The following is a 50,133-nucleotide window of genomic DNA, read 5'->3' as shown; positions in this document are numbered from 1 at the left end:
AAAGTAAAAGCTCCTTTTGCTTGCGGAAAACACCAAAATGAGAAAGCAAACTGGGGTTTGAGAAAGTAAAAGCTCCTTTTGCTTGCGGAAAACACCAAAATGAGAAAGCAAACTGGGGTTTGAGAAAGTAAAAGCTCCTTTTGCTTGCGGAAAACACTGAAATGAGAAAGCAAACACAGCTTTTGAGAAAGCAAACTGGGGTTTGAGTAAGTCAAATGCCATTTTCCTTATTAAATTCGACTTTATATATTTTTTCGATAAATTAACTAGTACAACACGGCGGAAATAAACCATCCATTGCAAATCAATGAAATGCTTATGCTATATTCATTTGTAATTTTTAATTCCGCCTTGCGGTACTAGTTATTGTCCATCGTGACTTTTTCGGCTTATTCCCTGGCTTGGACTGTGGTCGATATTTCTTGCAAAATCCTCAGTATTTAGCAGCGTGTTCATTTGCAATAAACCTTTTTAACTGTCGCTTGTAGGACAAGGAACAGACTTTTCTCCTGACCAATCTGTAAGAGTATTTTCATCTTTATAATGCCGGGGAGTTTTCAGCAGCAAATACCAAGCTTCTCCAGCATCCAATAAATTAAACTTTTCAGAATATTGAGTTTCTAACAAATCCCTAACCATCACATAATAGTCCGAGTTCATTGCTGGAAAAATATGATGTTCAGTGTGATGAGAAAAATTTAAATGCAACAAGTCAAATATTTTGTAAACCCGGAGAGACATACTATTAATTAGTGGGTCATTAACGTTGGTCATCGGACAAAGTAAATGATTTGTATAAATATAAAAAATTACTCCAGCATAACCAATTGCAATCGGTAAAAAGTAACCAAGTATAAGTTTTATGGGTTCAAATTGGAGATAGATGAGGATACTCAGATGAATCATTATCATCATCAATAATTCCCCTGCGATCGCTCGACGATCTTTCGGACTGACTGTAAATGCAGCCGGAACATAATCGACGGATTTATGATTGAAAAACAGCACAGATGTCAGATTGCGAAAAGTATGTACTCCCCAAGCAGAAGTCATTCCCACAATGAACCATACCGGATTGACTTCAGTAGAAGGCACAAATAAGTCCTGAATCCATTTCCCCCAGGTTGAAGATTGTTCATATAAGTAATTGCGATCTGGGTCGCCCAAATCATTAGTATGATTATGATGTACTCGGTTATGAACTGCTTTCCATAATGTTGGTGGCATCCACAACATTGTTAGCCCTAGAAAACCAATGATATAGATTAATCGAGGATTTTTAATTACGCTACCATGCATCAAATCGTGGGTGCTAAATAGTAAGACAACGACGCTATTGCCCATAATTATGCTTAAAGGTACATAAAGCCATAAAAGGTATGGCGACCAAGAATCTAACCGCGCTGCTATCATCCAACCTAGTATTAAAATTGCCAGATTAATGAACAAGATAATTAACTTACTTGGATCGGGAATAAATGCTTCAGGTGGCATCAGAGAACGTAATTCTTTCGCATATATTTTCTGGTGAATAAGTGTCCGATCTGTACTAACATTCATAAATAATTTTTCAGTTAGATAATTTCACTGGGTAAAGTTTTGCGGGAAATCGTAGCGTTTTTCAACTGGAATAATTAAATTCACAACTAGGATAAGTATCTAAATCGTAACACAAAATATTTCTGCGGTAGACCTCTTGCATAATTTTGGCATTGCCTACACGTCTTCCTCAGAATAATTTCTGTGGTTCAAAGTGAAAGTTATCTGAAGCTGACTAAAATTATTGTTTTACCCACATTACTAGCTAGAGGCTATTAGGATGTCAAGTTTATCTTGGTAGGTAATAAATTTTTTAGTAATAGCTTTAGTCTTTCTTTTCTAATCACTAAAGTGCTTACTAAAAACCCTCGATACTAGCTTGACAAAGTACTAAAAAACGTGAGATATTTAAAGGCTTACCAATTTCAATCCCCCCACATCTTTATAGATGCAGGGGGAGTAATAAAATAACCCACAATTTGGATTTTTGATCAATTTTTGGGCAGTATTCACCGATTAATCCTACATACCGCAGGTGCGATGTCTACGAAGAGCTACGCCTACGCACAATTTATACTTTGTGCAAGCAAGCAGCCCACCTCAAAACTATTCAGACGCTTTGTTATTAGCTCTATTAGCACGCGCCTCAGCTGAAGCCATGACCTCATCAAAATTTTCTAGCACTTCGCCAGGGAAGTTTTCCAAAACTCTGGTAGAAAGAGCAACCCGCCCTTTACCTTCATCCAAGTCAATAATTACAGCTTTAATTGGCTGGCCAACTTGAAATACTTTTTCTAAAGAATCAATAAATTTCTGGCTTACCTGCTTGATATGAAGTAAGGCGCTCATGCCACTTAAATCGACAAATACACCAAAAGGTTTGATACCAGTAACTTTGCCTTCCACCAGTTGACCTAGTTCTAATAAGCTGAAGTTGCTAGAACGAGTTGCTAAACGCTGGGAAAGAATGAGTTTGTTGGTGTTTTTATTAATTTCCAAAAAACCCACAGTCAGATTTTGACCTTTGAGTGCTTCTAAATTATCACGCTCTGCCAAGTGCGATCGCGGGATAAATCCCCGCAAAGAAAGAATATCGACGGTGACACCACCTTTATTCACACCCATAACCCGTACTTGTACAGTTTGAGCATTTTCCTGCATTTCGGCCAATCGTTCCCAGATGTGCTGAATTTCCAATTGCTTTCGAGAAAGGGTCACTTGACCTTCTGCATCCTGATCTCGGATAATCAAAAACTGCATTTCCTCTTGCAATGGCAGCACTTCCGATAAATCGGTAACTGCTCTCAAAGAAGCCTCATCACGCGGCAGAAAAGCTGACGACTTGCCACCAATATCAACATAAGCGCCATCATGGTCAAGTTGGAACACTTTGCCATGTACAACCTGTCCCTTTTGAAATTGGTAGTCGTGTTTTTCTAGTGCTTTGGCAAAATCGTCCATTGTAAAGGGCGAATTGGCTGTTTGAGAAAGTTTCGATTCGGAATTCATGACTTTTGAAGATTAGTTTTTATTTGATATGGTGCAACTGAAGTTTAAATTGTCATTTGTCATTTGTCATTTGTCCTTTGTTATTCACCAATGACCAATGACCAATGACGAACTTGGCTGCGTATGCTTCAGTTTAGTTGACCAAAGAGTTGTTTTACTTGCTCCCAAGCATCGGCCGCAGCTTTAGGATTATAACTGGCACGGTGGTCGCAGAAAAATCCGTGATCAGCTCCATCGTAGCGAAACACGCGATGAGGAATTTTATATTTTTCTAACTCTGCTGTAATCTCATCTACTTGTTCGCCTGGGATGCTAGCATCTTCTGTGCCAAAGAAGGCATAGAGAGTACCTGATATTTCTCTAGTGCGGGTGACAGTAGGAGCGCCACCTCCTGGCGTGCGGGTGGTAATTCCAGCACCGTAGAAGGAAGCAGTAGCTTTAATATCTGGCAAGGTGGCTGCAAGATATGCGACGTGACCACCAAAGCAGAAGCCAATACAACCAAAACCATCTTTTTTCACTTGAGGCAGATTTTTGAGGTAGTCAATTGCTAATTGAATATCGCTCAATAACTCTGAGGCTTGGGTTTGCATGGCGTAGCTTCTGCCCGTTTCAATATCTTCAGGTGTGTATCCAGTTTCAAAACCAGGAGCAATCCGTTGAAAAAGTGCAGGTGCGATCGCTACATACCCAAGTTGGGCAATCCGTTCTGTAACTTCCCGAATGTGAACGTTGACACCAAAAATTTCTTGTAATACTACAACTCCTGGGTAAAAACCAGATTCTTTTGGCTCTGCTAGATAAGCAGACACTTGAATATTATCTTGCAAAAGATTAACCGTTGTGGTAATTGTTGCTTGCTCTGTCATAATAATTTTTACCAGTGCTGTGTGATTAGCCGTGTGTTTATTTGATATAACTATGCCAGTATGCCCAGCTTTTTTCTAATTAAATTATCAATTACCAATAGTGAGCGCATTAAAAATTTGTATTAGAAAAACTTTATATGTAAATAAATATATTTGAGATGTAGCAAATGTAGCTGGTCACAAAAGGAGGGCTGAGTCAAAAGTGTTGAGTATAAAAGCAACACTTAATACTCAAAACTCAGCACTCAGCACTCAGAACTCAGCACTCATTAGCACTTAGTATTCAGGAGGTTTGGTGATGATTCAATTCCGTATTCAGCCAGACAGCGAAATTCCCGCATCAACCCAGCTGTTTAATCAAATCCGATTTGCGATCGCTTCTCGGCAATATCCCCCTGCTTACAAATTACCAAGCACACGGGCGCTGGCAATGCAAACAGGGTTACACCGAAACACCATAAGTAAGGTTTACCGTCAACTAGAGGAAGACGGATTTGTTGAAAGTATGGCTGGTTCGGGTATTTATGTTCGTGCCCAAGGTCATGAGGGCGGTAGCAGGCTGCAATCACCAATTCTCAAACAAAATCCTGATACATATCAAGTTGTCCAGCAAGCACTTGACGAGTTACTTTCACAAGGATGTTCGCTAAATCAGGCTAGAGAGCTATTTTTAGCGGAAATTGACTGGCGCTTGCGTTGTAGTGCGCGAGTATTGGTTGCAGTTCCATCTTATGATATGGGTGCTGGTGAATTGATGGTGTATGAATTAGAGCGATCGCTAAAAATTCCAGTGCAGTTGGTAGCAATGGAAGAATTAACAGCTGTGTTAGATAAAACTACCTCTGCGACAGTAGTCACCAGTCGGTATTTTATCAGTAATGTAGAAGCGATCGCAGCTCCAAAAGCTGCACGGGTAATTCCTCTCGATATCTACGACTACAGCAAAGAACTCAGCATATTGAAAACCCTACCCAAAGAAAACTGTGTTGGGATAGTTAGCCTCAGTTCTGGGATTGCACGAGCCGCAGAAGTCATCCTCCACGGTTTGCGCGGTGATGAACTACTGGTGATGACTTCGCAACCAAAAGATGCCTATAAACTTCAGGCAATGGTTAAGCGGGCTGAAGTAATCATCAGCGACCAAGCCAGTTTTGCGGCAGTACAAGCAGCCGTACAAGCATCTGATGAAGATATTATTCGTCCACCAAAACTGATTAAGGTTGAAAATTATATCGGCGCTAACTCGATTAACTTGCTAAAACGAGAACTAGGTTTGAGCTAATCCAAAGGGTAAGAATGGCATAGACAGACACACCTAGCAAATAACTCAGGATTATGATTGTGGAAATGCAACCCTACATTGGTTTGTTGGAAGCAATCAAGTAGATGTATATCTGAAACTGTTAAGAGGCGATATGAGCATCCCACTTCTGGACTATCCCATACAAGAAAAACTAGTGACCGTCGCAGATGTTTCTTGGGAGGAATTCAAAGGTATTGAGGCGCAGCTAAAGGACAACCGCAATGTCCGACTCTCTTATTTGTCAGGAATATTAGAAATCATGTCGCCCATTGGTGAAAAACACGAGGAAGTGAAAACAACTCTTGGCTACTTGCTAGAAGCTTACATGAGAGAGTTGGGAATTCGGTTCTATGGTCGTGGTGGTTTTACATTGGAAGAACCTGGGTATGCTTCTGGCACACCCGATGAGTCTTACAGCATCAACACAAAAGGTGAAGTTCCTGACATTGTTATTGAAGTTATTGTTACTAGCGGCACAATTAACCGAAAAGAGTTATACAAACCCAAGAAAGTGCCTGAAGTTTGGTTCTGGAAATCTAACCAGATAAAAATATTTCGTTTAAATGCGAGTGTTGAATATGAAGAAGTAAACCGTAGTGGTTTCTTTCCGAATTTAGACCCAGCTTTGTTGCTGCAATATATCGGGCATCCTGACCAGTACGACGCTGTTGCCGAATTTGTACAGGCTATCTGAAAAATCAGTTAATTCATCTGTGGCTCTGGCGTGTTAATTTGCAAAAACTCTTGTACCCGTTGCATATAAGTTGAGGCATCTTCCAACATTGGGAAATGCGCTGTGTTGGGAATCATCACAAATTCCACTTTGTCACTCAATGCAGCCGCTTGACGACCCATCTCGGCTGGAATAATTTTGTCATACTCCCCCGCCACAAGCAGAGTCGGCACTGTTAGCTTGGCAAACTCTTGCGGCATCACTTCAGATTGAGCCTTACTGACTGAAGTAAAAATTGTTCCTAAAGCGGCATCGTAATCTGCTTCGAGAAAATCTTCCAAAAAAGCTTGCCGCTCAGAATGTGGTATGGAACTATGTAGAAATCTGGCCATAAACATCCGGTCAACAAATGGGATTTTGCTTAACCACTTGGGACGGAATTTCACTACATACCCACCAAATTTATGAAAGGCACTAAAAGATTTTTCGTCGTACTCAAAAACGCCACTACAAGTTAAAATTCCTCGTTCAACTCGTTGGGGATAGCAGTTAAAAAATAAAGTGGCAACAGAAGCACCCATTGAATGAGCATGAATATAAACACGCTGAATATGTAACCCATCTAGCAAAGCTGCCAAATCATCAGCGTATTCCTCTAACTCATAGGTTAACTCTCTAATTGCCTCTGATTCTTCCTGTGGAGATTCAGATTCAGCAACGGCTTCACTTGCTTGGGCAATGGTTGGCTTCCCACGAGAACGACCAAATCCACGCAAATCGTAGAGTAAACAATCAAATTGTTCTGATAAAGCATCAGCAGTATTTTGCCAATACCTAGCCGAACCAGCCCAACCGTGGATGAAAACCATCACTGGTTTTACCAAAGAACCCGATGGTTTTTTCACCCATTCGTAGTAATGCTCAACGCCACGAACATTAAGATAAGGCATTTTTGAAAGTTAGGAGTTAGGAGTTAGGAGTTAAAAGTCGGGAGTTAAGAGTGAGTATTTATTACGCTTCCCCTATCTCCCTAATCCCCTTCATCTCCCTCAGTCCCTACTCAGCACTCAGTACTCAGCACTCAGTACTGATTTAGGCTGATTCCGGTTTCGGTAATGAAGACGGATGTATTATCAGTTCAGCAGTCGATCGCTTCTCGACCATTTCCCTTGTAACTGTACAGCGTGTCACATCCTTACGGGATGGTAACTCATACATTACATCCAACATCAATTCTTCGACAATACCACGTAATGCTCTCGCACCAGTTTTACGGCGGTAAGCTTCTTGAGCGATCGCTCGTAAAGCATCTGCTTTAAAATCTAGCTGGACATTATCCATCTTCAGCAGCTTTTGGTACTGCTTCACTAGGGCGCTGCGTGGTTGAGTCAGAATCGCCATCAGCGCTTCTTCATCTAGCGGATCTACTACTGCTACCATTGGCATCCGCCCAATAAACTCTGGAATCAGGCCAAATTTTACTAAATCATCCGGTTCTAGATGGCGAAGCGTGTCTGCTGCTCGTTTCTCCTTCGATTGGCCTTCTCCCGGTTGTACAAAGCCGATTGCTTTTTTGCCAACTCTCTGATCTACAATCTTGTCTAAGCCTACGAAGGCACCACCACAGACGAACAAAATATTACTTGTATCAATCTGGATGCAATCTTGATAAGGATGCTTGCGCCCTCCTTGGGGTGGTACATTAGCGATCGTTCCCTCTAACATTTTCAGCAAGGCTTGCTGCACGCCTTCGCCAGAAACATCGCGGGTAATTGACGTGTTCTCACTCTTACGAGCAATTTTGTCAATTTCGTCAATATAAATAATTCCCCGTTGGGCTTCCTCTATATCTAAATCTGCCACCTGCAACAGTCGCAGCAAGATATTTTCTACATCTTCTCCCACATACCCCGCTTCCGTCAGTGTCGTCGCATCGGCGACGGCAAAGGGTACATCCAAGATTTTCGCTAGTGTTTGCGCTAAGAGAGTTTTGCCGCAACCAGTCGGGCCGATTAACAAGATGTTGGACTTTTGCAGTTCTATGGCATCATCTGATCCAGGTTTGCCACTGGCCTTAGACTGAATTACTGCCAGCCGCTTGTAGTGATTGTAAACGGCGACTGACAGCACTTTCTTCGCTTCGTCTTGACCAATAACGTGTTCGTCTAGATATTTTTTAATCTCTCTTGGCTTGGGTATTTGATTAAACGAAATACTAGCAGAGTGAGTACGCCGTTTTTCAGGTGGCTCTGCTCTTGGTGCTGGTTGTGCTGCCGCACCATTAGTATCGAGCAACTCCTCGTCTAGTATTTCATTACACAAGTCAACGCATTCATCGCAGATGTAGACTCCCGGCCCTGCGATTAATTTACGCACCTGCTCTTGAGACTTGCCACAAAATGAACATTTCAAATGGGAGTCGTACTTAGACATACCAGCCTCTTATTTCAGAATGGTGACGTTTTCCCCTGCTACGGGAAGATTTTGCCTGGAAATGACCTGATCAATCAAACCGTAGTTTTTTGCCTCTTCAGCCGACATAAAAAAGTCGCGCTCAGTATCTGCTTCAAGTCTTTCTAAGGGTTGACCAGTATGGTGAGCCATTAACTGATTCAACTTAGCCTTAACGTAAAGAATTTCTCTGGCTTGAATTTCAATGTCAATGGCTTGACCTTGAGCGCCACCAAGTGGTTGGTGAATCATAATCCGGGAGTCGGGCAGAGACATTCGCTTACCGGCAGCTCCTGCTGTCAACAAAAATGCCCCCATGCTCGCAGCTAATCCAAAACAGATGGTAACAACATCAGGGCGAATTTGCTGTATTGTATCATAGATTGCCATCCCTGCGTAGACGGAGCCGCCAGGAGAATTAACATACAGTTGGATGTCTTTTTCTGAGTCTTCGGCATCTAGGAATAACAACTGAGCCACAATTGAGTTGGCTACGGCATCGTCTATTGGCGTTCCTAAAAAGATAATCCGCTCTCGCAGCAGGCGGGAGTAGATGTCGAAAGCCCTTTCTCCCATGCCAGATTGCTCTATAACCATCGGTACGATGTTGCTAGGGCTGCTCAACTGGGAGTTAATGTTTATTCGACTTAAGTTGCTGATTGGGGAATTTCCCGACTGCGATTCAAGCATACAAGCTTTCTTTGACGATTATTTAGGACAAATGTTTCAGCAGCCGATGCTGCCTTTTCACCGAATGGAATTTGTATAAGCTACGTGTTAACCATTATGCCTCATATAATTTCCTCTCGTGTAACACAGTATCAAGCTCAGGCGATAACAGATGTCACTATTTGCCGAAAATTCATTAATTCTTTAATTATTTTGACTTCATCCCTGAGTTAAAGGGCATTGGGCATGGGGCATGGGGCATTGGTTATTTTTCCCTCTACTTCCTCATCTCCCTTACCTTACCCATTTCACCAGTACTTTAACTCAGAACTGGTGAACTCATGGTTGTGGGATTTTTTATTATCCTTCTGTAACTTCTGTAGAAGTTTCGCTGTTTTCTTCCTCAATCTGAGGTGTATCACTATCAGCATCAGATTCTGTGTTTTCAGTTTCTTCTGCGGGACTCAAAGAACCTTCGGGTACAAGTTCAACTGATGAGTGTTCTAAGAGCCAATCGATGATTTTTTCAGTTAACAGTTCGTTTTCCACGATTGACCGCAGTTTATCTTCATCAACGTTTTGCTCCTCTGGGTACTGCTCCAAAAGTTCTGTGACTCTGGCTGCGATTTCTTCTGGTGTTACCTCGATAGATTCGCGTTTCCCGATTTCCCGCAAGGATAAGGAGCGTTTGATGCGTTCAATTGCTTCAGTACGCGATCGCTCCCGCAATTGCGGAATAATATCTTGAGTAAACAGCTTTCTCACATCCAATCCCTGCTGAGACAGCCGCATTGCTGTTTGCGTTAGCATCGCATCCACTTCTTGCTCAATCAAAGTTGCTGGTAAGTCAACTTCTACGTGCTTGAGCAGTTCCGTTAACAAAGCTTCCTGCTTATTGGTTTTTGTTTTGTCGTCCGCCTCTTTCTGATATCGCTCTACCAAAGAAGCGCGTAACTCCTCTAAGGTTTCAAAATCGCTGATTTCCTGGGCTAAATCGTCATTTATTTCTGGTAGTTCCTTTTCTTTGATTTCTTTGAGCGTCACGGTGAAAGTTGCCGCTTTTCCAGCTAATTCTTCATTAGCATAAGGATCTGGGAACTGTGCTGCAATTTCTTTGGTTTCTTCAGGATTCATCCCCACTATTCCCGAAATAAAGCCTGGAATAAACTTATCTTCCTGCAATTCAACTTGAAAATCAGTTGCTTCGGCTCCGGGAATCGGTTCTAGTTCAGCTGTTTCGTCCTCGCCCTCAACTCTGGCGAATGAACCTTTAAAATCAACTACGGCAATATCGCCAATTTGAGCTGCACGTCCTTCCACAGGAATCAATGTCGCCAATTCTTGACGTTCTTTATCCAGCGTGTTCTCCACTCGCTCTGGATCGTACTTCACTTCTTCGGCTTTGGCTTGCAAATCAGTGTACTGCACTAGATTCACTTCTGGTTCTACATCGACAGCAGCCGAAATTGTCAGGGGTTTTCCCGGTTCATAATTCTTAATCAGATCCTCAAAAGAGGAGCGCAACTGCGGCTGACCAATTGCTGGGATGGCTTCTTGTTTAACTGCTTGCTCTATGCCATCTTGAATTAATTCTTCCAGCGCCGCTGCTTTGATTCGAGTTGTACCCAGCCGTTGTAATAATATCGGCCGAGGCACCTTGCCTTTACGAAACCCAGGAATATTGGCAGTACTCGCTAAGTTTTTAATGACCTGTTCGTAAGTTTGCTTGGTAATTTCTGGCGTAATCTCTATTTCCAGGCCAATTTGGCTGGCGGGAAGTTTTTCCTGGGTGACTTTCATGCTTCGTCTCTAGTTTTCTGGTATTTTATACTCCGATTAGACACAAAACGCAATAAAATAATTGTTTGCGTTTATGACTTGATGTCTCTTAGGGGTAATGGGAGTTTGCCAAAAGGTCTTGTGACATCCAATGATGGATGTTTGTCCTGGGGCAAAGATCCAGTTTACTGCCAATTATCAAGGACTTGACATTTTACCTTCATAACAATTTGATTAATGGGGCATTGGGATTAGGGGGGAGGTGGTAGGTGGTAGAGAATAAATCTGTACCCTGTAACCTGTAGCCTATTCCCTTCTTCACTTCCCTCTCACTCTAAAACTTGGGAATTAATTATTCAGTGGGCTAACGCCGTGATATCCTGGTTCTCAAAGAGTGGTTAGTACCCCCAGGTTAAAGTTATAGTATTGAGTCTAGCTATTATCTAGCTATTATTAAGTTGTTTGTGGTACGAAAGTGCGTCTGTTACTTAACCGCATAGCTCAGTTTTACGTTGTGCTGGCTTTATGCATTTAGACCCTAGTATATTTATCATCTTAGTAAGAAAGTTTGCAACCAATACATTTGTTTCTTTACAGGTAGGATGCTTGTAAAACGCAACTCCTAAGTGCAGATATCTCCGCTCTTCTGATAAATGGCGCTTTGTTGTATAATATATAGTTATAGTTAAAATCGATGAAAAAAATAAATCACCGTTATTTTAAAATGCAACATCACTTAACTTATTAAACAACCAAAAAAATAAATGTATTAAATATCTAAAGATAGACTAAATTAAAGAAAAATCTAAACCTATTAAAAAAAATATTTCCAGACTGCGATCGCTATCTAAATATAAATAAATTGTCAATTGTGCCAAGAAATTGCAGATTAAGTCTCTTATAAGGAGGAAGCAAGTTTGTCGAAATCCTATCGTTTAGCTATTTTGGGAGCGACTGGTGCAGTAGGCACAGAGTTGCTGGAATTATTAGAAAGCCGTAATTTTCCGGTTGCTGACTTGAAGTTATTGGCATCAGAGCGGAGTGTGGGGCGATCGCTACGGTTTAAAGGTGAAAATATACCAATAGAGGCAGTGAGCGATCGCGCTTTTGAAAATGTCGATATAGTACTAGCTAGTGCAGGTGGTTCCACATCCAAAACTTGGGCAGCAGTTGCTGTGGAAAAGGGCGCAGTGGTAATTGACAACTCCAGTGCCTTTCGGATGAACCCGGAAGTTCCCTTAGTAGTTCCAGAGGTGAATCCCCAAGCAGCAGCGCATCACCAAGGCATTATTGCTAACCCCAACTGCACAACGATTTTAATGGCTGTGGCAGTTTGGCCATTGCATAAAGTTAAACCAGTGCAACGCATCGTCGCTGCAACCTACCAATCGGCTAGTGGTGCGGGTGCTAGAGCAATGGCAGAAGTCAAAACTCAAACAAGCGCTATACTACAAGGACAGCCACCGATTGCCGAAATATTGCCTTACCCATTGGCATTTAATTTATTCCCTCATAACTCCCCATTAAACGATTTGGGTTATTGTGAGGAAGAAATGAAAATGGTCAACGAAACCCGAAAAATATTTGGTACGCAGCAAATCAGAATCACTGCAACCTGTATACGGGTTCCCGTACTCCGCGCCCACTCAGAAGCCATTAATTTAGAATTTGAGACTCCCTTTAGTGCGAAGGAAGCCAAAGAAATTCTAAGTTCCTCCCCTGGAGTAAAACTGGTAGAAGATTGGGGAACGAATCATTTTCCGATGCCAATAGAAGCAACCGGTCGAGATGAAGTTTTAGTGGGAAGAATTCGCCAGGATATTTCTCATCCTTGTGGCTTGGAATTATGGTTATGTGGCGACCAAATTCGCAAAGGCGCAGCATTAAATGCAGTACAAATCGCCGAGTTGTTAGTAGAGAAAAATCTACTCAAACCATTAGCTATTAGTCATTAGTCATTGGTCATTAGTCCTTTGTCATTGGTAAAGCAACAAAGGACAAAGGACGAAGGACAAGTGACAAATGACAAATGACACTTGAAAGCAATTTGCAGATAGGTTATTACAATAGAGAACCACCAAGATATAAAAACATGGGTAATCAGGAGTGAAAAAAGGGTGGGAGATTTTGGCAATGTTTTAACCGCGATGATTACGCCATTTAAAGCAGATGGTAGTGTCAACTATGATGTAGCGGCAGAACTGGCGGCGCATCTAGCTAACAACGGTACAGATACATTGGTGATGTGCGGCACAACAGGAGAATCCCCGACGCTAAGTTGGGATGAAGAATACCAGTTGTTTGTCGAGGTATTGCAGTCCGTGGCCGGAAAAGCCAAGGTAATCGCAGGTTGTGGATCGAATTCCACCAAAGAAGCGATCGCAGCCACCCAAAAAGCGTCTAAGATAGGAGTACATGGTTCCTTACAAGTTGTTCCTTATTACAACAAACCGCCACAAGCGGGATTGGAAGCGCACTTTAAGGCGATAGCACAAGCCTGTCCCGACTTACCGTTGTTGTTATATAATGTCCCCGGTCGTACCGGACAAAACCTTCAGCCAGAAACAGTTGCCCGGTTAGCTGAGGTTAGCAATATTGTCGGGATTAAAGAATCCACTGGTAATATAGATCAGGCAAGCGAAATTCGTCGCTTGACACCAAAAGAATTCCACATCTATTCTGGTGATGATTACATGACTTTGCCCTTGTTAGCGATCGGGGCAAAGGGTGTGGTAAGTGTAGCTTCTCATCTGGTAGGAAACCAACTACAGCAGATGATTCAAGCTTTTAATGCGGGAAAAATTGAGGTAGCAAGCGACATTCATCTCCAACTATTTCCGTTGTTTAAAGCTCTATTTCTCACTTCAAATCCCATTCCAGTGAAAAAAGCACTGCAACTTCAAGGTTGGGAGGTTGGTTCAACTCGTCCGCCGCTATGTGAAGCTGATTTAGAAGTCAGTCAAAAATTAGAAGCGGTTCTGAAAGAACTTAGTTTAATTTAACCACCAACTTATTTAAATGCTGGTAGTCTCCTCCTTGTCAAAGATACATATAAACAACGATCATAATTGTTCATAAGTTGCAATTTAAAAACCTGTGCTAGGACTGATAGATATACTATGAATCCTTGAGTCTTACAGTTGATTTTATTGAATAAAAAATTGAAATCTTCAATTAAAACTTGATTGCTTTGGGACTGGCTTAAGAGACAGATGATGTTGTCTTAAATAAAAGTTCGTTAACTATCAACTTAATTAACCACAAGTAACAATCTAAGGAGAAAATGGCTAAAAACGAAGCTAACAATTCCGCCTTGAAAATTATTCCTTTGGGCGGTTTGCATGAAATTGGTAAAAATACCTGTCTTTTTGAGTATGACGATGAAATAATCCTATTAGATGCAGGATTGGCTTTTCCCACAGAGGCGATGCATGGGGTAAATATTGTTTTACCAGATACGACCTATCTGCGGGAAAATCGCCACAAAATTAAAGGGATGATCGTTACTCATGGTCATGAAGACCATATTGGTGGGATTGCCTTTCATCTCAAGCAATTTGATATCCCGGTGATTTATGGCCCCAGACTAGCAATGGCAATGCTAGAGGGTAAATTAGAAGAAGCAGGAGTCCGCGATCGCACAGAAATTAGAACAGTTCTACCACGTGATGTAGTACGGATTGGCAAAAACTTTTTAGTTGAATATATCCGCAACACTCATTCCATCGCTGATAGTTTCACTGTTGCCATTCATACTCCCCTGGGTGTAGTCATTCACACAGGGGATTTTAAAATTGACCATACTCCAGTAGATGGTGAAAAGTTTGATTTACAACGCCTAGCAGAACATGGGGAAAAAGGCGTTCTTTGTTTACTGAGTGATTCCACTAACGCCGAGATACCAGGATTTACACCTTCAGAACGTTCAGTTTATCCCAATCTGGAGAGAGTATTTAGTCAAGCACCTGGGCGATTATTTGTCACTACCTTTGCTTCTAGCGTCCATCGCATCAACATGATTTTGGATATTGCCAAGAAGCAGAACCGTGTAGTGACGGTTGTCGGGCGTTCCATGCTGAACTTGATTGCTCATGCCCGCAATTTAGGTTACATCAAATGTGAAGATAATCTGCTGCAACCATTGCACGCCGTCCGCAATCTACCCGATGAAAGAGTACTGGTTTTAACTACAGGTTCTCAAGGGGAATTGATGGCAGCAATGACCCGCATTGCCAACAAAGAACATCCTCACATTAAAATCCGCCAAGGAGATACGGTAGTATTCTCTGCTAACCCAATTCCCGGAAATACGATCGCTGTAGTCAACACCATTGATAAATTAATGATTCAAGGTGCGAAAGTGATCTACGGTCGGGATAAAGGGATTCACGTCTCCGGTCACGGTTGTCAGGAAGAACAAAAACTGATGATTGCCTTAACTCGACCGAAATTCTTTGTGCCATTTCACGGCGAACATCGGATGCTAGTGAAGCACGCAGAAACGGCTCAGAGTATGGGCATTCCCGCAGAAAATATGATCATTATTCAGAATGGTGATATTGTCGAACTGACAGAAGATGCTATTCGCGTCGCTGGTAAAGTACCATCTGGTATTGAATTGGTGGATACTACTAGTTCGGGTATGGTAAGTGCGAAAGTGCTGCAAGAACGGCAACGCATGGCTTCAGAAGGCATTATCACGATCGCAGCTGCCATTGATTGGAATGGTAAACTGTTGGCAAAACCAGAAACTCATCTCCGGGGTGTAGTTACAAGTGTAGAGCGATCGTTGTTACAAACTTGGGTAAAACAACGCATTGAAGAAATCCTCACTGTGCGCTGGACAGAATTTGCTCCTGGCGGTGAAGCAGCAGATGTAGACTGGGGTGGATTGCAAGGAACTTTAGAACGAGAATTGCAACGTTCCATTCGTCGGGAATTGCAATGTCAACCTTCTGTGACTTTGTTGATGCAAATCCCTGATGAGCCACCTGTAAAAGTTGCTGATGGCAGAAGACGGCGGACTCGGACTGCTGCTCAGGTAGCATCATAGAGAATTTAAGGTAAAAATCTCATACAGAGATAAGTTTGAGCAGTGGCTTTCACCGCTCAAATTTCTATTGGCGCAAAGACACAGAATTTTCTGAACGTCTTTGCGCTTTCTTTTCTCATGGGTATAGAGCTTGCCTATAGTTATTCGATCTAACTTGTTAGGTTGCTGTCACTGAAGGCGTGCATACAGCGTACTGCCAGGAGGAATTGCGCTGTAGAGTACAGAAACACCCATAAGCAAGTTCATGTGATTTTAACGCTTCAAACTATATTATTTTCAAGTTGCCACTGCAAATCTAAGTTTTGTGAAACGCAATCCGATTCCAATCGATCAAAAATCACTATTTCTACGGTATTCAGCTAGCGATGAACAGGACACACTTACGTGAGAAAGTGGGAACACTGAGAGGAAAAAAGCCTTCTAGGATATTACTGATGTTTATACTTAGCAAAAATACTTTCAGAAAGACCTTATATTAAGGTTTGTAAATGTTACACTAAAACCTATCCAATGACGGATGTCTTTATTAAAATTTAAACTGTGTCAAGTTATGAACAAGATCGTAATATTACACTACCGATCCCCAGAAATTTGCGATTAACTTGACGTAGTAATAAATTAGGTTCTGACTTAAGTGGCTAATCAGGTATTACATTATATCGCAGTCAGAACGCGATTTTTCCGGGAAAGTTCGTTGCCACGTTGTATATATTCATCAAAAAGGTGAATAGCCTCAATAACACAGAGGGTTAACCATGAAGGTATTCGACAATACCACCAAAAAGATTTTCCTGGCTAGCTGGGTATCAATCAATCAAGCAGAAACTACTGACCATAAAGCAACCCAGCTAAACCATTCTCCTTCCAAGCCTTATTGGGATATTCTCCAACCCTTACGGCAACGAGTAGAAAACATTCAAGTCCGCGATCGCCAACTAGCTCACCGTTTGTGCAAACTGATTCCATCTCAGTGCCCCTTTGAGCGCGATGTCAAATTATTTGGCAAGACCTTGTTTCACATCCCACCCATGTGCAAGCTCAACCCCTTATATGAAGAAGTGGTTGGTTTACGTTTCCGAGCGTTGTGCTATCTAGCCGACGACTGTGGCGAAGATGTATCGCAGTACTGCTAATACTGAGATATGAACGCTGAGGGAAAAGTTAGGAGTCAGGAGTAATAGGTCGGGGATCAATAATATAACTCCTAATTCCTAACTCCTAACCATTTTTTATTATTTTTTTACTATTTCTTTTGCCATTTTTGAATGGCATCCTGAGCATCTTCATAAGCGCCTGTCTCCTCTGGCACTAAAGCTGCGGTGGCAATTGCAGCTTTACGTTCTCCTTCGACGGCGCGACGTTTGGCCAGGTCTAAAATTTTCTCACTCCATTTGTTGATCGATTTTTGGGCTGCATCGAAGCCTGGTTGATCTGCTGGTACTTTCTTGGCAACTTCAATCGCTCGATTATAGGTAGATGCCTGTTCAGGCTTAATTAAGGCATTAGCTGCATCTAAAAGAGTTTTGTTGCTCACATACTGTTTACCCTCTAACCGCCACAGGTTAATTGCTGCTTGTGCTTTCGCGTAGGGGGCTTCGTCTTTGGTGATTAATCGAGCAGCAGCAATAGCGCTGGCATACTGTCTTTGTTTAGCACGACCTTCTGCTAAATCTAAAATCATCTGGCTCCAAATCTGAATATTCTCTTGAGCTTGTTCGTACAGTGGTTCACCCGATTGAATTTTTCGGGCTGTAGCGATCGCCATGCTCAAATCGCTCGCCTGAGTTTGTCTGAGCGACATTTTCGCTAGGTCTAATACTGCTTGATTTCGCTTTTTTGACTGGGAACTAGAGGCTATTTGGGCGCTAGATTGATTTTTGAGTCTCACTGGTGGAGTGGAATCGCTAGGTAAATTCTCAATAACTTGGCGATCGCTAACATTAGTATTAGGTGATGTGCTTGATATTTGCTTAATTCTAAAAGTTTCTTGATTACGGAGAAAAACTACAGCGATTAAACCTGCTACCAGCAAGCTGCCTCCGCCCCATAAAATAAACTGTTTCCAAAAAGGGATGCTTGGCTGATTTGCTGGCAATCGAGAGACGTAACCTTTGGAGGAATTGGGGATAAATCTTCCTCTGGTATTCACTCCCAAGGAAGTTTCCGCCATTGGCTGGGCAACTAATTTGCTACCTGACTCCTGGACTTTTTGACTTTTCACCTGTTGGGAAGATTTCACAGTAGCTTCTCCTCGTCTGCCCCAATCTGCTGAAGTTCTAGAGGAATCATCGAGGGGAGGAGCTGCAAGGGCAATAGCAAAAGATTCTTCAGGATAAATCACCGCTTCTGCTTGAAAATCACTTTCCATTGCCAATTTTGGCAAGATTACTTGCTGCCTTGATGGGATGATCGTCGCAGGATTTTGGATAGGACGCCAGTGGTGGTGACATAACTTTGGCACAATCAGGCTTAGGTAGCTTTCTAAATCTGCCAAGTTGCTGCCATTACCAGAACGCAAAGCTTCTAATAAAGCTGCTGTAAAGAATCCGTGGCCTAGTTCGCTACTCTCATGGGAAAATTGCTCTGGTTGGCAAGAAAGAATTGTTGCCAGTTGTAGCTCTTGGGCTAATTCTATTGTTTCTTCACCAACGGGGGCATCCGCTTGAGTGCCAAAAGCGCGGTTGATATCGAGTAGTAGCAATACATTCAGATCGGCAAGTTGTAGACTTTGCATTAGCGATCGCAATTCTATGCCAGTCTCTTGCACCAGTTCGGGGTTGCCCTCTGCTGGCATTAAGTAATCTTTGCCCTTGTAATTGACTCCATAGCCGCTAAAAAATAACCACAGATAGTCTTCCGGTTGCCAACTTGTTGCTGCCAAATCTTCAAGCAGCAGCAAAATATTCTCCTTTGTCGGGTAAGTCGATCTATCCCCAATTGGCGGCGAAGTATCTGTCATCACTAGACAGTGCTTGGGCAGAAAACCTGCCTCTGTCACCAAAAAATCTTCTAGTGCCTCAGCATCTGCTTGGGCACAACTTAAAGGTTGAAATAACTGATATTGATTGATACCAATCGCGATCGCCCAGTAATTTGCCATCCCGCTCTTTGTCAGTTATTGTTGTTTGCTGGTCTTAAAATTGTGGTTGGCTTTGCCAAAAAAACAAAGCTAACCTATGTCTTATACTCTAGGTGATTCTAATTGAATCTTAAGTTAGAATGTAATTTTTATTACGTTAATTAGCCGGAAAATACCTTTACCTAATTTCAATAACAGATCATTACTAAGGAGATAGAAGGTCATGAGCAAAATTTCTGCTCACCTACCATCATCGCTCGCTCCCTTTTCAGTTATTAGCCAAATTGCCAGAAGAATCCGGATAATTCCTTTAGTAGTTTTGCTTATATCTACTGTTCCTGCGTGGTTTTTGATGGAAGCGATCGCACCGCAGCTTGTGCGAGCTTACACCGCTAGAGTCGATCTAGCTATTGACCGCCTGCCAGAAGAAAACTATGAAACCGTTCTCAGGAGAGCGGAAGCAGTCGCTAGGGCAGCTGCTCAAAGGAGCTTTGACCAAGATATCTTGGTGACAGATGTTTCCATCATTGTGTCCGTACAAAATTATGGAGCGATCGCACCAGTCCTGACATTAGATGTCAGTCGTCCTCAATGGCGATCGCGTCCTGATGCTCAAAATTGGGCCACTTACTTCAAAACTGCGCGATCTTTACTTTTCTTTGAAAATAACTCTAATCAAGTTCCAGCAGCTAGCGCTGTGTCAACGCCAAAATGACGGGTTGAGCTAGACACGTAGAGAAAGTCCGAGCCAATGAAATCCTTGGCTCGGACTTTCTCTTAAAGGAAACGCTACTCGTTGCTTGCTTGTTTGTCAGAGGTTAAGGCAAGAGACGCGATGAATCGCCGTCAAGACAAAGGACTGATTATTGTAAAGACGGCGATTTCTCGCGTCTTTGCAATCTAGGGCGTGTCATCAAAAAACCTTATCCGAACCGTATTGAGAGTAGAGGAGACGCAAATAAGTCACTTGTTAGAACTCCTTCTGTAAAAGCATCACCACGCCAGTCTTAACCCAACTTACTTATTCCTGACTCAACTGTTGTCTTTGGCGTCTGTGGATGGCCTAGAATAAGAAGGTTGTCAAGAATCGCGATATCTGCTGACATGGCTGTTCCTAAGAAGAAAACTTCCAAATCAAAACGAGATAAACGTCGAGCTACCTGGAGGCATAAAGCCGTCGTTGAAGCTCAGAAAGCCCTATCTCTGGGCAAGTCAATTTTGACTGGACGTTCTACATTTGTTTATCCAACTGCTGAAGAAGAGGAAGAAGAATCATAATTTCTCAGTCAGGAAAAGCATGAACAGCACCGATAGATTTGATTGCCAAACTCAACAATCAAAGTTCCGATCGCTAGATAAATGCTTTTTCTTAGCTTTCCTGATTGCATTATGAATCATAGACACTCTACATAAGCTCATTAGATCGAAAAAAATTGGTAGTGAGTAATTGGAAATATCCATTACCCATTACCTATCATTCAAGAGTTCATATAAAGAGTAAAACATCTGATACTGTTGGCAACTCAGCAAAAAAGCTTGTAAACATCTTGAGAAAACTTATTTTTCTCTAACTATGCTAGGAAAATTTTTTCAGAAACCAGGCAAAGAAGAAGGCGATCGCGTTCCTCCTGGTCAACACTTAGCTAAAGGTTTTCCCGTATTAACTTACGGCGAAACTCCCCAAGTCAGCACTGAGGAATGGGAGTTTCGAGTTTGGGGTTTAGCAAAATCTACTACCTTTAGTTGGTCAGATTTTATGGCGCTACCTCAACACGAATTCACAGCTGACTTCCACTGTGTAACGCGTTGGTCTAAACTTGATGTCAAATGGACTGGCATTAAAGTTACAGATTTCATGGGTCTGATTGAATTAGACCCGAAAGTAGCCCACGTTATGGAACACTGCTATGGCGGCTACACCACCAATATTTCTGTAGAAGATTTTCTACGCGAAGAAAACTTCTTTGCTTTTAAAGTCTTTGGTGAAGACCTTCCATCTGAACACGGTGGGCCGATGCGGCTAGTTGTCCCCCACCTCTACGCTTGGAAAAGTGCTAAGTGGATTAATGGTTTAGAATTTTTAGCTGGTGAAGAACTTGGTTTTTGGGAGCGCAATGGCTACCATCGCCGTGGTGAACCCTGGGCTGAGGAGCGTTACAGCAACGCTTTTGGGATGTAATAGTTAATAGTTAAGAGTTAGGAGTTAGGAATTTAGAGTTAAAAATTCATAACTCCTAACTCCTAACTCCTAACTTTTTTAACCCAGAAGTTTCTTTATAAGTGGCAATTTGCCCTGATATGGAGCATATCGCCATTTTAAATCCAGCCAGAAGGAGTTTTGCAATACACTTTTCTTATGGGAAAAGGTGTCAAAACTAGCTTTGCCGTGATAGTTGCCAATACCGCTATCTCCCACTCCACCAAATGGTAAAGATGAGACACCAACCTGCATAACTGTGTCGTTAATACAGACTCCACCAGAGGAAGTTTCCTGCAAAACTCGCTTTTGCAGGTTTTTGTCTTGAGAAAATAAGTATAACGCCAAGGGTTTGGGTCTAGAGTTAATCAAGGCGATCGCTTCTGCAATGTCAGTATATTCAATGATGGGTAAAATGGGCCCAAAGATTTCTTCCTGCATCACAGAATCTTCTAGTGAGACATTATCAATGAGTGTTGGGGCAATATAACGCTCTGAAGGTTGATTTTCTCCACCGATGACAACTTTTCCGTCTTTGAGAAAACTCACCAACCTTTCAAAGTGTTTTTGACTGATAATCCGGGCATAATCAGGACTGTTTACAGGATTATCACCATAAAATTCTTTTAAGGATTTTTCCAGCCCATCTATTAAATCTTTCTTGATTGTTTTATTAACCAAAAGATAGTCAGGGGCGATACAAGTTTGTCCAGCATTAATGAATTTGCCCCAAGTAATTCGTCTGACAGTATGTTCCAGATTAATGTCAGTATCTACGATACAAGGACTTTTGCCACCCAATTCTAAAGTCACTGGTGTGAGATGTTTTGCCGCTGCTGCCATGATGATTTTGCCGACAGCTGTGCCACCAGTAAAAAAGATATGGTCAAACTTTTCTGCAAGTAGTTTTTGACTTGCTTCCACTCCTCCTTCAATCACTGCAAGATAAGCAGGGTCAAAATGTTTGGCAATAATCTTAGCAACAATATCAGACGTATGAGAAGCAATTTCTGAAGGTTTGAGAATTGCACAATTTCCGGCTGCGATCGCACCTATTAAAGGTGAGATAATTAACTGAAATGGATAGTTCCAAGGGCCGATAATTAAGACAACCCCTAATGGTTCTGGATAAATTTTCGCTGAGTATGAAAAAAAATCCCAGGAAACCGCTGCTTTTTTTGGCTTACTCCAGTTTTGAATATTTTTGATGGCGTAATCAATATCCTTAATTACGCTGATTTCTGTAAGGTAAGTTTCCAATTCCGGTTTATGTAAATCTGCTTTTAATGCCTCAACTATTGACTGTTCATGCTCAATGATTGCTTGCTTAAGAGTTGTTAGTTGTTCAATGCGAAAATTTACATCTTTAGTTTTACCCGTTTGAAAAAAATCTCGCTGAGTCTGGATAATATTGCCAATGTTAGATAATTCAGTGGTAATCATTGTTTTGTCCTATTAAAAACTATTTAATGCTATTATCTCAGCATATTGGGTTCGTCAATTTTTAGCATTTGATTTTATACTTTAAATTTTTAATTTAAGTTTTCGATAGATAGTAGTAAGGTTATAAATTATGAATTACCAGGAGAAAAAGCTCTAAAATTCATAATTTATAATTACTAGTTTTCTCATACTTTGGTGGGTAGAAGCACAATAAATACACTACCTTTGCCCAACTCGGAATTAAGCAGAATAATGCCTTGATGTGCCTCGACAATTCGACGAGCAAGGTACAATCCTAAGCCACTACCAGAAGTCTTATGGCTGCCTTGGCGAAATCGTTCAAAGATAGTGGCTTGTTCTTCAGGGGGAATACCTGGGCCAGTATCCGCTATTTCAATTCTAATGTAGTCAACGGAATTGGATTTTTCAGAGAACTGAGATTGATTGCTTTGATCGAACTGGCGTTGAGAAGTAAAACGAATAGTTATAGACCCAGAGTTGGTAAATTTGATCGCATTGCCTATGAGGTTGGTAAATAGACGATGCAATTCTAAGCGATCGCCCATGACTGTGTTTGATTCTTCGGTAAAATCCACACTTAGCGACAGTGCTTTGTCTTGAGCTAAGGGTGATAATTCTCCAGTTACCTCTTCTAGCAATTGGCCCAGATTAACTGGTTGAAACGCTAAACTTTTGCGACCTGCTTCAAAACGATAAACTTCCAATAAGGTATTGACCATAGAAAGCAGGTTGATATTGCTACGAGCCATGATGGCGATTACTTCCTGCATTTGCGTTGATAATGTTCCCAACGCACCTTGCTGAAATAGCATTAACATACGATCGGCGGCTACCAAGGGAGTGCGTAAGTCGTGGGTAAGGCGGGAGACAAAATCTTCTCGCTGACGGGCAATTTCATCACGTTCATCCATACTATGCTTCAAACGTAGGAGCGATCGCACTCGTGCCAGCAATTCATCTACTGTTACAGGTTTGCGGATAAAATCATCAGCACCCAAATCTAAGCCGTGGGCGACGTTGGGCGTATCGTGGGCAGTTATCAGCAATATGGGGATGTATTGCGGCAATTTCATCTCTTTCCGAATGTGTTTAGTGACTTCGTACCCGTCCATACCTGGCATCATCAGATCCAATAGAACTAAATCACAAGGAGAAGCTTTCAATTCTGCCAAGGCCGAAATCCCATTTTCTGCGGTGCTAATCGTGTAACCTTCTTCCTCCAAAATAGTTTTTATCAAAAACACGTTATCAGGAGAGTCATCGACAACCAGAATTTTGTCAGAGCGAGAAGATTGTGAAGTCATATAGATGCAAGCTACGGGGTAAAAGGAAATTTTTGATAAGACTAGCTGTATTTGTAACAATTTGTCTAGCTATACGCGTGTGAATCGTTCTCTTTTGTTGGCTCAGGCAGAGACTTTAGAGATGTTTTGAGCAAAATCCAATCAAGATAGAGTATAAGAATCTGCATTTTCAGAAAGTGGTTGAGACATTGGAAGCTTTCATCCTTCAGCAGCCATGCCCAGATTTTTTTCAGCAATAGCACTAGGATAACTTCAATAGATTTCTTGAGAATCAGAGTAATTAATATTTCTAACATTGCGATCGCCTCAGCTGCTTGACTGAGTTCAATGTCGCAATTTTGTTTTGTAGTTATTTATTTGACTTGTTGTGACTTAGATTGACTTGTCTTGACATCTCATGACTTGCCGTAATTCGCTTGAAACACACGCACGCTAAACTGAACTTGAAGCCGATTTTACAATAGGTATATGTCGTTACCAAAAGACTTCTTTACACAACTAGAGCAATACAGCGAATTGTCAAATAGAGAAAAGGCAGTTTTTGCGGAAATCTTTTGTAATAGCAAGAGCCGAGTCGAAGTGACACAAGCGTTTCACATCTCTGAGAGCAATCTAAGTAGTTGCCTGACAGGTATTTACAAGAAGTTCAGTATCAATGGTAGTGGGCCTGTGAAAGAAACCCGCTTGCGGATTTATTGAAAAACTACAAGCGCTCATTCCCCAGAGGCAAGGCTATCTAAAACTTGCTGAAATTCTGCTATGGAAAGAATTGCGATCGCACTTTTAACACAAAGTAGGCGATTCGCTCATTCTCCAGATGTGAGATTATCTAATAGTTGCTGAAATTCTGCTGTAGAAGGAATTGCGATCGCACTCTCACCACAAAACAGGCGATCGACGTGTTATGCCAATACATCGGTGTGTTATGCCAATACATCGGTGTGTTATGCCAATACATCGGTGTGTTATGCCAATACATCGGTGTGTTATGCCAATACATCGGCGTGTTATGCCAATACATCGGTGTGTTATGCCAATACATCGGCGTGTTATGCCAATACATCGGCGTGTTATGCCAATACGCCTGCGTGTTATGTTAATACATCGACGTGTTATGCCAATACGTCGGCGTGTTACGTTAATGCACCAGAGCGATCGCTCATTGCCCAGAAGTGAGATTATCTAAGAGTTGCTAAAATTCTGTTGTAGAAAAAATTGCAATCGAACTCTCATCAAAAAATAGGCGATCGCTCATTCTCCAGACGTGAGATTATCTAATAGTTGCTGAAATTCTGCTGTGTAAAGAATTGCGATCGCACTTTTATGAAGCATTTTTAGCACAGATGGTTCTTCTATCTTATTGACAACTTCCACAATAGAGCTTGGCACTTCTCCAAATCGCGTTTCTAGGACTGTAATGATGCTTTCTCTAGCATTTTCGACAATTCCTTCTTCTTTTGCTAGCCTTTCAATACTAGTTACGTACCGCATTCTATCTGCCTCCTCGTAACTTCTAACTTCTGTTTTAAAACTAAGTGCCAACTCTTTTGGCAAAACCATTATCCAGTCGATAAACCGAAATAATTCCCGAATATCTTCCCGGCTATATCCCCGTTCATACAGCCGTCTGACTAGGTTTAGTTTCCACTGTAGCCGATTTTGTGGGTTTCGTTGCGTTGCCTTGGTCTTGAGATGCGCCATCACAATATAATTACTAATTCGTAATTCGTAATTCGTAATTCGTAATTGAAGAATAGAGAGGAACTTGATTAATCAATGAACACACAAAAGCGCGTAGCATTATTATTTTGAAGCAAGTGAGTTTAGTTGTGGGATAATAATTACGAATTACGAATTATCAATTACGAATTATTTTGACTTCTTTCCAAGGACTATCGTAATCAGTAAGTTGCTCGGTCATGAACTAAAACAAAAAGTATCTCTGTGCCATTGGTAAAACTGTCGCAGGTTCACAAATCAGCAACTCACCATCAGCCCTGACTTGATATGTTTCTGGATCTACTTCAATGTGGGGTAGTGCATCATTCAGCTTCATATCCCGTTTACTCAATTGGCGTGTCCCAGAAACTGCAACTGCTGCTTTTTGTAAACCTAGCTGGCTGGGAATTTCTCTCTCTAAAGCTGTTTGTGAAACAAAAGTTAATGATGTGGCATGACGCGCCCCTGCAAAACTAGCAAACATCGGTCGCATATACACTGGTTGCGGTGTAGGAATACTGGCGTTAGCATCGCCCATTTGCGCCCATGCAATCATTCCGCCTTTAATCACTATCTCTGGTTTCACGCCAAAAAATGCAGGACGCCACAAACATAAATCTGCTAATTTCCCCTCTTCCACTGAACCCACATATTGATCAATCCCGTGAGCGATCGCAGGGTTAATTGTATACTTAGCAACATATCTTTTTGCCCGAAAATTGTCTGCTTTTTGCTCTGTTCCTTCTGGGTTAAGAGTTCCCCGTTGCACCTTCATTTTGTGAGATGTCTGCCAGGTGCGAATTATCACTTCGCCTACTCTTCCCATCGCCTGGGAATCGGAAGAAATCATGCTAAATGCGCCTAAGTCGTGCAAAATATCCTCGGCGGCAATGGTTTCCCGGCGGATGCGAGATTCGGCAAAAGCAACATCTTCAGCGATCGCAGGATCAAGGTGATGGCATACCATCAACATATCTAGGTGTTCGTCTAAGGTGTTGAGGGTGTAGGGACGTGTCGGGTTGGTGGAAGAGGGGAGAACGTTGGCTTGTCCGCAAACTTTGATAATATCTGGTGCGTGTCCTCCGCCTGCGCCTTCAGTGTGGTAGGTGTGGATGACACGATTCTTGAAAGCAGCGATCGTATCTTCGACAAATCCGGCTTCGTTTAGAGTATCAGTATGAATTGCTACTTGTACATCATACTCATCGGCAACACTGAGACAAGTATCAATTGCTGCGGGTGTGGTTCCCCAGTCTTCATGAAGTTTTAACCCCATTGCACCGGCGGCTACTTGTTCTACAAGTCCTTGGGGTTGACTGGCGTTACCTTTACCCATAAATCCCAAGTTGACGGGAAAAGCATCAGCAGCTTGCAACATTCGGTAAATGTTCCAAGGGCCGGGGGTGCAGGTAGTGGCGTTTGTACCCGTAGCTGGGCCAGTACCGCCGCCAAGCATGGTAGTAATTCCAGAGGCGATCGCCACTTCAATTTGTTGGGGACAAATAAAATGAATATGGGCATCGATACCGCCAGCAGTGAGAATCATTCCTTCACCAGCTAAGGCTTCAGTACCGGGGCCGATAATAATATCTACATTATTTTGAATATAAGGATTTCCAGCTTTACCAATTTTGAAAATCTTGCCATCTTTAATGCCGATATCCGCTTTGACAATACCCCACCAATCGAGAATTAAGGCATTAGTAATAACTAAATCTACAGCACCGTCGGCGTTAGAAATGGGAGATTGTCCCATTCCGTCTCTGATGACTTTACCACCGCCAAATTTCACTTCGTCGCCGTAGGTGGTGAAATCTTGTTCAACTTCAATAAATAATTCTGTATCTGCAAGTCGGATGCGATCGCCTATTGTGGGACCGTAGGTTTCGGCGTAGGCGCGGCGATCCATTCTGTAAGGCATAATGGGACTCCTGGGGTGGTGTTACTTTGATTATTTTTGAGCAAGTTTAGAGATATTCAGAGTAAATTTTGTATAAATTTATAATTTTGTTGTGACCGTAGATGTATGGAAATAAATTTTAATGGTAGTTAAAGCGAATTTATAACCGCTAAAATCTAGAATGATATTGGGAACATAGGCAGATATAAAACTGAGGTAGAATGTTATCTAAACTGAGAGTTCAGCACTACAAGAGCCTCTTTGATATCGAAGTTGATTTAGAACCATTAACTGTATTTATTGGACCAAATGGTTCTGGAAAGTCAAATATTTGTGAAGCTTTATTTGTATTATCTAATTTTTTGGAAAGATTAATAGCGAATACAAGTAATTATGAAGTAATACCTTTTCTCGCTCAATCTTTAATAGCCGTAAATACAAACCAGCAGAAAATAGAATCAAAATTCTGGCAGGGAAAACAAGATTATATTTTATTTGAGGTCAGCACCATCTTAAATATAGAAAACCAGCAATTTATTTCAGTTATATCAATTAATATTGATTTTACTCAGCGAATATTGACTATTAATAGTCAAGAAAATTCTATAAGCCCTAGTAGTTCAGCAAGTTCGAGTACACATAATATAAGAAATTTTTTAGTTTCTAATAACTATTTGGATTCTCCTCTAGCCAAGGCAATCAGAAAAGTTAGTATTTATGATTTTGCCCCAATTAGTCTCTCTAATAATATTCCATCAACTGGTGGAATGGATAAAACAGGACAGGGAATTGTTGATGCTCTAGCTGATATTTTGCTGAGTAATCGTAAAAGTTTTGATGAGTTGGAGGAACGTTTGACACGGCTAGTTCCTAATATACAGAGAATTTCTTTACTGCGTAGAGAAGATAGAACTTTTTTACTAGAATTAATCGACAGATATTCTGAACATCATATCCCTGCTTCGGATATATCTGATGGTACACTTAGAATTTTGGCATTTCTAACCGCACTGTATCAAGAAAATACCCCCAGTATTATTTGTTTTGAAGAGATAGAAAACGGAGTTCATCCTTGGTTGTTACACAAAATGATGGAATTATTGCAAATAATTTCTACAGAGGGGATTACAGGTAAACCTGTTCAAGTATTAATCACAACTCATTCTCCCGTGTTGCTAAATTATGTCGAACCTCACCAAGTGCGTGCTGTTGAGTTAGACACCGAAGGTAAAACTCAAATTCATGCCTTACCCATTGATTCGGAACGCTTCCAAAAAGCCCTAGAAGCTTATGATGGAGCATTAGGTGAACTTTGGTTTACGAATGTGTTTGGAGGTAATCCGGTATGAATCGGGCGATTCGTATTGGGCTAATTGCTGAGGGAGAAGCAGAACTCGGAGCAAGTATTCCCTATATTAAACCAGAAGATGGTGGAAAAGTTATTGAAAGAGATAGAGAAGGGGCACTTCATACCATAATCAGACGAGAAATTAATAATTTGGGATTGCCTGATTGTGATTTTGTACAAAGACATCCATCCATCAGCGAGAGTCGAGTCTTTAAACGGCGTGTAGGACACTCAATTTTAGATCCAAAATATTTAGCACAGGTGATTATCGCGTGGAAACCTGAAGAAGTTGATATGATCCTAATTGTGGTTGATGCAGATGATAAGCTTCAGCAAAGGCAAATTGACTTGGAACGGGCTTTAAATAAAATCCGTGATAATCACCTGGATCTTAATGAGCAAAAAATTAGCGATCGCAGTGCAGGAGGTTTGGCGATTAAAAATTTTGAAATATGGTTGTTGGCAGATACTCAAACTGTATCAAGTATTTTAGGTGTAGAGCTTGAACCTCTGGAAAATTTAGAAGAATTAGATGGTGGAAAAGGTATTTTAGAAAATGCGATCACACAATCAACATATCTCTCTGAAAATAGTAGCAATCAACGCCCTCTACAAATTCGATGGAAACTTGCTTTTGATATTGATTTAGCAATTATCAAAAATCGTTGTCCGAATGGATATGCTACTTTTTCACAACATTTAATTGCAGCTACAAAGGTAGTTGCTAACTCAATCGCAGGTACGTAGCATTTATTCTCTACCTAGTTTAATTAGAATAGCATCTAATGATTTTATGATTTTAAGTATCTAAATGTCCGTTAATTTTGCTGTTGAAGCCGTAGACTTGACGACTACCAACTAGGGGAACTAATGTAACTTCTTTTTCATCCCCTGGTTCAAAGCGAACTGCTGTTCCTGCGGGAATATCAAGGCGCATTCCTCGCGCTTGTTCTCTGTCAAAATTTAAGGCGGTGTTAACTTCATAAAAGTGATAATGGGAACCGATTTGTATGGGGCGATCGCCTGTATTTGACACTTGTAATTTGATAGTTGGACGACCAACATTTAGTTCAATTTCACCTTCTGGTGTAATAATTTCCCCTGGGATCATAATAAATTCAAAATTAAAAAATTAACGAATTGGATTATGTACTGTCACTAACTTTGTGCCATCAGGAAAAGTTGCTTCAACCTGTACATCATGCACCATTTCAGGTATTCCTTCCATGACATCATCCCGCGTCAATAGAGTTGTACCATAACTCATTAATTCAGCTACAGTTTGCCCATCTCTTGCCCCTTCTAAAATGGCAGCAGAAATATAAGCGATCGCTTCAGGATAATTCAGTTTTAAACCCCTTCCTTTACGTCTTTCTGCTAATAAAGCAGCCGTAAAAATTAATAGCTTATCTTTTTCCTGCGGCGTAAGTTGCATTCTTATCTTCCTCTTGGCGTTCTTGGCGTCTTGGCGGTTCGTTCAAATCTGCCAAACTCTTGGTATACAATTACCACGATTCAAAAAAGAAACTCGCAGCAACTGCCAAACATCAATAAACCAGTTTCTCACCTCAGATGTAGAAGCACCGCGATATCGACACAATAATCCATGTTGTAACCTGCTAACACCCGCTTTTCCTTCCCCATGCCATAAATTACGCGTTTTTTCGACAATTTCTGCTGAAACTGCACCACCAACCCAAACTAGACTACCTACGATTGGTTTTCCAGCCAAGCCGTGGGGACTGTGGAAAATGTCTTCGCTACCGGGTAAGTATTGGCGATCAATCCATAAAGGAATACCTTCTTGCCAAATTTCTGTGTGCGATCGCCATTCTCCTTGTAAGAATTTTTCTCCTCTAGCACTGCGACCAAATCGGGTAATTTCCCAGCCTAACCAACTGCCCCCGGTTGCTAATTCTACCCGTAAATCTTGCCGATAAATCGCGTCGTTAAATAAAATTGTCTCTTGCGGCAACCATTCTAAACAAGCACCAGTATCAACCTGCATCTGGATGTTTTGTCTAGCTTGTAAGCCATTGCTGCGGTATATCTTGCTTGCAGCAGCTGTAGTGATTAAGGCTTGGGTTTGGGGTTGGAGGTGGATATTAGAGGATAAGCGATCGCCTCCCACCATTCCCCCAGCCGTGTGTAAAATTACGCTATGACAAATTTCCCCTTCTGGGTAAAATGGGCGTTGTACCTTCAGGGGCGCTTGTTGGTGATTGTGAATTAATTGGGTTTTACCCTGGCGATCGGCATAGACTAAATTAAGTTTGCCATGCCAACCTTCTGCTATTTGTGAATTGCAGGTCATTTATAAATTCAAGATTAAAGTTCAGATACCTTATATTTATTTAATATATTCTCTGCTACTTTACCTGCAATTTATCATAATTTTTTAGCCAAGATTACATAATCATCTAATGCATAGTTTGACTGATGCTTCTGACCAAAATACTGTTGCAGTATTGGACTCATATACAGTTTTTTTGGTAATTTGTCTTGAGCAAACTTAGCAAATTCAGCACCGGGCAAAGATGTTCTTGAACTTGTTGAGGTTAGATACCTATACCAGACTAACTCTAATCCCAGTTCTGCTAGAAATTTATCCACTACATTTTTTTCTTGCTCTTGGTTTTCAACTTGGTGAACATCGTAAATTTTGAATAATTTTTTATTTTGCACAATTAGCAGAATATAACCTGAATTTTTTAAGCTAGTGGCAAATATTTGCTTGTAAGTATTATTAGCTTCAACCCTCTTCGCTTTATCTATAAAGAAGCAGTGGGAAATTACGATAAAGTCGAAAAAATCTTTGGGTAGATTATTCGATTGAGTTTTCCAAGTAAAAATATCAGTAGTAACAAAGCGGAAGAAAGCATTTACTGGGGTTAGACGCGATTCTATATATCGTCGCCAAAACTGAAGCCCACGAAACTGGAATGCATCTTGTTTTTCTAAAGAGTAGTAGGATATATGCATTTGTGGGATATGAAAAAAACCGCTACTACTTTGGAGAAATAAAGCTAAACCATAAGCAACTGTTCCTGGCCCTGCTGCAATATCAAGGATATTAACCTTACTTGGTAATAAAGCATCCTGGTAAATGAGAAACCAAGCTAAATATATGCAATATACATTGTCTAAAAAATACTTCATAAAGTAGACATGAGGAGTTAGACTAAAACGGTAGTCTGGGTCTTGTCCAATTTTTAAGTTATTAATATCCTCAAGAGCATCTTCTAGCTTAATAAATAATTGTTTTTCAGGAATCTTACTAAATTCTTCTTTTAGATATTCAACTAGTTTTGATTCAAAATCATCAAATATACGTTCATCAATACCAGTAGGTTGCAGTTTATATTCATCGTGCTGTATTAAATTAAAAACTTTATATATATATTTAACAAATTCCTCATCTGGGATTAATATAAAATCATCTTTATGCTGAGAGGCTTCTGTTAATTGTTTACTTAAAGTTTCTGTTCGTCGTTTGGATTCTTGGGAATAGCGTTCAAGTTGAAGTTTATCCCTAAATAGTTTTTCTAACCATGAGAATCTTGCACCTGATTTTTGAATTTCTTGCAATAATTGCGTTGAACGTCGGATATCCCCGCGTCTCAAAGATAATTTAAACTGCTGACTTCGCCACCAATTTCTGATAGGATTATTCATAACCAAATCCCTCTTTACCTTCCATAATTTCTACACTTGGAAGCCGAGAAACTAACTTTTCCTTAAAATTCATATAGCTTAATTTCTCATCGTCATACCACCAAGCGTATTTTTGCTTAATTTCTTCAGCTTCTTGGCGAGTTGATGCGATGAGAGAACGACTCTGGCTAGCATGAAAAGTTTGAATTATAACCCTATCGGCGATGGCTAGTTTGTCAATAAAAGCAGCTTCATCAGTTGGGAAAGTAGGAAGTAGAGGGGTGATAGTGATAGATATTTTAGGAACAAAACCTTTGAAATAATCAATACTTTGTTTAATTTTAGTTATAGCATTTAGTCTGGCTTTAATACTGGGCGATCGCGGTTCAAAATCTTTCCTCACTAATTCACTCCCAGTGGGAATACTCATATTAATTCGCAATCGCTGAAATCGTTGTAAATAATCAATATCTCTAACAATAATTGGGCTACGAGTTTGAATTACTAATGTTGGACGATAATCAACCATGACTTCTAACAAACTACGAGTAAGTTGATGTTTAGACTCTAGTGGTTGATAAGGATCTGTAACGCTACTCATGTAAATTCTAGGAGGCTGATGAGGATTTTTTTTATCCCATTTATCTAACTCTTTAGCTAAAATTTCAGCAGCATTTTCCTTATAAATTACCCATTTACCCCAATCTTGGCGCATTTGCGAATTAGGGCTAAACGCCGCAGCATAGCAATAACTACAACCATATTGACAACCCCTATAAGGATTCAGAGTAAAATCATAAGCAGCAATAAAACCAGTAGCTTTTGTTAAGAGGGATTTAGCATTTTGGGCATAAACATTGGCATCTCCAAATTTTTCTTTGACTAACTTGGTAGGAATGCATTCGCAATAACCTTCATATTTTGGTTGTGCCATGTGAATCCTGATATTTATTGAGAGTGAATTAACGCACCCTACTTCTTATGATTCCCATTTTTATTTTTAAATTACTTCCCCAAGGTGTACGCTAGTGCGATAGACCATATAGACAAAACCACTCTCATCACGAAAGCGCTGATATAGTTCTTGAAATCTATCAATAAGCTGTTCGTATGCCAAGCCTTCACACGGCAAATAAGAAACACTCATTGCTCGTCCAATAAGTCCTGTTAAATCTAACTGTTGTCTATAAGTAAAATTATATTCACGGATGTTAATAAAATGGGGAGTTACTAACAGTGGCTCTACCGACTGCATTCGAGATTCTGCCGGGTGATTATTAGATGCTTCGCGGACTATTCGGCTATATTCTGTAGTTAAGGCATCTTCTCGATCGCGGTTATTCCACACCACAGCCAAGCGTGCTGATGGTTTTAAAATGCGGTGGAATTCCAATAAAGTTGGTTCGGGATTGAACCAGTGGAAAGCTTGAAAACAAGTAACTAAATCAACTGAATTATCAGGTAGTTGGGTAAATTCTGCTGTTCCATTACGAAACTCTATCAAAGGATGTGATTCAGCAGCTTCTCGCATCGCTGCATTTGGTTCTATGGCTATGACATTAACTCTGCGTTCAGCTAAAAGTCTTGAAGAAATTCCTGTACCTGCGCCAATATCTGCTGCTACTAGTTGTGAATTTTCACCTAATCCTTCCAAGATAATATCAATTGCATCTGCGGGGTAGCTTGGTCGATATTTTACATAACCCTCTGCTCTGTCAGAAAATCGGTTGAGTGGGTTTAAGGTATGTAAGGGGGTTGTTTCAGGATTAATTTGGCTCATGGGTTTTTATGTAAAAGTGGAAGTGCGATCGCTTTTCTGAAGTACAGCGATACAATAAAATTTGTTTTTATACCGCGCCTCTACGATCCATTTCAAAGCCATATACATAGATATCAGCAACCTTATAGCGTTTCTCTTTTTCGCGCCATTCAATAATGCCAATCTCACTTAAAAAAGAAGCAAATTCTTCAAAATCTGCTATATCATGTGCTGACTCTTGCCATACTGTTTGTAATTGTTCTTTAGATAAGAAGGCTAATTTTCCCTTAAGAGAATCAAAAAATTTAGTCAAATCAGGGTATTCCTCTTTAATTTCTTCACACCGCTTTTCTGATGCTTTTTTCAAACCAAATTCTAAGGATTTTCCTTGAAGTAGACGGTCTGTACGAAATTTGCTTGATGATTGCCCCTTATAGCTTAGTTCTTGTTCTTTTGCTCCTTTCAGTAATATACTTAAACTCCGAGGAAAAGTAGTGCTACTTGAGTCTGTTAATCGTTCATAAACCCATCGAGATACATTTTTAGCTCTATTTCCACCTCGGCGACGACTTCCCCATAGTAATTCTAAGGCTTTATCAATCGCCTCTTCAGTAGCTTGATCAATACTTTCAAAAGCGACAGGAGAAATACGGTCAACCAAATTCTTGAAATCTTCAGATTGTATTGCTTGACGAAGTGCTAATCGTAAAAAATCAATCCTAGTCCACTGTAAGATAATATCCCGTCCAGTAAAATGGCTTTTATTGTCAAAACTTAAACGATTCCATATATCTTCTCTTAAAAATATTTTAAATCTAATTTCTGTTAATCTGTTAGCATCACAAGATTGCACTAATTGAAATAGACCAGTGAGTGCTTGCTGTCTTACTCCTCCTACTTGAGGAAAATCTTCATCTAAATCATCGTAAAGAAACCACAGTTTTTGAGAATTATTTTTGGCTTCTTCATTAAGAAGAATATCTATGGCATCTTTGACTATGAGCCGTAGTTCAGAGTTAGTAGATAATAATAGCAAGGCTTGAGTGCATTCAGACTGCCATCTTTCTGTAGGTAAATTATTAATAATTTTTTTCAATTCACTAAACTTTGCACCTTTCTTACCTTTAGGAAAATTAAATAAATTTTCCTGGTAACATCTAAGCAGTAAATAAGCTCTCCAGAAAGCTTCCCATGTGCCACTATTTTGCTGCAAATTTTGATGGATGATTTGGAATTCATCACGAGTTGGGCGACTTTCTTGGAATCTACCATGTGCTGACAAAAATACAGTATTATCTAAGCGTCCATGAGCTAGTTTTTGAGCAACACTTTTGTGTTTGAGAAAAAGCCAATAAAGTGCAGTTTTTCCTGTGCCTTTTCGCCCTCTAATTAGGCAGGTTGTATCGTCTAAAAATCTTTCAAAATCAGTAGTACGCTGAAATAGGAGATTCAAATCTTGTCTTGGATCAGCAGCATTTACTTCAGGAAATTGCAGACTTTCAATAATATTCCACCGATGATCTATTGTATTTAAAACATTGCTACGTTTGAGTTCATCAGTTTTTTCATCAATTAAGTTAGCAATTTTTGTGTAGTAATCTTGCATACCTTGTACAGGATAGCTATCAGCTAAAGCGATTGGCAAAAGATAAGGGACTACTAAAAGTTTTTCTATTGGAGTTTGAGAATTATCTAAATCTGGCTCATCTTCATCTGTTTCATAGTTTTCATTTGTTCCCGTATTTAATCTGTTCAGCAATGAGTACCAAATTTGTTTTACTTTTGACAAACCAATCTCAGTAACATCAGGAACAGGAGAAAAAACAAAATTAATTGATAAATTTTTTAGACCTTGCAGTGATTGGATTAGCAGTTCTATTCCTTGTTTATTTTGTTCGTTAGGAAAAAGAAATATAATTGCTTCATCAGCAGCCTGAATTAATGATAAAGCTCCCCATTGATTGATTCCAGTTCTCGAATCAATTAAAAGAATATCTGGTTTTAATTGTTCGTAAATTTCACGCTTGAAAACAGACCAAAGACTTTGATCTCCATCAATAACAGTAGTGGCATGAAGATCATCAACCTTGGATATATAATCAAGATTAAGACAACCAGCAGGAACAACAAATAATCTTCCTGTGGCGTTAGAGATTTTAACTTCACCAAATATTTCAGCAATTGAAATACTTGGTTCTAATCCTTCTGGTAAGTAGGAACGCTCATAAAAATAGTCAACTATTCCATACTTTGGTTGTGGTTTAAGGTTGAATGCTGTACTCAAGCCAGGTGCTTCTAAATCCAAATCCACAGCTACGACTTTAAGACCACGCATTGCCAAAATTGAGGCAACATGGGTTAATGCAGTAGTTCGACCTACTCCTCCTTTAAAGGAATAAAAGGTTACGGTTCTGGGTAAACTGGGTTCAATCTGGGGAAGTTGAGGTTGATTTTGCGGATTTGCTGCTTGAATTGCTAAATCTTGCCAAGTTTGTACTAAAGCTGTATTAAAAGCCTGCGGTGCTGAAAGATTTAGTGAATCTGCTTCTTGAGGCGTATACAAGGAAATAAACCCAGGAGATAAATGAGGAACTTGTGATTTAAGTAAATTAAAACTTTGTTCTTTCCTCTGAGGAATAGATAAATTAATAAAGCGATCGCTTACAATAGTCAAATTCAATAAACCTGATGTAGAAATATTTAAATCAACCCATTCTTGTGAATTATGCACATATTGGTTTGCAATTTCCTGCTTTAGCAAAACCTGCCAATTTTCTTGCATTTGACCACCTCTTTAAAGTTGAGTAGCTTGCTTTTGTAACCACCTCTTGAGATTCTGATAAGCTTTTAACCAGCGTTTGTAACTTTCATCATCAGGCTCAAGGCCACAATAACGCATATCTATAAAATTTTGGCTATTAGGATTTTCCACTTCATTAAGCCATTTTCGCACTTCAGGAAAATGAACAATTCTAGATTTAAGTCGATTGTGCCGATTTAATGCTTCTATGTAACTATGTCCCGGATTAGTAATAGTATGCCCAGGATTAGTAGAATCTGTCTTCCATTCCTGAGTTGCACCGTTTGGTAAGGTAGCAAAAATCATTGCTTTTAATAAACACTCAATGGTTACACCTCCAAAGTGCATAGCGGCTACTCTTCTTTCCGATTCTTTTCTACATAATATTTCAGTATCACAGTGACGCTGCATAAAAGCGGCTTGGTAATCTTCCATTTCGTTATTTTCTCGTTTGAAACACCTGAATCTTGACACAAAAAAAGCCACCTCCATAAAGGAAGCAGCTGTTTTACAAATTATGTAACTACAAAGTATTAGTAATCGAAATCTCCGCCGCCAGCACCAGCGCCAGCAGGGGCGCCATCCTTAGGCTCAGGCTTGTCAACTATAATACATTCGGTTGTCAACACCATGCCAGCGATAGAAGCAGCGTTTTGCAGAGCAGAACGAGTCACTTTCGCAGGGTCAACAATACCAGCCTCTAACAAATCGACGAATTCGTTTGTCGCAGCGTTGTAGCCAACGTTGAATTCTTTCTCTTTCACGCGTTCAGCGATTACAGCACCATTTTGACCGGCGTTTTCAGCAATCCGCTTCAGAGGTGCAGGTAAGGCACGAACAACAATCAACGCACCAATCAACTCTTCATCCTTAAGATTGCTCTTTGCCCAAACTTCCAATTCAGGAGCAAGGTGAGCCAGAGTTGTACCACCACCAGGAACAATACCTTCTTCCACAGCAGCTTTGGTAGCGTTGATAGCGTCTTCTAGGCGCAATTTCTTGTCTTTCATTTCGGTTTCGGTTGCTGCACCAACTTTCACTACAGCAACACCACCAGAGAGTTTAGCAAGACGCTCTTGTAATTTCTCTTTGTCGTAAGAAGATTCGGTTTCATCGATTTGACGACGAATCTGTTCTACACGAGCTTTAACAGCAGCTTCGTTACCTTCGGCAACAATTGTGGTGCTGTCCTTGGTAATGGTGATCCGGCGAGCTTTACCCAGGCTATCCAGCTTGGTGTTATCTAGCTTCAGACCAGCATCTTCGGTAATTAGTTGACCACCAGTTAAAACAGCGATGTCTTCTAGTAGTGCTTTGCGGCGATCGCCAAAGCCAGGAGCCTTAACAGCAGCCACGTTGAGTACACCGCGCAAACGGTTTACTACCAAGGTTGCCAAAGCTTCTTTTTCAATATCTTCGGCGATAATCACCAAAGGACGACCAGCACGAGCTACTTGCTCTAATACTGGTACTAGGTCTTGTACCAAAGCGATTTTCTTATCGGTCAGCAGGATGAAAGGCTCATCAAAAACTGCTTCCATCCGCTCAGGGTCAGTAGCGAAATAAGGAGAGATGTAGCCTTTGTCAAAGCGCATCCCTTCAGTGATTTCCAACTCGGTGAACATAGATTTCCCTTCTTCTAGGGAAATTACGCCTTCCTTGCCCACCTTGTCCATTGCTTGGGCAATCATCTGACCAACTTCTTCGTCATTACCAGCCGAGATCGCACCAACTTGGGCAATGGCTTTGGAATCTTCCACTGGACGGGCGTGTTCTTTGATTTTTTCTACCAAAAAGGCAGTAGCTTTATCAATACCACGCTTTAGGGAAATTGCGTTAGCGCCAGCTGCAACGTTCCGCAAGCCTTCTTTGACGATCGCATGAGCTAAAACGGTAGCAGTTGTGGTGCCATCGCCCGCAGCATCATTGGTCTTAGAAGCAGCTTGACGAATCAAAGCTACACCAGTGTTTTCAATATGGTCTTCTAATTCGATTTCTTTAGCGATCGTTACACCGTCATTGACGATTTGCGGTGCGCCAAATTTCTTTTCTAGAACTACGTTACGACCTTTGGGGCCAAGGGTAACAGCTACAGCCTCAGCCAGGATGTCAATGCCTCGTTCCAAGGCGCGACGGGCGTTTTCGTTGTAGATAATGCGCTTTGCCATATTAATTGTCCTTTGTCATTTGTCTTTTGTCTTTCGTCATTCGTCATTCGTCCTTTGTCATTGGCTAATGACTAATACTTCGACTGCGCTCAGTACAAGTGACCAATGACTAATGACCACTAGATAACAACTGCTAAAATATCTTTTTCAGAAAGCAGTACATATTCTTCAGTGCCGAGCTTGATGTCAGTACCAGCGTACTTAGAGTACAGCACCTTATCGCCGACTTTAATTTCCAATTCTTGACGGTTTCCATCGTCATTACGCTTGCCAGGGCCAAGGGCCACTACTTCCCCTACTTGGGGTTTTTCCTTGGCGGTATCGGGCAAATACAGACCACCTGCGGTCTTTTCCTCAGAGGCGCTCACTTTTACGAAAACGCGATCGCCTAAAGGTTTAACTGTAGAAACGCTTAGAGATAAAGCTGCCATAATTATTTTCTCCAGTTTAGCACTCTCAACTCCTGAGTGCTAATTTACCGAAAAGTGGCGTCCAATGGCAAGAATGCCTTGAGTACGGGTTCCCGAACTAGAGGGTCATAGATGTACTTAAGTATAAATGCTTAATTATTTCTACTTTGCGGGTTTTGTTCCGTAAGTTACGAAGAGAGTAGGGAGTAGGGAGGTATGAGAATTCTTCTCCACTCCCCAGTCAACTTTATTTGCAAAGTTTGCAAATTGTTATAGAACTGTAATTAGGGAGCCACTCGATAAGTAACAATACAGTGAGAGCAAGCCAGTCCAGCCATCAAATCCCCAAAACTACTAAGTCTCTGGAACATAAGACCCTGAGTAATTGTGTAGAAAGCTTAGGACTTGCAAAACAGCAATACATTTTTATTTGCGCTGACCAGGCAATTGCTGCCCAAAAGGAGCTAGTCTGGAATTCTGGGATTACTTAAAAAAGCGACTTAAAGATTTAAAACTCAATGAGCCGCACTAAAGTTATTCTATTTGCGTCTATCAAAACTAAAGGCAATTGCTTGCGTGTTTCAAGTTCTAGATCGATAATGGTGGTTTACCCTGATGGTGTCTGGTATCGCCAAGCAAACCCGGAAGTTACCCTGCGGATCATCCGAGAACACTGAATAGGCAATAAGGTGGTAGAAGAATATGCGTTTTCAATCCATCTTTTGCCAGAAACTTCCCTAGTTTCTTGTGAACACCTCATAGAGGCTTAACAACTAAAGGATATGGTATAGCAGTAAGCTTTAAGAAAGTGCGGGTTGGTTTTGAGGTAGGGTCATCTTTAAGCCAATACTTACTTGTGAGTCCGAAAGATTATTATTTAATCAGTGTTTTTTACCCCGCCCCTTTCAAAGCGATATATAATAGCGCATTATAGATACTACTGCTATACGTATCCTTGCTGGACTTTTGCTATCGAGCTACTAGTCTATTGAAAGTGCTCGGCATTTTTGAGACTTCGAGACAGCAAAGGCAAGTTAAGTAGGAAAAAGGACAACATCTCGAATAACCCACCATAGAGGATAAATATTCAAGACTTTGATGGACCGAAGCGCGACAAGTGCCACTGCTATGAAAGAGCCCAGCATGAAAGATCACAAACGACTTCTATTGATTGATGATGACCCTAACCTCATCTTGCTGGTGAAGGATTACTTAGAATTCCGGGGATATGAAGTCATCACCGCTGAAAATGGACGTGAAGCTCTGGAAATTTTAGAGCAAGATGTTCCAGACATGATCATCTGCGATGTGATGATGCCGGAAATGGACGGATATACTTTTGTGGAACAAGTCCGGCAAAACGAACGCACCAGCTGGATTCCGGTTCTTTTCCTTTCAGCTAAGGGACAAAGTGCAGACCGAGTTAAGGGTCTGAATAAAGGTGCTGATGTTTATATGGTCAAACCCTTTGAACCAGAAGAACTCGTAGCGCAAGTTGAATCCTCGCTGAAACAAACTATCCGTTGGAAAGAACACCAAGCAAAAGGAGGCGAAAACGGTTCCCGTATCCAGGTTCCCTTCGATGTCCAGTTAACCCCAACTGAACTGAAAGTAGTTCAGTTTGTTGCTAGGGGTTTAGCTAACCGTGAAATTGCTGAAGAACTAAATGTTAGTCAGCGCACAGTTGAAAGCCATGTGTCCAATATGTTGGGCAAAACCAATCTCCACAACCGCACTGAACTAGCGCGGTGGGCGATTGAAAATCAAATGGCTTAAACAAAGTTAAGAGTTAAAAGTTAGGAGTTATGAATTTTTTAACTCCTAACTCCTAACTTCTAACTAATATTTACCAACCATCTTCTTCAGGGCTGGATTGGTGCAAAACTTCTAAATCCAGTTCATCCAGGTAAGTTAGGGCGCTTTCAATCTGAGAAACAGTACCTCGCAGTTCCAGATCGAAGCAGCTATATTGTGGCACGTTTATGCTTACCTGAGCATCAGCAATAATGACTATAACTCCATAGTGAGAAACCAGTCTTGAAATGACTGGTTCCTCATGCAAGTCTTTAGGAATGCGAACCTGGATACGAGTTTGGGTGCGTCTATTATCTAAAATATCAGTATTAAATTTTACTTGTTTATTTGGAATTGCCATTGTAGCTTCCTATTCGACTTCTTAGATAAGGGTTTAGCTTTGCACGATTTCTTTTAACACTAGCGTCACTCATCCCATGTACGCAAGCGGTAGCAAATGATTCATAATTAATCATGAAGATTAGATGATATTAATTATGGATTCCGATAAACAAGTGCGATCGCATGTAAGTGGATTATAAATTTATTTACTTATAAGTTAATCTTTGTTGAAAGATAAATAAATGTCTTGGAGAAGAATCTTCGGTGAAGTCTTGACTCAAGTGGTGCTTTTATGATTAACAGGTAATGCTATTGGAATTTCGATTGTAAATTCTGTTCCATAAGCAAGTTCAGACTTTAGCCGAATATTGCCCTGATGTTTATCAATAATTTGATGGCTAATTGCTAAACCTAGTCCCGTTCCTTTGTTGATAGGTTTAGTTGTAAAGAAAGGATCAAATATCTTGCTTTGAATCTCCGCATCTATTCCATCACCGTTATCTCTGAATGTAATTATCACTGTTTCTAATTCAGTTACTTCAGTTTGAATCACAATTTGCTTTTGGATCTGATTATCTAGTTCTAGTAAAGCATCAATGCCATTACTAAGAATATTCATGAATACTTGGTTTAGTTGTGCTGGATAACATTGAACTGGTGGGAGATTCCCATATTTTTTAATAATTTCAATTTTTGGGTGTAGTCGATGATTTAAAAGTAATAAAGTACTTTCAATACCTTCATGAATATTAACAGCTTTTTTCTCTGACTGATCGAGTCTAGAAAAGTTTTTTAGGGACAGCACGATGTCACGAATCCGATCAGTTCCTATCCTCATGGATGAAAGAATTTTTGGTAAATCATCGATGATGAAATCAATATTAAAATCACCAAATTTCTCTTCAAATAAAGAATACGAATCTGGATGTTCTTGTTGATATAGTTGGATTAAATTTAAAAGACAGTTTACATGGTTATTAAGATGATTAAAATTGCCGTGAATAAAATTAACAGGATTATTAATTTCGTGGGCTAAACCTGCGACCATCCGACCCAAGCTAGACATTTTCTCTGTCTGAATCAATTGAACTTGGGTAGTTTGTAATTCCCGTAAGGTATTTTCTAACTGTTGTGCTTGAAGTTGGGCAGTAGCAGTTGCAGTAGTGAGTGCTTTGAGGTTATTGTATGCCTTGGAATGATAACGGATACGGGCAATTAACTCAACTGCATCGGGTAACTTAATTAGGTAGTCATTTGCACCCTCGGCAAAAGAGTCGGCTTTTAACTTTGCTTCTTCTTTACTAGATAGCATGACGATAGGAATATCACGAGTTACTGGATGAGATCGAAACCAACGCAGTAACATTAATCCATCGATATCTGGCATGATCATATCCAAAAAGATCACCGTTGGTTCTATGGCGATCGCATCTTGAATAGCTTTAGCTGGATTACTTGTGTAGTGAAGGGAAATATCTGTTTCTGTCGCAACCATCCGACGGAAGGCTTCGCTGATAATTACCTGATCGTCAATTAGTAGAAGTCTTACTGTCAATATTTTGGCATCTAGAATAAATGGCACAGCTTGCGGGGTTTCTGGTTCACTCCACTTCGGTGATAATTTTTCTGTCTTTTGAGATATTTGTAAGAGTGCTGTTTCTTGCGGGTTCATTTAGCACCTCTAAATGGGTCTTTGTTTTCACGACTACAAACTAATAAGTTAAATGTACTAATTTGCAATTGTCGCAATTATATCTCAGTAATTCAGGATTTTGAAATACTTCGTAAAGGTGTTTTAAGCATTTGCTTTAAGGCATATATTTTAATAAAGGTATAATAAAATACTATTTAATTAAGTATTATGCCGTAAATTTGATGCAGGCTGATGCGATCGCCTCAACTGGCAAAACCTCCACGGCAGCTTTTAATTCCACTGCTACTTTCGGCATACCATAAACAACGCAAGTTTTGCAGTCTTGAGCAATAGTATGCCAACCTGCTTCGCGCAATTGTTTTAAGCCTTGAGCGCCATCTCCACCCATCCCCGTCAGCAACGCCCCAACCCCCTTTCCAGTCCAATTTTTAGCCACACTGTTGAAGAAAACATCAACTGATGGACAATAGGAACAATGTAGTGGTTCTTTGTCATAGCCAAGGGTGAGGTCGGGACGCATCACCAAATGAAGATTTGTGCCAGCAAGCAGAATACCAGGCTGTGGTGTAGAACCTGCGATCGCTAGTTGCACACGCATAGGAATTTGCTCGTTCAACCAGGCGGCAAAACCTTGGACAAATTGGGCATCTATATGCTGAACAACTATTACAGCCGCAGGAAAGTCTTGGGGAAATTGGGAGAGAATACTTGTCAATGCTTGGGGGCCACCAGTGGAAGCCCCGATCACGATTAGGGGTGGAAGTGATTTTGAGTTATGGACAGGTGGCGATCGCCGATATGAAGATTTGCCAATTAAGCGGGCGATCGTAGCAATTTTATTTAGTAGCCCATCATCGCCTAAGATTGGCGTATTGATGGCATCCAAGGCTCCATAGCCCATTGCTTCAAAAACCTTGGCTGCATAGCGATTAACGCTAGCTGTCACCATCACAATCGCGCAGGGAGATTGCCTCATGATATGCCGTGTAGCTTCTACTCCATCCATGCTGGGCATCAGCACATCCATCAAAATCAAGTCAGGAGTATCAGCCGCACACTTACTCACAGCTTCCGCACCATCGTAGGCAACCCACGCCAGCTTGTAACCTGGTATTTTTACCACAATACGCCGTAGTGCCTCTACAGCCATAAACATATCGTTAGCGATCGCAATTCTCACAGGCTATACAATTTTGGATTTTGGATTGTCACAGGTTTATTTCTAAATTTAAAGTTGACACAATAAATAGTTAAGGCAAGAGACGCGATAAATCGTCGTCTCTACAAAAGATTTATTCCAAAATCTAAAATCTAAAATTGGTTTATGCCTCTCCAATTAAATCAATCACCGCCTTTAACAGAGTGTCATCATGAAAGCTGCTCTTAGTTAAGTAGTAGTCTGCACCTGCTTCTAACCCTTGCAGTCGGTCTTCTTCCCGGTCTTTGTAAGAAACGATAATCACAGGTATTTGCTTCAATTTGGCATGAGTTTTTATCTGGCTGGTGAGTTCAAAGCCGTTCATCCGGGGCATATCAATATCTGTCACCACCAAGTCATAATCGCCACTGCGGATTGCATTCCAACCATCAATACCATTAACCGCCACTTCAGCTTTGTAACCATTGTTTTCCAAAAGTTTGCGCTCCATTTCGCGCACAGTGATCGAATCATCTACTACTAACACTCGCTTGTAGGTTTTGGTAACTGCCTGATGAGCAGACTGATTTACCTGAGAAAGTTGTCCGCTGGAAAATACCTTCGCAATGGAACGGACTAAATCTTCGACATCGACAATCAACACTGGCGAACCATCATCCATGAGGGCGGCGGCGCTAATGTTTGGGACTTTACCAAGGCGGGGATCTAAAGGTCGGACAACCAAATTGCACTCACCGAGAAACCGATCTACAACTAATCCATAACGATTGAGGCGATCGCTAATCACAATCACTGATAGCGATTCTATATTCACCGCAGGCGAGGCTAACTCTAAAACTTGACTTGCTAAAATCAACTCCACAGGTTGATTATTTATGACGAAAAATGGGCGATTTTCCGATACAGCAATCTTAGACTTCGATAATATTAACACCTCTTCAATGCGTGTCAGTCCAAAAGCATAAGGTTCGCCAGCAATTTCCACCAACAGGGTGCGAATCACAGATAGCGTCAATGGTAACTGTAAGTGAAAGGTCATACCCCTTCCCAACACAGAAACCGCCCGCAGCGTGCCGCCAACTTCCCGCACTGTGCTATGGGCAATATCCAGCCCTACACCTCTACCCGAAATTTCAGTTACAGTTTGGGTTGTGGAGAAACCAGGCAAAAACAGGAATTCCATCAACTCAACTTCGGTAAGTTGGGCTGCCATTTCCGGGTTTGTCAGTTGTTTGCTGATGACTGCTTGGCGCAAAAACTCGATATCGATTCCCCGCCCATCATCTGCAACGGTGATAAACAGCATTCCGGCGCGATGGGTAACTTCAATCCGAATAATTCCTTCTTCTGACTTTCCTGCTGCTAGACGTTCCTGGGGCAATTCAATGCCATGATCGATCGCATTCCGCAGGATATGAGTCAACGGAGCTTCCAGACGTTCTAGAATATCTCGATCTACCAAAGTAGACTTACCAACGATTTCCAGTTTCACCCGTTTACCCAATTGTCTCGCTAAGTCGCGCACCATTCGCGGAAATCCCTGTCCCCCATCTGCAAAGGAACACATTCGAGTAGCAATAACTTCTTGATAGAGGCGATGGGCGAGGTTAGCAGAACGCTGAGAAAATTGTTCTAGTTCGTTTTGGCGATCGCTCATCATCTGGTAACATTCGTTAGCTTTTTGATGAGTTGCACTCAAGGTTTCCTTAATTTGCCGATCCAGATGATAGTTGCCTAATAAATCTTGTAACTTCTCCAGCAGGTTGGACAATTCCCCCTGATTCTTTCTCAGCTTCAGCAAAGAGTTAGCAAATGGTTCTAACAAGTTCGCCTCAACTAAAGACTCTCCTGCTAAACCCATCAAGCGATTCAGATTTTCAGTACTCATTCGCACCGCCCGATTTTGGGTGATGCCCAGTTCTTCTAATGGGGATGGGGAAATAAGGGTTGTCTGTTGGTTGTTTTCTAACTGCGCTGTTGTTATTAGGGGATGAATTTCTGTAGAGGTTGCCTCTGGAGTTAGGATATTAGCGATCGCACTCACCAATGATTGAATGCCGATATTTTCTAACATCTGCAAATTTGGGTTAGCTGTAAACGTTTCAGCTATACGCAGGAGCATATCTACCCCTTGCAGCAATACATCAATGCGATCGGCAGTTAAAGTAACTTTTCCCTCTTGAGCCGCCACAAAGCAGTCTTCCATGACGTGGGCAAGGTTGACAACCGGATCGATTTGGACAATTCGCGCAGCGCCTTTGATGCAATGGGCTGCCCGCATTAAAGCTGCCAGTTCTGGTTGGGGATTGGGCTTAGTTTCCAGTGCCAACAGGCAATTATTCAATACCACAACTTGGGCTTTTACTTCCATGTTGAATAAATCCACCAAGGAAAGATTGCTGACATCAAATTCTTCTAACATCACAGCACCTTCCTAGCTAAGGTGGTGAATAACAATTCATCATCTAAATAACTGACACTGTGCGATCGCTCCATTGGTGAAACGCCAGGTTGCCAGTGAAATAATCCTTTTGTATAAGTTTGAGTCAGACTCTTGGGCGGATCTTGTAACTCATCCCGCTGAAATCGGTGTACTCCATAAAGTTCATCTACACCAAACACCCAAGTTTTATCTGCATTTTCCAGCACCACCATGCGTGAATACACCACTGGACTCAGCGATTGTACTGCTGTATCGGCAGTTTCGAGATTCAACAAATCACTTAAAGAGATACACAATCGCAATTCGCCTCGGATACTTACCAATCCCCGCAAAATTTGGTTGCTGCGATGCGGTATGGTATGAACCACACTGGGAGGAGAAATTTCTTTGAAGATTTGGGCAGAAAGTGCCAGCCATTCTCGTTGCAGACGAAAAATCACAACCGTCATTTGAGTTGTGCGTAAAGTATGGGATATCTGGGAATTTTCATCGGCTCTAGATTTAGCGAGTAACTCAGTCCACTGATGGCGATAATTTTCAGGTATGGAGCGCTCTAGCAAATAGCGTCCAGCAGTGGAGTAAACGGGGCAATTGCGGCAATGGGTATAGCTGGCTAATTGGGGACAGGAGCGATCGCCCTCAATGCCGATAAAATTCCAACAACGTTCAATATTTAATGGCGTAGCGGGGTTCATAAGGGCTGCTCAAGAGAATTGGGGAATCAGAGGTACAGCGTTTTCTGCTTCCACCTGAAAGCGGGCAATCTCTTGACGCAATCCCTGCGCCACTTGGTTAAGTTGGGCTATGGCATGATTAATTTCCCGCAAAGAATCCGTACTTTGCACAGAGGTACTGCTCAACTGCACCATCGTTTCACTAATTTGTTGCGCTCCCACAGATTGGGTTTCCATACCCTGGTTGACAAACTCAAATCGCGGATTCAGGTCTTGCACTTGCTGGATAATTTGCCCAACCTGTGTACTAATACTGGCAACATCTTCTATATTCCGCCCTACTTCTGCGGCAAACTTGTCCATCTCCATCACACCTGTAGAGACTGACGATTGCATCTGCTTCACCATCTGCTCAATATCGAGGGTAGCAACGGCGGTTTGATCTGCTAATCGGCGAATTTCTCTAGCAACGACAGCAAAGCCCAAGCCATACTCTCCAGCTTTTTCAGCTTCGATCGCCGCATTTAACGACAGCAGATTCGTTTGGTCTGCCACCTTGGTAATTGTGACAACAATAGTATTAATGTTGTTTGCCTTTTCGCTAATTACTCCCAGTCGGGCAGCGATCGCATTAGTGGCTTCTGCTAACTGCCGCATAGTGGTTTCCATCCGCACTATATCTTTTTGACTATCATTCGCTGCTGTAGTTGTGATTTGGGAAATGGTTGCAACTTGTTCCATTGCACTTACTAATTCCCTAGAGGTAGCGGAAATTTCTTTGGTAGCGGCAGCTACCTCATTAGTAGAAGCTACTTGCTCAATGAGCGTCCCTTCTAATTGTTTACCTGAAGCTGCTATTTGAGTCGCTGAGGAAGTAACTTGTATGCCTGAATGCTGTACCTGACGAATCAGAGTGTTCAGATTCTGAGTCATAGTTTGGAAAGCTGTTAAGAGTCTATTCATTTCATCTTTGCTATTAGAGTCAGCCGCAATTTTAGTTGTTAAGTTTCCCAGAGAAATTTGCTCTGCAACTCTAATAACACTAAAAATCTGAGAAGTAATTTGTCGAGAGATTACAAACCCAAGAGTAATCGCTGTTATGGGGCCAATGGCAATTCCTACAGAAATCCAGAAAATACTGCGACCCACATTCTGTTCGACTTCTTTTTGTGTATCTGATATGAAATTTTCATTGATATTTACAACTTTTTTTGCTTGTAATATAGTTGTTTTAAATAATGTTTCTTCCTGTTTTTTCATCTCAAAATCAATTTGATTGCGTAAGTCTAATCTCTTTTGAATATTAGCTGGAATAGTTTCTGGTTGTCCTTGCAGAATTAATTCAAGCTGTTTTTTCCAAGGATTCTTAATTCCATCTTGATTTATTTTTTGTTCCACTTTTAATAATTTTTCATGGACTTTTTCCCAAGCTCCCAAGTTTTCTTTAAGTAAGTTATACTCTTTTAATTCTTCTTCAGTGGATGGAGTTGCGTCGTACTGTGCAATACCTTCGTTAATCTGTTTCCAAGCGTTCTGGATTTCAGTGATTACACTCTCTCTTTCACTAACAGTAATTTCAGGATTAAATAATAATCGTTGTGCGGATTGAATTTGTGTCTGGCCTTCTTTAATCTTCCATACCCCAGACAAGCTGGGGATGTCATTCGAGGTTAGTGAGTTAATTGACTGATTTAACTCGTTGGTAACGAACCATGCCAGCAAGGCCATTACGAATACAATCAGTCCTATGAATAAAAATGAACCGATCAACCGTGTTTGCAAGGTGATGTTCTTGAACATTGGATATCCTATTGTTCCTCTGCTGCTGTAAAACGCGTTCATCTCTTAAAATTCCCAAATCATAAACAAGATGAACAGTTTGTATTTTTATTTTTAAACAAATTATTAAGTAGGTAGCCTTAGTTCAGAGACTAGCTTTTTCTTCTAATGTGAAAGTGTTGAGTGCTGAGTAAGAAGTTTGAGTATCTGAGGTGGATGAACGGAGTTCGAAGGTGGATGAACGGAGTTCTGAGGTGGATGAACGGAGTTCAAAGGTGGATGAACGGAGTTCAAAGGTGGATGAACGGAGTTCAAAGGTGGATGAACGGAGTTCTGAGGTGGATGAACGGAGTTCTGAGGTGGATGAACGGAGTTCAAAGGTGGATGAACGGAGTTCAAAGGTGGATGAACGGAGTTCAAAGGTGGATGAACGGAGTTCTGAGGTGGATGAACGGAGTTCTGAGGTGGATGAACGGAGTTCAAAGGTGGATGAACGGAGTTCAAAGGTGGATGAACGGAGTTCAAAGGTGGATGAATCCAGTTCAAAGGTGGATGAACGGAGTTCAAAGGTGGATGAACGGAGTTCAAAGGTGGATGAACGGAGTTCAAAGGTGGATGAATCCAGTTCAAAGGTGGATGAA

45 protein-coding genes are annotated in these 50,133 nt (G+C 41.1%); 15 read left to right on the top strand and 30 right to left on the bottom strand.

The window, feature by feature from the left end; translation table 11 throughout:
- From V7K61_RS11960 to V7K61_RS11945, 4 genes are all read right to left on the bottom strand, one after another.
- Window positions 1-294 (bottom strand): hypothetical protein (locus tag V7K61_RS11960; protein WP_335053522.1); only part of this gene is annotated, 294 nt, incomplete at its 3' end.
- A 177-nt stretch (window positions 295-471) separates the two neighbouring features.
- Window positions 472-1,560 carry a fatty acid desaturase family protein gene (locus tag V7K61_RS11955; protein ID WP_335053521.1) on the bottom strand — a complete coding sequence of 363 codons (1,089 nt, stop codon included), beginning with the start codon at window positions 1,558-1,560 and terminating at the stop codon, window positions 472-474.
- Between the two features lie 585 nt (window positions 1,561-2,145).
- Complete coding sequence (locus tag V7K61_RS11950) at window positions 2,146-3,048, bottom strand: S1 RNA-binding domain-containing protein (RefSeq protein WP_335053520.1); 903 nt, start codon at window positions 3,046-3,048, stop codon at window positions 2,146-2,148.
- Between the two features lie 128 nt (window positions 3,049-3,176).
- Window positions 3,177-3,917 carry a dienelactone hydrolase family protein gene (locus V7K61_RS11945; RefSeq protein ID WP_335053519.1) on the bottom strand — a complete coding sequence of 247 codons (741 nt, stop codon included), beginning with the start codon at window positions 3,915-3,917 and terminating at the stop codon, window positions 3,177-3,179.
- A 298-nt stretch (window positions 3,918-4,215) separates the two neighbouring features.
- Between V7K61_RS11945 and V7K61_RS11940 the strand changes: the two genes are divergently transcribed.
- Both V7K61_RS11940 and V7K61_RS11935 read left to right on the top strand, forming a co-directional pair.
- The gene (locus V7K61_RS11940; protein ID WP_335053518.1) at window positions 4,216-5,199 is read left to right on the top strand and encodes a GntR family transcriptional regulator; all 984 of its coding nucleotides are present in this window, start codon (window positions 4,216-4,218) and stop codon (window positions 5,197-5,199) included.
- A gap of 133 nt (window positions 5,200-5,332) precedes the next feature.
- Window positions 5,333-5,914, top strand: a complete 582-nt coding sequence (locus tag V7K61_RS11935; RefSeq protein WP_335053517.1) for a Uma2 family endonuclease — start codon at window positions 5,333-5,335, stop codon at window positions 5,912-5,914.
- An 8-nt stretch (window positions 5,915-5,922) separates the two neighbouring features.
- Here the strand turns inward: V7K61_RS11935 and V7K61_RS11930 are convergent, their stop codons facing one another.
- The 4 genes from V7K61_RS11930 to tig form a co-directional block, all read right to left on the bottom strand.
- Window positions 5,923-6,843 carry an alpha/beta fold hydrolase gene (locus V7K61_RS11930; RefSeq protein ID WP_335053516.1) on the bottom strand — a complete coding sequence of 307 codons (921 nt, stop codon included), beginning with the start codon at window positions 6,841-6,843 and terminating at the stop codon, window positions 5,923-5,925.
- A gap of 142 nt (window positions 6,844-6,985) precedes the next feature.
- Window positions 6,986-8,326 carry an ATP-dependent protease ATP-binding subunit ClpX gene (gene clpX, locus V7K61_RS11925; protein ID WP_094348623.1) on the bottom strand — a complete coding sequence of 447 codons (1,341 nt, stop codon included), beginning with the start codon at window positions 8,324-8,326 and terminating at the stop codon, window positions 6,986-6,988.
- A 9-nt stretch (window positions 8,327-8,335) separates the two neighbouring features.
- Window positions 8,336-9,034, bottom strand: a complete 699-nt coding sequence (clpP, locus tag V7K61_RS11920; protein WP_069071412.1) for an ATP-dependent Clp endopeptidase proteolytic subunit ClpP — start codon at window positions 9,032-9,034, stop codon at window positions 8,336-8,338.
- Window positions 9,035-9,373: 339 nt separating this feature from the next.
- On the bottom strand, window positions 9,374-10,813 hold the full coding sequence (gene tig, locus V7K61_RS11915) for a trigger factor (RefSeq protein ID WP_335053515.1): 1,440 nt from the start codon (window positions 10,811-10,813) through the stop codon (window positions 9,374-9,376).
- Between the two features lie 896 nt (window positions 10,814-11,709).
- Between tig and V7K61_RS11910 the strand changes: the two genes are divergently transcribed.
- The 4 genes from V7K61_RS11910 to V7K61_RS11895 all read left to right on the top strand — a co-directional run bounded on the left by V7K61_RS11910 (window position 11,710) and on the right by V7K61_RS11895 (window position 16,978).
- A complete protein-coding gene (locus tag V7K61_RS11910) occupies window positions 11,710-12,747 on the top strand; it encodes an aspartate-semialdehyde dehydrogenase (RefSeq protein ID WP_335053514.1) in 1,038 nt (345 codons plus the stop codon).
- Between the two features lie 162 nt (window positions 12,748-12,909).
- On the top strand, window positions 12,910-13,794 hold the full coding sequence (dapA, locus tag V7K61_RS11905; protein WP_335053513.1) for a 4-hydroxy-tetrahydrodipicolinate synthase: 885 nt from the start codon (window positions 12,910-12,912) through the stop codon (window positions 13,792-13,794).
- 281 nt (window positions 13,795-14,075) lie between these two features.
- Window positions 14,076-15,845, top strand: a complete 1,770-nt coding sequence (locus V7K61_RS11900) for a ribonuclease J (RefSeq protein ID WP_335053512.1) — start codon at window positions 14,076-14,078, stop codon at window positions 15,843-15,845.
- 755 nt (window positions 15,846-16,600) lie between these two features.
- Window positions 16,601-16,978, top strand: coding sequence for a Mo-dependent nitrogenase C-terminal domain-containing protein (locus V7K61_RS11895; protein ID WP_292717619.1), 378 nt, complete (start codon window positions 16,601-16,603; stop codon window positions 16,976-16,978).
- A gap of 110 nt (window positions 16,979-17,088) precedes the next feature.
- On the opposite strand, the gene V7K61_RS11890 is transcribed toward V7K61_RS11895, so the two are convergent.
- A complete protein-coding gene (locus V7K61_RS11890) occupies window positions 17,089-18,945 on the bottom strand; it encodes a caspase family protein (protein WP_335053511.1) in 1,857 nt (618 codons plus the stop codon).
- Between the two features lie 202 nt (window positions 18,946-19,147).
- Between V7K61_RS11890 and V7K61_RS11885 the strand changes: the two genes are divergently transcribed.
- The 3 genes from V7K61_RS11885 to V7K61_RS11875 all read left to right on the top strand — a co-directional run bounded on the left by V7K61_RS11885 (window position 19,148) and on the right by V7K61_RS11875 (window position 21,103).
- Entirely contained in the window at window positions 19,148-19,639 is a 492-nt protein-coding gene (locus V7K61_RS11885; protein ID WP_094348614.1) for a hypothetical protein, read from the top strand.
- A 389-nt stretch (window positions 19,640-20,028) separates the two neighbouring features.
- Window positions 20,029-20,202, top strand: coding sequence for a 50S ribosomal protein L32 (gene rpmF / locus V7K61_RS11880; protein WP_012407602.1), 174 nt, complete (start codon window positions 20,029-20,031; stop codon window positions 20,200-20,202).
- 295 nt (window positions 20,203-20,497) lie between these two features.
- A complete protein-coding gene (locus V7K61_RS11875; RefSeq protein WP_335053510.1) occupies window positions 20,498-21,103 on the top strand; it encodes a sulfite oxidase-like oxidoreductase in 606 nt (201 codons plus the stop codon).
- A gap of 78 nt (window positions 21,104-21,181) precedes the next feature.
- Here the strand turns inward: V7K61_RS11875 and V7K61_RS11870 are convergent, their stop codons facing one another.
- Both V7K61_RS11870 and V7K61_RS11865 read right to left on the bottom strand, forming a co-directional pair.
- Window positions 21,182-22,564: an aldehyde dehydrogenase gene (locus V7K61_RS11870; RefSeq protein ID WP_335053509.1), complete on the bottom strand. Its 1,383-nt coding sequence runs from the start codon at window positions 22,562-22,564 to the stop codon at window positions 21,182-21,184.
- Window positions 22,565-22,749: 185 nt separating this feature from the next.
- On the bottom strand, window positions 22,750-23,889 hold the full coding sequence (locus V7K61_RS11865) for a hybrid sensor histidine kinase/response regulator (RefSeq protein WP_335053508.1): 1,140 nt from the start codon (window positions 23,887-23,889) through the stop codon (window positions 22,750-22,752).
- 468 nt (window positions 23,890-24,357) lie between these two features.
- Here V7K61_RS11865 and V7K61_RS11860 point away from each other — a divergent pair, with 468 nt between their 5' ends.
- A complete protein-coding gene (locus V7K61_RS11860) occupies window positions 24,358-24,588 on the top strand; it encodes a hypothetical protein (RefSeq protein WP_335053507.1) in 231 nt (76 codons plus the stop codon).
- A 130-nt stretch (window positions 24,589-24,718) separates the two neighbouring features.
- Here the strand turns inward: V7K61_RS11860 and V7K61_RS11855 are convergent, their stop codons facing one another.
- The 3 genes from V7K61_RS11855 to ureC form a co-directional block, all read right to left on the bottom strand.
- The gene (locus V7K61_RS11855; RefSeq protein ID WP_335053506.1) at window positions 24,719-24,952 is read right to left on the bottom strand and encodes a hypothetical protein; all 234 of its coding nucleotides are present in this window, start codon (window positions 24,950-24,952) and stop codon (window positions 24,719-24,721) included.
- A 188-nt stretch (window positions 24,953-25,140) separates the two neighbouring features.
- Window positions 25,141-25,590 (bottom strand): hypothetical protein, encoded by a 450-nt coding sequence (locus V7K61_RS11850; protein WP_335053505.1) that lies wholly within the window; start codon window positions 25,588-25,590, stop codon window positions 25,141-25,143.
- A 223-nt stretch (window positions 25,591-25,813) separates the two neighbouring features.
- Window positions 25,814-27,529: an urease subunit alpha gene (gene ureC / locus V7K61_RS11845; protein ID WP_335053504.1), complete on the bottom strand. Its 1,716-nt coding sequence runs from the start codon at window positions 27,527-27,529 to the stop codon at window positions 25,814-25,816.
- A gap of 200 nt (window positions 27,530-27,729) precedes the next feature.
- Between ureC and V7K61_RS11840 the strand changes: the two genes are divergently transcribed.
- Both V7K61_RS11840 and V7K61_RS11835 read left to right on the top strand, forming a co-directional pair.
- Window positions 27,730-28,857 carry an AAA family ATPase gene (locus V7K61_RS11840; protein WP_335053503.1) on the top strand — a complete coding sequence of 376 codons (1,128 nt, stop codon included), beginning with the start codon at window positions 27,730-27,732 and terminating at the stop codon, window positions 28,855-28,857.
- Window positions 28,854-29,603 carry a hypothetical protein gene (locus V7K61_RS11835; protein ID WP_335053502.1) on the top strand — a complete coding sequence of 250 codons (750 nt, stop codon included), beginning with the start codon at window positions 28,854-28,856 and terminating at the stop codon, window positions 29,601-29,603. Before V7K61_RS11840 ends, V7K61_RS11835 begins: the two co-directional genes overlap by 4 nt.
- A gap of 52 nt (window positions 29,604-29,655) precedes the next feature.
- Here V7K61_RS11835 and V7K61_RS11830 read toward each other — a convergent pair whose 3' ends face one another.
- The 10 genes from V7K61_RS11830 to groES form a co-directional block, all read right to left on the bottom strand.
- Entirely contained in the window at window positions 29,656-29,967 is a 312-nt protein-coding gene (locus tag V7K61_RS11830; RefSeq protein WP_335053501.1) for an urease subunit beta, read from the bottom strand.
- Between the two features lie 21 nt (window positions 29,968-29,988).
- Window positions 29,989-30,291, bottom strand: coding sequence for an urease subunit gamma (gene ureA, locus V7K61_RS11825; protein ID WP_012407584.1), 303 nt, complete (start codon window positions 30,289-30,291; stop codon window positions 29,989-29,991).
- A 42-nt stretch (window positions 30,292-30,333) separates the two neighbouring features.
- The gene (locus tag V7K61_RS11820; protein WP_335053500.1) at window positions 30,334-31,170 is read right to left on the bottom strand and encodes an urease accessory protein UreD; all 837 of its coding nucleotides are present in this window, start codon (window positions 31,168-31,170) and stop codon (window positions 30,334-30,336) included.
- 74 nt (window positions 31,171-31,244) lie between these two features.
- Entirely contained in the window at window positions 31,245-32,531 is a 1,287-nt protein-coding gene (locus tag V7K61_RS11815; protein WP_335053499.1) for a photosystem II assembly protein, read from the bottom strand.
- Window positions 32,524-33,444 carry an SPL family radical SAM protein gene (locus V7K61_RS11810; RefSeq protein ID WP_335053498.1) on the bottom strand — a complete coding sequence of 307 codons (921 nt, stop codon included), beginning with the start codon at window positions 33,442-33,444 and terminating at the stop codon, window positions 32,524-32,526. The genes V7K61_RS11815 and V7K61_RS11810 overlap by 8 nt, the downstream gene beginning before the upstream one ends.
- 66 nt (window positions 33,445-33,510) lie before the next feature.
- Window positions 33,511-34,290: a class I SAM-dependent methyltransferase gene (locus V7K61_RS11805; protein ID WP_335053497.1), complete on the bottom strand. Its 780-nt coding sequence runs from the start codon at window positions 34,288-34,290 to the stop codon at window positions 33,511-33,513.
- A gap of 67 nt (window positions 34,291-34,357) precedes the next feature.
- Window positions 34,358-37,051 carry a MinD/ParA family ATP-binding protein gene (locus V7K61_RS11800; RefSeq protein ID WP_335053496.1) on the bottom strand — a complete coding sequence of 898 codons (2,694 nt, stop codon included), beginning with the start codon at window positions 37,049-37,051 and terminating at the stop codon, window positions 34,358-34,360.
- Window positions 37,052-37,063: 12 nt separating this feature from the next.
- Window positions 37,064-37,504, bottom strand: coding sequence for a hypothetical protein (locus V7K61_RS11795; protein WP_335053495.1), 441 nt, complete (start codon window positions 37,502-37,504; stop codon window positions 37,064-37,066).
- A gap of 98 nt (window positions 37,505-37,602) precedes the next feature.
- On the bottom strand, window positions 37,603-39,237 hold the full coding sequence (gene groL / locus V7K61_RS11790) for a chaperonin GroEL (RefSeq protein ID WP_094348597.1): 1,635 nt from the start codon (window positions 39,235-39,237) through the stop codon (window positions 37,603-37,605).
- Between the two features lie 119 nt (window positions 39,238-39,356).
- On the bottom strand, window positions 39,357-39,668 hold the full coding sequence (gene groES / locus V7K61_RS11785) for a co-chaperone GroES (RefSeq protein WP_094348596.1): 312 nt from the start codon (window positions 39,666-39,668) through the stop codon (window positions 39,357-39,359).
- Between the two features lie 497 nt (window positions 39,669-40,165).
- Between groES and V7K61_RS11780 the strand changes: the two genes are divergently transcribed.
- Both V7K61_RS11780 and V7K61_RS11775 read left to right on the top strand, forming a co-directional pair.
- Entirely contained in the window at window positions 40,166-40,324 is a 159-nt protein-coding gene (locus tag V7K61_RS11780; RefSeq protein WP_335053494.1) for a hypothetical protein, read from the top strand.
- Between the two features lie 421 nt (window positions 40,325-40,745).
- Complete coding sequence (locus V7K61_RS11775) at window positions 40,746-41,423, top strand: response regulator transcription factor (protein WP_012407592.1); 678 nt, start codon at window positions 40,746-40,748, stop codon at window positions 41,421-41,423.
- 70 nt (window positions 41,424-41,493) lie between these two features.
- On the opposite strand, the gene V7K61_RS11770 is transcribed toward V7K61_RS11775, so the two are convergent.
- From V7K61_RS11770 to V7K61_RS11745, 6 genes are all read right to left on the bottom strand, one after another.
- A complete protein-coding gene (locus V7K61_RS11770; RefSeq protein ID WP_335053493.1) occupies window positions 41,494-41,802 on the bottom strand; it encodes an NIL domain-containing protein in 309 nt (102 codons plus the stop codon).
- A gap of 258 nt (window positions 41,803-42,060) precedes the next feature.
- Complete coding sequence (locus tag V7K61_RS11765; protein WP_335053492.1) at window positions 42,061-43,455, bottom strand: hybrid sensor histidine kinase/response regulator; 1,395 nt, start codon at window positions 43,453-43,455, stop codon at window positions 42,061-42,063.
- Window positions 43,456-43,642: 187 nt separating this feature from the next.
- Window positions 43,643-44,617, bottom strand: coding sequence for a chemotaxis response regulator protein-glutamate methylesterase (locus V7K61_RS11760; protein ID WP_335053491.1), 975 nt, complete (start codon window positions 44,615-44,617; stop codon window positions 43,643-43,645).
- A 142-nt stretch (window positions 44,618-44,759) separates the two neighbouring features.
- Window positions 44,760-47,018, bottom strand: coding sequence for a hybrid sensor histidine kinase/response regulator (locus tag V7K61_RS11755; RefSeq protein ID WP_335053490.1), 2,259 nt, complete (start codon window positions 47,016-47,018; stop codon window positions 44,760-44,762).
- Entirely contained in the window at window positions 47,018-47,734 is a 717-nt protein-coding gene (locus V7K61_RS11750; RefSeq protein ID WP_335053489.1) for a chemotaxis protein CheW, read from the bottom strand. The genes V7K61_RS11755 and V7K61_RS11750 overlap by 1 nt, the downstream gene beginning before the upstream one ends.
- Before the next feature lie 9 nt (window positions 47,735-47,743).
- Window positions 47,744-49,513 (bottom strand): HAMP domain-containing methyl-accepting chemotaxis protein, encoded by a 1,770-nt coding sequence (locus tag V7K61_RS11745; RefSeq protein WP_335053488.1) that lies wholly within the window; start codon window positions 49,511-49,513, stop codon window positions 47,744-47,746.
- A gap of 191 nt (window positions 49,514-49,704) precedes the next feature.
- Here V7K61_RS11745 and V7K61_RS11740 point away from each other — a divergent pair.
- On the top strand, window positions 49,705-50,133 hold a 429-nt coding region (locus V7K61_RS11740; protein ID WP_335053487.1), incomplete at its 3' end, for a hypothetical protein.

This window comes from Nostoc sp., assembly GCF_036918015.1.
Taxonomy (GTDB): domain Bacteria; phylum Cyanobacteriota; class Cyanobacteriia; order Cyanobacteriales; family Nostocaceae; genus Nostoc.
Note: the sequence above shows the minus strand (reverse complement) of the source record. Positions and strands in the feature narration are given on the sequence as shown.

Bases quoted from the DNA above. Each gene is read 5' to 3' on its own strand.
- V7K61_RS11935 (WP_335053517.1), top strand. From the start codon at position 5,333: ATGAGCATCCCACTTCTGGACTATCCCATACAAGAAAAACTAGTGACC.
- tig (WP_335053515.1), bottom strand. From the start codon at position 10,813: ATGAAAGTCACCCAGGAAAAACTTCCCGCCAGCCAAATTGGCCTGGAA.
- V7K61_RS11950 (WP_335053520.1), bottom strand. From the start codon at position 3,048: ATGAATTCCGAATCGAAACTTTCTCAAACAGCCAATTCGCCCTTTACA.
- V7K61_RS11815 (WP_335053499.1), bottom strand. From the start codon at position 32,531: ATGAATAATCCTATCAGAAATTGGTGGCGAAGTCAGCAGTTTAAATTA.
- V7K61_RS11895 (WP_292717619.1), top strand. From the start codon at position 16,601: ATGAAGGTATTCGACAATACCACCAAAAAGATTTTCCTGGCTAGCTGG.
- V7K61_RS11795 (WP_335053495.1), bottom strand. From the start codon at position 37,504: ATGGAAGATTACCAAGCCGCTTTTATGCAGCGTCACTGTGATACTGAA.
- V7K61_RS11755 (WP_335053490.1), bottom strand. From the start codon at position 47,018: ATGTTAGAAGAATTTGATGTCAGCAATCTTTCCTTGGTGGATTTATTC.
- V7K61_RS11900 (WP_335053512.1), top strand. From the start codon at position 14,076: ATGGCTAAAAACGAAGCTAACAATTCCGCCTTGAAAATTATTCCTTTG.
- V7K61_RS11765 (WP_335053492.1), bottom strand. From the start codon at position 43,455: ATGAACCCGCAAGAAACAGCACTCTTACAAATATCTCAAAAGACAGAA.
- V7K61_RS11835 (WP_335053502.1), top strand. From the start codon at position 28,854: ATGAATCGGGCGATTCGTATTGGGCTAATTGCTGAGGGAGAAGCAGAA.
- V7K61_RS11850 (WP_335053505.1), bottom strand. From the start codon at position 25,590: ATGGCGCATCTCAAGACCAAGGCAACGCAACGAAACCCACAAAATCGG.
- V7K61_RS11875 (WP_335053510.1), top strand. From the start codon at position 20,498: ATGCTAGGAAAATTTTTTCAGAAACCAGGCAAAGAAGAAGGCGATCGC.
- V7K61_RS11810 (WP_335053498.1), bottom strand. From the start codon at position 33,444: ATGGCACAACCAAAATATGAAGGTTATTGCGAATGCATTCCTACCAAG.
- ureA (WP_012407584.1), bottom strand. From the start codon at position 30,291: ATGCAACTTACGCCGCAGGAAAAAGATAAGCTATTAATTTTTACGGCT.
- V7K61_RS11865 (WP_335053508.1), bottom strand. From the start codon at position 23,889: ATGACTTCACAATCTTCTCGCTCTGACAAAATTCTGGTTGTCGATGAC.
- V7K61_RS11775 (WP_012407592.1), top strand. From the start codon at position 40,746: ATGGACCGAAGCGCGACAAGTGCCACTGCTATGAAAGAGCCCAGCATG.
- groES (WP_094348596.1), bottom strand. From the start codon at position 39,668: ATGGCAGCTTTATCTCTAAGCGTTTCTACAGTTAAACCTTTAGGCGAT.
- V7K61_RS11860 (WP_335053507.1), top strand. From the start codon at position 24,358: ATGTCGTTACCAAAAGACTTCTTTACACAACTAGAGCAATACAGCGAA.
- clpX (WP_094348623.1), bottom strand. From the start codon at position 8,326: ATGTCTAAGTACGACTCCCATTTGAAATGTTCATTTTGTGGCAAGTCT.
- clpP (WP_069071412.1), bottom strand. From the start codon at position 9,034: ATGCTTGAATCGCAGTCGGGAAATTCCCCAATCAGCAACTTAAGTCGA.
- V7K61_RS11805 (WP_335053497.1), bottom strand. From the start codon at position 34,290: ATGAGCCAAATTAATCCTGAAACAACCCCCTTACATACCTTAAACCCA.
- V7K61_RS11745 (WP_335053488.1), bottom strand. From the start codon at position 49,513: ATGTTCAAGAACATCACCTTGCAAACACGGTTGATCGGTTCATTTTTA.
- V7K61_RS11890 (WP_335053511.1), bottom strand. From the start codon at position 18,945: ATGGCAAATTACTGGGCGATCGCGATTGGTATCAATCAATATCAGTTA.
- V7K61_RS11870 (WP_335053509.1), bottom strand. From the start codon at position 22,564: ATGATTACCACTGAATTATCTAACATTGGCAATATTATCCAGACTCAG.
- V7K61_RS11780 (WP_335053494.1), top strand. From the start codon at position 40,166: ATGAGCCGCACTAAAGTTATTCTATTTGCGTCTATCAAAACTAAAGGC.
- V7K61_RS11945 (WP_335053519.1), bottom strand. From the start codon at position 3,917: ATGACAGAGCAAGCAACAATTACCACAACGGTTAATCTTTTGCAAGAT.
- groL (WP_094348597.1), bottom strand. From the start codon at position 39,237: ATGGCAAAGCGCATTATCTACAACGAAAACGCCCGTCGCGCCTTGGAA.
- V7K61_RS11955 (WP_335053521.1), bottom strand. From the start codon at position 1,560: ATGAATGTTAGTACAGATCGGACACTTATTCACCAGAAAATATATGCG.
- V7K61_RS11800 (WP_335053496.1), bottom strand. From the start codon at position 37,051: ATGCAAGAAAATTGGCAGGTTTTGCTAAAGCAGGAAATTGCAAACCAA.
- V7K61_RS11830 (WP_335053501.1), bottom strand. From the start codon at position 29,967: ATGATCCCAGGGGAAATTATTACACCAGAAGGTGAAATTGAACTAAAT.
- V7K61_RS11855 (WP_335053506.1), bottom strand. From the start codon at position 24,952: ATGTATTGGCATAACACGCCGATGTATTGGCATAACACACCGATGTAT.
- V7K61_RS11940 (WP_335053518.1), top strand. From the start codon at position 4,216: ATGATTCAATTCCGTATTCAGCCAGACAGCGAAATTCCCGCATCAACC.
- V7K61_RS11750 (WP_335053489.1), bottom strand. From the start codon at position 47,734: ATGAACCCCGCTACGCCATTAAATATTGAACGTTGTTGGAATTTTATC.
- V7K61_RS11840 (WP_335053503.1), top strand. From the start codon at position 27,730: ATGTTATCTAAACTGAGAGTTCAGCACTACAAGAGCCTCTTTGATATC.
- rpmF (WP_012407602.1), top strand. From the start codon at position 20,029: ATGGCTGTTCCTAAGAAGAAAACTTCCAAATCAAAACGAGATAAACGT.
- V7K61_RS11820 (WP_335053500.1), bottom strand. From the start codon at position 31,170: ATGACCTGCAATTCACAAATAGCAGAAGGTTGGCATGGCAAACTTAAT.
- ureC (WP_335053504.1), bottom strand. From the start codon at position 27,529: ATGCCTTACAGAATGGATCGCCGCGCCTACGCCGAAACCTACGGTCCC.
- V7K61_RS11885 (WP_094348614.1), top strand. From the start codon at position 19,148: ATGAGCAAAATTTCTGCTCACCTACCATCATCGCTCGCTCCCTTTTCA.
- V7K61_RS11930 (WP_335053516.1), bottom strand. From the start codon at position 6,843: ATGCCTTATCTTAATGTTCGTGGCGTTGAGCATTACTACGAATGGGTG.
- V7K61_RS11770 (WP_335053493.1), bottom strand. From the start codon at position 41,802: ATGGCAATTCCAAATAAACAAGTAAAATTTAATACTGATATTTTAGAT.